51 protein-coding genes and 8 pseudogenes (1 of these 59 cut by a window edge) are annotated in these 54,961 nt (G+C 72.5%); 27 read left to right on the forward strand and 32 right to left on the reverse strand.

Features of this window, described 5'->3' with window-relative positions:
* Positions 1-208: 208 nt before the first annotated feature.
* Together ABZ624_RS33660 and ABZ624_RS33665 are read right to left on the reverse strand one after the other, a co-directional pair.
* Complete coding sequence (locus tag ABZ624_RS33660; protein ID WP_360097706.1) at positions 209-880, reverse strand: hypothetical protein; 672 nt, start codon at positions 878-880, stop codon at positions 209-211.
* A gap of 490 nt (positions 881-1,370) precedes the next feature.
* Positions 1,371-1,505, reverse strand: coding sequence for a hypothetical protein (locus ABZ624_RS33665; RefSeq protein ID WP_360097709.1), 135 nt, complete (start codon positions 1,503-1,505; stop codon positions 1,371-1,373).
* A 135-nt stretch (positions 1,506-1,640) separates the two neighbouring features.
* Here ABZ624_RS33665 and ABZ624_RS33670 point away from each other — a divergent pair, with 135 nt between their 5' ends.
* A complete protein-coding gene (locus ABZ624_RS33670) occupies positions 1,641-2,048 on the forward strand; it encodes a hypothetical protein (RefSeq protein WP_360097712.1) in 408 nt (135 codons plus the stop codon).
* Positions 2,049-2,132: 84 nt separating this feature from the next.
* On the opposite strand, the pseudogene ABZ624_RS33675 reads toward ABZ624_RS33670, so the two are convergent.
* From ABZ624_RS33675 to ABZ624_RS33690, 4 genes and pseudogenes are all read right to left on the reverse strand, one after another.
* Positions 2,133-2,682 (reverse strand): annotated as a pseudogene (locus tag ABZ624_RS33675) (IS5 family transposase); the annotation flags it as partial.
* A gap of 153 nt (positions 2,683-2,835) precedes the next feature.
* A pseudogene (locus ABZ624_RS33680) lies at positions 2,836-2,940 on the reverse strand (IS5/IS1182 family transposase); the annotation flags it as partial.
* 55 nt (positions 2,941-2,995) lie between these two features.
* Positions 2,996-4,024 (reverse strand): hypothetical protein, encoded by a 1,029-nt coding sequence (locus ABZ624_RS33685; protein WP_360097715.1) that lies wholly within the window; start codon positions 4,022-4,024, stop codon positions 2,996-2,998.
* A 1,028-nt stretch (positions 4,025-5,052) separates the two neighbouring features.
* Positions 5,053-5,487, reverse strand: coding sequence for a hypothetical protein (locus ABZ624_RS33690; RefSeq protein ID WP_360097718.1), 435 nt, complete (start codon positions 5,485-5,487; stop codon positions 5,053-5,055).
* A 387-nt stretch (positions 5,488-5,874) separates the two neighbouring features.
* On the opposite strand from ABZ624_RS33690, the gene ABZ624_RS33695 reads away from it, so the two are divergent.
* A complete protein-coding gene (locus ABZ624_RS33695; RefSeq protein ID WP_360097721.1) occupies positions 5,875-6,141 on the forward strand; it encodes a hypothetical protein in 267 nt (88 codons plus the stop codon).
* Between the two features lie 474 nt (positions 6,142-6,615).
* On the opposite strand, the gene ABZ624_RS33700 is transcribed toward ABZ624_RS33695, so the two are convergent.
* The 3 genes and pseudogenes from ABZ624_RS33700 to ABZ624_RS33710 all read right to left on the reverse strand — a co-directional run.
* Positions 6,616-7,581 carry a pirin family protein gene (locus ABZ624_RS33700; RefSeq protein WP_360097724.1) on the reverse strand — a complete coding sequence of 322 codons (966 nt, stop codon included), beginning with the start codon at positions 7,579-7,581 and terminating at the stop codon, positions 6,616-6,618.
* A gap of 91 nt (positions 7,582-7,672) precedes the next feature.
* Positions 7,673-8,035 carry a hypothetical protein gene (locus tag ABZ624_RS33705; protein WP_360097727.1) on the reverse strand — a complete coding sequence of 121 codons (363 nt, stop codon included), beginning with the start codon at positions 8,033-8,035 and terminating at the stop codon, positions 7,673-7,675.
* Positions 8,032-8,323 (reverse strand): annotated as a pseudogene (locus tag ABZ624_RS33710) (sigma-70 family RNA polymerase sigma factor); the annotation flags it as partial. The gene ABZ624_RS33705 and the pseudogene ABZ624_RS33710, both read right to left, overlap by 4 nt.
* 432 nt (positions 8,324-8,755) lie before the next feature.
* Between ABZ624_RS33710 and ABZ624_RS33715 the strand changes: the two are divergent.
* Positions 8,756-9,112 (forward strand): cupin domain-containing protein, encoded by a 357-nt coding sequence (locus ABZ624_RS33715; RefSeq protein ID WP_360097730.1) that lies wholly within the window; start codon positions 8,756-8,758, stop codon positions 9,110-9,112.
* 119 nt (positions 9,113-9,231) lie between these two features.
* On the opposite strand, the gene ABZ624_RS33720 is transcribed toward ABZ624_RS33715, so the two are convergent.
* The 3 genes and pseudogenes from ABZ624_RS33720 to ABZ624_RS33730 all read right to left on the reverse strand — a co-directional run.
* Positions 9,232-10,206: a pyridoxal-phosphate dependent enzyme gene (locus ABZ624_RS33720; RefSeq protein ID WP_360097733.1), complete on the reverse strand. Its 975-nt coding sequence runs from the start codon at positions 10,204-10,206 to the stop codon at positions 9,232-9,234.
* A 118-nt stretch (positions 10,207-10,324) separates the two neighbouring features.
* Positions 10,325-11,677: a VWA domain-containing protein gene (locus ABZ624_RS33725; protein WP_360097736.1), complete on the reverse strand. Its 1,353-nt coding sequence runs from the start codon at positions 11,675-11,677 to the stop codon at positions 10,325-10,327.
* Positions 11,674-12,345: pseudogene (locus ABZ624_RS33730) on the reverse strand (MoxR family ATPase); the annotation flags it as partial. The gene ABZ624_RS33725 and the pseudogene ABZ624_RS33730, both read right to left, overlap by 4 nt.
* 9 nt (positions 12,346-12,354) lie before the next feature.
* Here ABZ624_RS33730 and ABZ624_RS33735 point away from each other — a divergent pair.
* The 4 genes and pseudogenes from ABZ624_RS33735 to ABZ624_RS33750 form a co-directional block, all read left to right on the forward strand.
* Positions 12,355-12,711: pseudogene (locus ABZ624_RS33735) on the forward strand (TetR/AcrR family transcriptional regulator); the annotation flags it as partial.
* 179 nt (positions 12,712-12,890) lie between these two features.
* A complete protein-coding gene (locus ABZ624_RS33740) occupies positions 12,891-13,634 on the forward strand; it encodes an ABC transporter permease (RefSeq protein ID WP_360097739.1) in 744 nt (247 codons plus the stop codon).
* Between the two features lie 28 nt (positions 13,635-13,662).
* Positions 13,663-14,334, forward strand: coding sequence for an ABC transporter permease (locus tag ABZ624_RS33745; RefSeq protein WP_360097741.1), 672 nt, complete (start codon positions 13,663-13,665; stop codon positions 14,332-14,334).
* Positions 14,335-14,582: 248 nt separating this feature from the next.
* The gene (locus ABZ624_RS33750) at positions 14,583-15,668 is read left to right on the forward strand and encodes an ABC transporter substrate-binding protein (protein ID WP_360097744.1); all 1,086 of its coding nucleotides are present in this window, start codon (positions 14,583-14,585) and stop codon (positions 15,666-15,668) included.
* Positions 15,669-15,674: 6 nt separating this feature from the next.
* Here the strand turns inward: ABZ624_RS33750 and ABZ624_RS33755 are convergent, their stop codons facing one another.
* The 5 genes and pseudogenes from ABZ624_RS33755 to ABZ624_RS33775 form a co-directional block, all read right to left on the reverse strand.
* Positions 15,675-16,829, reverse strand: a complete 1,155-nt coding sequence (locus ABZ624_RS33755; protein WP_360097747.1) for a betaine/proline/choline family ABC transporter ATP-binding protein — start codon at positions 16,827-16,829, stop codon at positions 15,675-15,677.
* A gap of 238 nt (positions 16,830-17,067) precedes the next feature.
* Positions 17,068-17,709 carry a lactate utilization protein C gene (locus tag ABZ624_RS33760; protein ID WP_360097750.1) on the reverse strand — a complete coding sequence of 214 codons (642 nt, stop codon included), beginning with the start codon at positions 17,707-17,709 and terminating at the stop codon, positions 17,068-17,070.
* Positions 17,706-19,184 (reverse strand): LutB/LldF family L-lactate oxidation iron-sulfur protein, encoded by a 1,479-nt coding sequence (locus ABZ624_RS33765; RefSeq protein WP_360097753.1) that lies wholly within the window; start codon positions 19,182-19,184, stop codon positions 17,706-17,708. The genes ABZ624_RS33760 and ABZ624_RS33765 overlap by 4 nt, the downstream gene beginning before the upstream one ends.
* The gene (locus ABZ624_RS33770; protein WP_360097756.1) at positions 19,181-19,936 is read right to left on the reverse strand and encodes a (Fe-S)-binding protein; all 756 of its coding nucleotides are present in this window, start codon (positions 19,934-19,936) and stop codon (positions 19,181-19,183) included. Before ABZ624_RS33770 ends, ABZ624_RS33765 begins: the two co-directional genes overlap by 4 nt.
* A gap of 88 nt (positions 19,937-20,024) precedes the next feature.
* A pseudogene (locus ABZ624_RS33775) lies at positions 20,025-20,318 on the reverse strand (FGGY-family carbohydrate kinase); the annotation flags it as partial.
* Between the two features lie 2 nt (positions 20,319-20,320).
* Here ABZ624_RS33775 and ABZ624_RS33780 point away from each other — a divergent pair.
* The 5 genes and pseudogenes from ABZ624_RS33780 to ABZ624_RS33800 form a co-directional block, all read left to right on the forward strand.
* Positions 20,321-20,556: pseudogene (locus ABZ624_RS33780) on the forward strand (Tat pathway signal sequence domain protein); the annotation flags it as partial.
* Positions 20,557-20,637: 81 nt separating this feature from the next.
* Positions 20,638-21,663 carry a LacI family DNA-binding transcriptional regulator gene (locus tag ABZ624_RS33785; RefSeq protein ID WP_360097759.1) on the forward strand — a complete coding sequence of 342 codons (1,026 nt, stop codon included), beginning with the start codon at positions 20,638-20,640 and terminating at the stop codon, positions 21,661-21,663.
* Positions 21,664-21,794: 131 nt separating this feature from the next.
* The gene (locus ABZ624_RS33790) at positions 21,795-23,096 is read left to right on the forward strand and encodes an alpha/beta fold hydrolase (protein WP_360097762.1); all 1,302 of its coding nucleotides are present in this window, start codon (positions 21,795-21,797) and stop codon (positions 23,094-23,096) included.
* Positions 23,097-23,171: 75 nt separating this feature from the next.
* Positions 23,172-23,603: pseudogene (locus ABZ624_RS33795) on the forward strand (TipAS antibiotic-recognition domain-containing protein); the annotation flags it as partial.
* A gap of 254 nt (positions 23,604-23,857) precedes the next feature.
* On the forward strand, positions 23,858-24,730 hold the full coding sequence (locus tag ABZ624_RS33800) for a pentapeptide repeat-containing protein (RefSeq protein WP_360097765.1): 873 nt from the start codon (positions 23,858-23,860) through the stop codon (positions 24,728-24,730).
* Here ABZ624_RS33800 and ABZ624_RS33805 read toward each other — a convergent pair.
* Positions 24,695-26,311 carry a cytochrome P450 gene (locus tag ABZ624_RS33805; RefSeq protein ID WP_360097768.1) on the reverse strand — a complete coding sequence of 539 codons (1,617 nt, stop codon included), beginning with the start codon at positions 26,309-26,311 and terminating at the stop codon, positions 24,695-24,697. The two genes, ABZ624_RS33800 and ABZ624_RS33805, sit on opposite strands and share 36 nt — an antisense overlap.
* 146 nt (positions 26,312-26,457) lie before the next feature.
* On the opposite strand from ABZ624_RS33805, the gene ABZ624_RS33810 reads away from it, so the two are divergent.
* Both ABZ624_RS33810 and ABZ624_RS33815 read left to right on the forward strand, forming a co-directional pair.
* Positions 26,458-27,063, forward strand: a complete 606-nt coding sequence (locus tag ABZ624_RS33810; protein WP_360097771.1) for a TetR/AcrR family transcriptional regulator — start codon at positions 26,458-26,460, stop codon at positions 27,061-27,063.
* A 79-nt stretch (positions 27,064-27,142) separates the two neighbouring features.
* On the forward strand, positions 27,143-27,880 hold the full coding sequence (locus ABZ624_RS33815; protein WP_360097774.1) for a DUF2470 domain-containing protein: 738 nt from the start codon (positions 27,143-27,145) through the stop codon (positions 27,878-27,880).
* Between the two features lie 45 nt (positions 27,881-27,925).
* Here the strand turns inward: ABZ624_RS33815 and ABZ624_RS33820 are convergent, their stop codons facing one another.
* From ABZ624_RS33820 to ABZ624_RS33830, 3 genes are all read right to left on the reverse strand, one after another.
* On the reverse strand, positions 27,926-29,047 hold the full coding sequence (locus ABZ624_RS33820) for a lactonase family protein (RefSeq protein WP_360097913.1): 1,122 nt from the start codon (positions 29,045-29,047) through the stop codon (positions 27,926-27,928).
* A gap of 223 nt (positions 29,048-29,270) precedes the next feature.
* Complete coding sequence (locus tag ABZ624_RS33825) at positions 29,271-30,359, reverse strand: hypothetical protein (RefSeq protein WP_360097777.1); 1,089 nt, start codon at positions 30,357-30,359, stop codon at positions 29,271-29,273.
* Between the two features lie 104 nt (positions 30,360-30,463).
* Positions 30,464-31,717, reverse strand: coding sequence for an aromatic acid exporter family protein (locus ABZ624_RS33830; protein WP_360097780.1), 1,254 nt, complete (start codon positions 31,715-31,717; stop codon positions 30,464-30,466).
* A 154-nt stretch (positions 31,718-31,871) separates the two neighbouring features.
* Here ABZ624_RS33830 and ABZ624_RS33835 point away from each other — a divergent pair, with 154 nt between their 5' ends.
* The gene (locus tag ABZ624_RS33835; protein WP_360097783.1) at positions 31,872-32,480 is read left to right on the forward strand and encodes a TIGR03086 family metal-binding protein; all 609 of its coding nucleotides are present in this window, start codon (positions 31,872-31,874) and stop codon (positions 32,478-32,480) included.
* Between the two features lie 324 nt (positions 32,481-32,804).
* On the opposite strand, the gene ABZ624_RS33840 is transcribed toward ABZ624_RS33835, so the two are convergent.
* Positions 32,805-33,299 (reverse strand): FBP domain-containing protein, encoded by a 495-nt coding sequence (locus ABZ624_RS33840; RefSeq protein ID WP_360097786.1) that lies wholly within the window; start codon positions 33,297-33,299, stop codon positions 32,805-32,807.
* Positions 33,300-33,475: 176 nt separating this feature from the next.
* Positions 33,476-34,117: a PAS domain S-box protein gene (locus ABZ624_RS33845; RefSeq protein WP_360097789.1), complete on the reverse strand. Its 642-nt coding sequence runs from the start codon at positions 34,115-34,117 to the stop codon at positions 33,476-33,478.
* Between the two features lie 222 nt (positions 34,118-34,339).
* Between ABZ624_RS33845 and ABZ624_RS33850 the strand changes: the two genes are divergently transcribed.
* Positions 34,340-37,594 (forward strand): cytochrome P450, encoded by a 3,255-nt coding sequence (locus ABZ624_RS33850; RefSeq protein WP_360097792.1) that lies wholly within the window; start codon positions 34,340-34,342, stop codon positions 37,592-37,594.
* 133 nt (positions 37,595-37,727) lie between these two features.
* Positions 37,728-39,020, forward strand: a complete 1,293-nt coding sequence (locus ABZ624_RS33855; RefSeq protein WP_360097795.1) for an ROK family protein — start codon at positions 37,728-37,730, stop codon at positions 39,018-39,020.
* A gap of 248 nt (positions 39,021-39,268) precedes the next feature.
* Here the strand turns inward: ABZ624_RS33855 and ABZ624_RS33860 are convergent, their stop codons facing one another.
* Complete coding sequence (locus ABZ624_RS33860; protein ID WP_360097798.1) at positions 39,269-39,514, reverse strand: hypothetical protein; 246 nt, start codon at positions 39,512-39,514, stop codon at positions 39,269-39,271.
* A 34-nt stretch (positions 39,515-39,548) separates the two neighbouring features.
* Positions 39,549-40,580: an SDR family oxidoreductase gene (locus ABZ624_RS33865; RefSeq protein ID WP_360097801.1), complete on the reverse strand. Its 1,032-nt coding sequence runs from the start codon at positions 40,578-40,580 to the stop codon at positions 39,549-39,551.
* Between the two features lie 177 nt (positions 40,581-40,757).
* On the opposite strand from ABZ624_RS33865, the gene ABZ624_RS33870 reads away from it, so the two are divergent.
* Positions 40,758-41,636 (forward strand): alpha/beta hydrolase, encoded by an 879-nt coding sequence (locus tag ABZ624_RS33870; RefSeq protein WP_360097804.1) that lies wholly within the window; start codon positions 40,758-40,760, stop codon positions 41,634-41,636.
* Between the two features lie 226 nt (positions 41,637-41,862).
* Here ABZ624_RS33870 and ABZ624_RS33875 read toward each other — a convergent pair whose 3' ends face one another.
* Both ABZ624_RS33875 and ABZ624_RS33880 read right to left on the reverse strand, forming a co-directional pair.
* Entirely contained in the window at positions 41,863-42,528 is a 666-nt protein-coding gene (locus ABZ624_RS33875) for an HAD family hydrolase (protein WP_360097807.1), read from the reverse strand.
* 51 nt (positions 42,529-42,579) lie between these two features.
* Positions 42,580-43,620 (reverse strand): PHP domain-containing protein, encoded by a 1,041-nt coding sequence (locus tag ABZ624_RS33880; RefSeq protein WP_360097810.1) that lies wholly within the window; start codon positions 43,618-43,620, stop codon positions 42,580-42,582.
* A gap of 161 nt (positions 43,621-43,781) precedes the next feature.
* Here ABZ624_RS33880 and ABZ624_RS33885 point away from each other — a divergent pair, with 161 nt between their 5' ends.
* Together ABZ624_RS33885 and ABZ624_RS33890 are read left to right on the forward strand one after the other, a co-directional pair.
* Positions 43,782-44,570 carry an SDR family oxidoreductase gene (locus ABZ624_RS33885; protein ID WP_360097813.1) on the forward strand — a complete coding sequence of 263 codons (789 nt, stop codon included), beginning with the start codon at positions 43,782-43,784 and terminating at the stop codon, positions 44,568-44,570.
* A 267-nt stretch (positions 44,571-44,837) separates the two neighbouring features.
* Positions 44,838-45,083: a hypothetical protein gene (locus tag ABZ624_RS33890; protein WP_360097816.1), complete on the forward strand. Its 246-nt coding sequence runs from the start codon at positions 44,838-44,840 to the stop codon at positions 45,081-45,083.
* A gap of 9 nt (positions 45,084-45,092) precedes the next feature.
* Here the strand turns inward: ABZ624_RS33890 and ABZ624_RS33895 are convergent, their stop codons facing one another.
* Complete coding sequence (locus ABZ624_RS33895) at positions 45,093-46,328, reverse strand: lectin (RefSeq protein WP_360097818.1); 1,236 nt, start codon at positions 46,326-46,328, stop codon at positions 45,093-45,095.
* A gap of 112 nt (positions 46,329-46,440) precedes the next feature.
* The gene (locus ABZ624_RS33900) at positions 46,441-47,037 is read right to left on the reverse strand and encodes a VanZ family protein (protein WP_360097821.1); all 597 of its coding nucleotides are present in this window, start codon (positions 47,035-47,037) and stop codon (positions 46,441-46,443) included.
* Between the two features lie 240 nt (positions 47,038-47,277).
* Between ABZ624_RS33900 and ABZ624_RS33905 the strand changes: the two genes are divergently transcribed.
* From ABZ624_RS33905 to ABZ624_RS33930, 6 genes are all read left to right on the forward strand, one after another.
* A complete protein-coding gene (locus tag ABZ624_RS33905; RefSeq protein ID WP_360097824.1) occupies positions 47,278-47,472 on the forward strand; it encodes a hypothetical protein in 195 nt (64 codons plus the stop codon).
* The gene (locus ABZ624_RS33910; RefSeq protein WP_360097827.1) at positions 47,469-47,921 is read left to right on the forward strand and encodes an MrpF/PhaF family protein; all 453 of its coding nucleotides are present in this window, start codon (positions 47,469-47,471) and stop codon (positions 47,919-47,921) included. The genes ABZ624_RS33905 and ABZ624_RS33910 overlap by 4 nt, the downstream gene beginning before the upstream one ends.
* 642 nt (positions 47,922-48,563) lie before the next feature.
* Positions 48,564-48,824, forward strand: coding sequence for a hydrogenase subunit MbhD domain-containing protein (locus ABZ624_RS33915; protein WP_360097830.1), 261 nt, complete (start codon positions 48,564-48,566; stop codon positions 48,822-48,824).
* On the forward strand, positions 48,821-49,558 hold the full coding sequence (locus ABZ624_RS33920; protein ID WP_360097833.1) for an MnhB domain-containing protein: 738 nt from the start codon (positions 48,821-48,823) through the stop codon (positions 49,556-49,558). The genes ABZ624_RS33915 and ABZ624_RS33920 overlap by 4 nt, the downstream gene beginning before the upstream one ends.
* Positions 49,559-49,568: 10 nt before the next feature.
* Positions 49,569-49,916 (forward strand): sodium:proton antiporter, encoded by a 348-nt coding sequence (locus ABZ624_RS33925; RefSeq protein WP_360097916.1) that lies wholly within the window; start codon positions 49,569-49,571, stop codon positions 49,914-49,916.
* Complete coding sequence (locus ABZ624_RS33930; protein WP_360097836.1) at positions 49,916-51,688, forward strand: complex I subunit 5 family protein; 1,773 nt, start codon at positions 49,916-49,918, stop codon at positions 51,686-51,688. Before ABZ624_RS33925 ends, ABZ624_RS33930 begins: the two co-directional genes overlap by 1 nt.
* On the opposite strand, the gene ABZ624_RS33935 is transcribed toward ABZ624_RS33930, so the two are convergent.
* Positions 51,689-52,348 (reverse strand): DUF4230 domain-containing protein, encoded by a 660-nt coding sequence (locus ABZ624_RS33935; RefSeq protein ID WP_360097839.1) that lies wholly within the window; start codon positions 52,346-52,348, stop codon positions 51,689-51,691.
* A gap of 155 nt (positions 52,349-52,503) precedes the next feature.
* Between ABZ624_RS33935 and ABZ624_RS33940 the strand changes: the two genes are divergently transcribed.
* The gene (locus tag ABZ624_RS33940; RefSeq protein ID WP_360097842.1) at positions 52,504-53,451 is read left to right on the forward strand and encodes a ribose-phosphate diphosphokinase; all 948 of its coding nucleotides are present in this window, start codon (positions 52,504-52,506) and stop codon (positions 53,449-53,451) included.
* Positions 53,452-53,454: 3 nt separating this feature from the next.
* Here the strand turns inward: ABZ624_RS33940 and ABZ624_RS33945 are convergent, their stop codons facing one another.
* A complete protein-coding gene (locus ABZ624_RS33945) occupies positions 53,455-53,835 on the reverse strand; it encodes an anti-sigma factor antagonist (RefSeq protein WP_360097845.1) in 381 nt (126 codons plus the stop codon).
* Positions 53,836-54,013: 178 nt separating this feature from the next.
* A protein-coding gene (locus ABZ624_RS33950) for an NADP-dependent oxidoreductase (RefSeq protein ID WP_360097847.1) crosses the window boundary here: on the reverse strand, positions 54,014-54,961 show its 3' portion. It continues 3 nt past the right edge of the window; the window shows 948 of its 951 coding nt (coding positions 4-951); its start codon lies off the right edge, out of view; it ends in the stop codon at positions 54,014-54,016.

Genomic DNA, 54,961 nt, shown 5'->3' on the forward strand with positions numbered 1-54,961 from the left:
CGCAGCCCGATCGCCTACGAAACAGCGTCCCGACCAACATCAACTACGCTGACACCAGCCGCATAACCCGTGTCCAGGATTCGGGGTCAAGGCCCCATCCCGCCGTCCGCCGGCGGGCCGGTGATTGGCAAGAGCCGCCTCTGGCCCTCGAGAACAGGTCGGAGGCGGCGTTCTGTCGGCTGGCCGGCCGACGGGGGCTGTTCCCGGATTACTTCCAGGTGATGCCCTGGCCCAGTGTGAAGGGCTCGCCCCAGTACTCGGCCGACACGACCTTCGTCGAGGCCGACGGTGCGAGCGCCACCGCGCAGCCCTGGGCGACCTTGCCCTTGGTGAAGCCCTGGGGGAGTTCGTCACTCTTGCACTTGTCGAAGTCGCCGATGATCATGAGGTCCTGGGCCTCGGTGCCGTCCCCCAGGTGGCCCTTCATGTGGCCCACGCTGGCGTAGGCCAGGTCGGAGTCGCCCTCGTTGGTGACCGAGTAGCGGATGTAGTAGGGAACCTTGCCCTTCGCCTGGTCGCCGAGCTTCAGCGAGGCCAGGTCGGACGGATTGCCCTGCTCGATCGAGGTGACGGTCAGGGCGATCTTGCCCTTCGTCGACGTGCCGTACGAGAACGGGACGTGAGCCGCCTGCCCCATCTTGAGGGTCTGGCCCGCCTTAGTGCCCGCCCCGCCGGCGCCGCTCGCGCCGTCCGAGCCGGTGGCAGCGCTGCTCGGCACGCTCGGGGTGGCCGCGCCCTTGGGCGCGCTCGCGCTGGTGGCCGAGGAGGACGGGGCGGACTGGGCCGACGAGTCGTCGGGGCCGCAAGCGGTCGCGGTCAGGGCGAGCGCCCCGACGACCGCGAGCCCGCTCAGTCTCCGGACGGCCTTACCAGTGTTCATGGCGTTCACGGTGATTCCCCCGTTGTTGCGGTTCGTTGAATTGCCGGGCAACCGTACAGGGAGTTGACAGTGCGACGAACCGCGCCAAAAGTGGATCCTCGACACTCTACGCTTCTCTTTGTGGCGCAGGTCACCAGGCTGTAAGCCCGGGTGTGACCGGGGCGTGTGCCTTCAAGGACATGTTTGTGACACATCAACCTGGTGGCGCGCAGGGTGAGCCGCGGTCGGTCAGCTTCGTCAGCTTCCCACGCAGCAGTTCCAGTTGCCCCCCACTCCGGTGGCCAGGCCCAGCGCCTCGCCGATCTACCGGGTTGCCACCGGGCCCGCAGCCTGCCGCACGGCGGCGAGGATGCACTGTTACTTCGACGGCAACGCCGCCCCCTCCACACCCGGTGCGTGGCCTGGGACCAGCCACGCTGCCCGACCCGCCACTTGAACGACCGCCGACCCTGCCTCCGCCCGCTCGTCGGCAATCTGCTCGCTCATCCGCTCACACCCGCTCGGCCACGGCCAGCTCGTCCCGCTCGGCCCGCACCTCGGACAGCAAGTTGGCCAGCCGTTCCTCGAGTCCGTCCAGCTCCGCGCGTCGCGCGGCGATCCCCTCCAGCCCCTCGGGGTCCATCATGCGCCGGACCGTAGGCGCGGGATCAGCGACGGCAGGCGGGAATCCGCGCAGCTCGCCGCCGCCGGCGCGTTCACCGACGCCCGTCAGATCGCCGCCGGCCGTTACACCACGGGCAACCGCCGCGACGACCTGGTCGTGATCTGGCAGGACGGCGAGACCTCGCTCTACACCGACCTCGCCGCCAACGGCGTGAACAAGGAAACACGGCTGGCCAAGCCCAACAACAAGACCTGGATCTACGCCGACCAGATCACCGACGGCGAGTTCACCGGCAAGGCCACCGGCGACCTGCTGGTGCGCTGGAAGGACGGCGAGACCACCATCTACCCGGGTCTGAGCACCCGCGGCGTCCCCGGCGAGATCACGATCCAGAAGCCCAAGTCCGCATGGATCAACGCCACCGTGGTCACGGCTGGCGCGTTCACCGCCAACAAGGTCCCCAACGACGTCCTGGTCCGCTGGAACACCGGCCGCGTCGCCCTCTACCCGGGCGTCGACGCCTCCGGCGTCCACAAGGAGGTCGAACTCGTCCCGGCGCGCTGACCGACCCGGTACAGCCCATCCTGTCGTCCCTCCCCGTCTCACACCGCTCCGGGGAGGGCCGCCGCAGCGGGCCGCCAACAACGGCTAACACAGTGACCCGAGTTCTCGGTGGGTGATCAGGCAGCAGGCGAGTTCGAGGAAGGCTTCGTGGATGCCGGCCCGCCGTTCCCAGCGGATCCGCAGACGCCGGAGGCCATGCAGCCACGCAAAAGTCCGCTCGATCACCCACCGGTAGGCGCCCAGACCGGTGCCGTGCCAGGTACCTCGGCGGGCGATCGCCGGGATGAGGCCTCGCACGCGGACCTGATCGCGGTAGACATCGTGTCCTAGCCACGGTCGGCGAACAGCGAGTCCGCCTTGCGGCGGGGACCGCTGACGCGGCCACGGACTGGCGCGATCGCGTCGAGCAACGGCAGCAGTCGGGTGACGTCATTGCGGTTGCCGCCGGTCAGCAGGACCGTGAGCGGGGTGCCGTTCCCGTCAGTGATCAGGTGGTGCTTCCAGCCGGCCCGGCCCCGGTCGACCGGTGACGGGCCCGTGTGGCTCCCCCTTTCAACCCCCTGACGCGGGAGGAGCCGACCACGCAGTGCGACCAGTCCAGCTTCACCGCCGCGTTCAGCTCGGCGAGCAGCAGGGCTTCGCTCTCAGCGAGAGCAGTGCACGCCAATCACGCGGTCCCAGTATTGAACACTTCATGCCCACACTGCTGGGCGCGAGCCGGTCTCGTCTTGTCAACGGGGCTCTCACGCCCGGGCATACTCAAAGGCTCGGCGCGCGCCCCTGAAGGCTCCGCCGGGATGGGGATCACTGCCCGGATTCCGCGCTTGCGCAGGTGGTCGCGGATGGCGCGGGACGAGTATGCCTACGCAACCCCGGCCTCCGTGTGCCGTCGTTGCCCTCACCCTCGCGAGAGGTCACCTCGTACCCGCTGCACATTTCCGTTGGCGTTACGAGGCTGGGCAGGCGTCAGGTCCACTCTTGGCGAACTGGGCCTTGGTGCAGTAGGTGATGGTCGGGTAGTAGTCACCCATGACCGAGGCCGGGTCTTGACCGTGCTTGACGTTCTGGACGGCGTTGTGGAACTCGTCTGCCGGGAGCATGTTCCGCCAGAGCAGGATGCCGTTGACGTTGGTGGGGCCCCAGGAGATCCAGGTCACCTTGTTGCCCGTGGTCGCGTTGGCTGGACGGTCTTGCGGTGTGGAGACCACGTAGGTGTAGCGCCCGTTCTTCTCCAGGGTCGTCTGGTAGTCAGCGGCACAGGAACTTGACGGATAGGGCAGCTGCCACTGGTTCTCGCAGAGTGACCAGTACCTGAGCTGGGTTTTGGTGAGCACCGACTGACCTTCACGGGTGTTGGGGAACGTCGGTGCCTTGCCCCGGATGACGGCTATGCGACCGGACTTGTAGCTGATCGGAGTGCACAGGTACTTGTTGTATGGGTTGGGGAACAGCCCGCCGGCCTTGTTGGGCACTGCGAAGCCCGGGGCGCTCGGGGTGGACTTTCCGCATCCCTCGAATCCTCCGGGAGGCGCGTTGGTTTTCACCAGTTGCCGCACGAACGTGGCCAGCGGCCCGGAAGTACCATGTGGCGAACCGGCTTTGGGGCAGGTCGCATAGTTGCTGACCCTGCCGTTGTGGTGGTGGACGGACAGAGTGGGAAGGGGTGCTCCGCCCGTGGGGTCGGATGCCTTGGCCGGCACGTAGATCCTCAACGCCAGGAATCCGGCTGCGGACGTGGCACTGTTGGTGGCGGCGGCCAGGGTGTTGTTGCCGGACCCGGCTTTGACGCCCGTCTGCACGGTGACGCGGTACCGGTGCTGGGCGGGGTTTGTGCCGGCATGGGCTTCAGTGAACGGGTTTTTGCTGCCGGAAGTTGGGGTTATCCCCTTGTCAGGGAGTGAGTCGAGGGGTGATCCCTTGACGTCGTATGTCGTCAGCGACGTGAAGCGGGCCGATGGGTAGGTGCCCTCTGCCACCAATTGATCTCCCTGACCCAAGTGGTAGGGCATGATCCAGTACGTAGCATTTGTTTCGGGGAAGGCAAAGTTCAGTCTGCTGGGACTTACCACGGCCGGCCACCCGCAGGAGACGGTAGGTACTGCCGCTTGCCTGGTCTGGATCCCGGCGTCGGCCGACGGGGCTGTCAACGTCATCGAGACGGCCAGCATGGCTAGCGCAGACACTCGGGCTGTTCGCAACAAAGGCTGCATGACGGGGAACCCATCTACGGATTCTTGAAGTGGCGGCCCGACACTCATGGGGCGGTGATCTCCCGCCCAGGTCAGCTACAGGCTCCGGCGCGGCGACAGTCACGTCGGCCGTCTGCCCGTTGACCTCTCTGCCTGCCTATCCATGTCTCCGTGTCGGGACTCGCCCTTGACACGGCCCGGCCCACCGCATGTGCGCGGGAGCGACGCCTACACAAGTTTCGCCGTGTTCGCTGAGGCGCGCAAATGGAGAGCTGTGACTTGCGCCTCGCCGGACTCCACCTCCGTTCTCCGACTCATCGAGGCAGGATGCCGATTCGCTGATCTGTGAGGCTGTGTACGACAGCGAAGTCGTGCAGACTGCTGATCCCCGTGCTCGCCCTGCGGGCCTGACTCCTTCGGGTTGGGAGCGATGGAACAACGGGACGACTACGGCCACACAGTTGCTGTGACTCGCAGCGATAAGTTCTTGTATGTCCTCAGAGAGGACGACGAGATCCCGGATGGCCTCGAGTCGCTCCGCGTCGAGCTGAGCTGATCACCAGGTCCGGCGCCCCGGTTGGTCCCCGCTGAGGATCATGGCCTCGCGGGGACACGAACGTGCCACACCGGTGCTGCCGCATTGCGGTTCGCCCGCCGGCACCGCGGCCACAGTCGACCCGGGACAGCACGGCCAACTCGTTGAACGCCACAGTTGCGCGTGGGAAATGACATTGGCTCCAGGCATCACCGCATAGAGCAAGGCCAGCAGATGCGCGAAGCCGGTCTCTTCGGGGCGCAAGATGACATTTCTTGCTTCAGCGCTCTGCCGGACTCGGAGCGGTGCACAGTGCCCATATGACGAAGCCGTTGATCGCGATCAGGACGATCGCCCAGAACGGCGTGTACGGGATCCACAGGAAGTTCGCGAACATGGACAGGCCGGTCAGCACCACGCCGACGACCCTCGCCCAGGTGGCATCCCGGAACAGGGCGAAACCAGCGAGAGCGATGACTATGCCCATGATCAGGTGGACCCAGCCCCATCCGGTGAGACTGAACTGGAACACGTAGGTGCGGGTAGCGACGAACACAGCGCCTTTGGCGATGGCAGCGATACCTGCGCAGAGTGTCATCAGCCCGCCGAAGATCATCAAAACGGCGGCGAAAACCACCCAGCCGCTGCCAGGACCGGTTCTTGCGGAACTCCGCACTGCCGCGTCCGGGCGAGTTCCACTCACATGACTGGTCATCACAGCCTCCTGCACGTCGTACGGTCCCGCACAACCGCGCTTTCGCGTTCGGCCGATTGGGCTAGTTCCAATCTCGTCCTGTCGGGTGTGGTTCGCACCTCGGGTCGCGTGGACGGCAGAATCAGAGAATGGTTTGCAGGCAATCTGTGCAGGCCAGAGCCATGTCGATAGGTGTGTGGGTAACCAGCCCATTGTGTCGGGAGCCACCCGACAAAAGGGCCACGAGCCCCACCTTAGGCACAGGTCGTAGCGTGGTCGCCGTAGCCACCACCATCCCCTGTACGACGCCCGGACGAGTTGCCGCGGCAGAGCAGACCACTTCGGTGGCGCGCCACGCACTGAACGGGGACGCTGGATGCAGGGGCAACGTGATGGAGAGACAACCTCATGGCTCAGACCAGCACAGACCACAAGGCGCACACGCCGTTCTTTTCCCGCCCGGGCGTCCGCCGCGTCGCACCGTTCGCTCTGATCACTGTGATCGCGCTGGTCTTCATCTTCGAGAACCGCACGAGTATCAGGATCCGCCTGCTCATTCCGGTGGTGACCATGCCGCTGTGGGGTGCCCTTCTGATCGCCTGGGGGCTCGGCATGCTCGGCTGCGCCTTCACCCTGCGCCGACGATCGAACCGGCACTCACAACGGCCGGAGTAAGTTCGTGCCACACCAGTAAGGTCGTGCCGCACCCTCTGCGCCGAGCCGACCCCACTTCGGTGAACCGCGTCGGCGGACGCGCACCAGTAGCTGCGGGGCTGCCCAGGACCGGACCGATGCGGAGACACGAACGAGCATGGGCATGGCAGACAGCGGCAGCGCGGCCGGTGTGCGCGTCGAGATCGAGGACGTCCAGAGCGGGGCGCTGCGCCCGCGGCCCGTGCCCTACGAGGGAGAGTTCATCTTCCGGCGCGCCGACGACCGCCACGCCGGACATGCCCTGCTGAGGCGGCTGCTTCCGACCAGGTCGGTGATTGGGGTGGTGGCGGGCAGGTTGGTCATCCAGTATCCGGTTGGCTCGCCGGCTGATTCGGGCTGTTCGACCAGCAGGGCCCGAAGCGGCAGAGCTGTTGCCGCTGGCCATGCGGAGGTGCGGTCGGGGACCCGGACCACCAGTTCCGGCGTCTCCCCAGGTCAGCGCACTCTTCCGCGCGGCTTCAATGGCACGGGCGGCAGCTCGGGTGCTGGCAGCGGAGCGCCGTCGTAGCCTTTCACCTCGCCGAAACGAACGCCCTTCATCCAGTCCTCGCGAGCCTCTAGGATCTCTTCCTGGGAGCGGGCGACGAAGTTCCACCACATGATCAGCTCCTCCGCGAACGGCTCGCCGCCGAGCAGCATGATCGCGGCGTCCGACTCGGCGCGCAGCGGTAGTTCGGAGCGTCCGCAGCCGAGGTAGAGCAGCGAGCCGGGGAGCACGGGTACGCCGTCCGCATGGACCTCGCCGGACATGGCCAGGACGCCGTACTCGAAGTCGGGCTCCAGGGGCAGCCGTACGTCCGTGCCCCGGGCGAGGGCGAGGTCGGCGCCGACGATCGGGGTGTACGTCGTACCGGGCGAGGCGGAGCCGTCGAGGTCGCCGAGGATCACTGTGGCGGTCAGGCCGGGCGCGGTGACCGTGGGCAGGTCCGGGTGGTACTCGAACTTCGGGTCGGTGTGCCGGTGTTCGCCGGGCAGTGCCACCCACAGCTGGGCGCCGTGCAGGAAGCGGGCGTGCGGGCGCGGGCTCTCCTCGGAGTGGCTGATCGCGCGGCCCGAGGTCATCAGGCCCAGTTGCCGGGGCCCGATCGTCTGCAGGCTGCCCGTCGAGTCGCGGTGCAGTACCTCGCCCTCGTGCAGCCAGCTCACCGTCTGCAGCCCGATGTGCGGATGCGGCGGGACCTGCATGCCGGGCTCGTCGGCGATGTCGTCCGGGCCGTAGTGGTCGACGAACGCCCACGCGCCGATCATGCGACGCCCGAGGTTGGGCAGCAGCCGGCGCACCTCGGTCGACTCACCCAGCTTCACCTGGCGGGGGCTCAGCAGTTCGCGGACGGGCTCGGCGACGACGAATCCGCGGCCGCCGCAGACACTGGGCACGGGCGCGCGGTCAAGGTTGCTCATGGCGCCCAACTTAGCGGGGCGAGCGTCGTACCGGCGGGTGCGGAATCACGGATTTTCCTTGGTTAAGCCAATCAACTGACTTATGGCCTGGTCACGGGTGCGGCGCACTCGGCGACGGCTCGGCCGTGGACGGGGTGGCCGTGCTCGGCACCGGGGACGGCGTGCCGACCGTCGGACGTGGGACGCGGGACGTGGGACGCGGGACGTGGGCCGGCTCGGCCGGTCGGGAAGGACCGCCGTGCGCGGTGAAGAACATCAGCGCGGCCACGGCGGCCAGCGCCGGCGCGCCCGGCACGGCCCGGCACTGCAGCACGCGGCGGGGCCGGGACGCGGCCGTCGGCGGGCCCAGGGGGCGCAGGTCGGCGGAAGCGATGGAGTGGGCGCGTGCGGCCAGCGGGGCCCGCAGCCGCTCCTCGACCGGCGTCTGCGCGGTGCCGGTACCGGACTCGTTCATCGCAGCCCCTCCAGACGTAGGCCGAGGGCGTCCAGGGCCCGGCCGGCCGTGGACTTGACGGCACCCCGCGACAGACCGAGCGTCGCAGCGATCTCGGCCTCGCCCAGATGCGACCAGTAGCGCAGCACCAGGACCTCGCGCTGACGCCGGGTCAGGGTGCGCAGCGCCGGCCAGCACCTCCCGGTGGTCCTCGTGCAGCAGCACGTCCTCCTCCGGGGCGGGCGCGTGCTGTGCGGGGGCGGGGCTGTGCGCCCGTACGGTCCTGCGCCGGCGCAGCACCGAGCGGGCCCCGCCTCGGCGGTCATGGTGCCCGGTGACGGCCAGGGCCGCGCCCACGGCGGAGACCCCCAGGGCGGCACGCAGCCTGCGGGCAGGGGCGGGCCGGGACGCACGGTGTGCGGACATGGGTTCCTTCGGTCGTCCGGGTACGGACATGGGGCCGAAGTGGAGGCCTCCAGCCGGACAGACGCCCGACCCCGGCGGAGGTTGCAGGCGACGACCGGGAGATTTCCCGTGGGCGCCACTCCGCTCCGGTGCCTTCCACGGGCTCCAGCTGCCCGCTCGGCATCGTTGTCCGAGCCGAATGGCGCCGCACCGGCGCGGGGCCGACGATGGTGGGGTGGGGTACGGCCGCCGCCGCAGCGCCGGTGCCGTCCGAGGCCGCCGGGGGACGGTGGCCGGCCCCGGCCGCGCTCAGCGGCCGGAAGGGAGGACACCGTCATGCTGGAAGTGAAGACGGTCGAGAAGCCGGACGAACGGCGTGACTTCCCCCGCGGCCACCTCGAGGCGCTCCATCTGACCGGGCTCGACTTCGCGGTCGGCACGTTCGAACCGGGTTGGCGCTGGTCGGAGTCCGTGGCGCCGATCGCGGGCACCGAGAGCTGCATGGTCCACCACAACGGCTATGTGATGCAGGGGCGGATGCGCCTGCGCATGGACGACGGCGGCGAGGCCGAGATCGGCCCCGGCGACGTGTTCGTGTGCCCGCCCGGCCACGACGCCTGGGTGGTGGGTGACGAACAGGTCGTGGTCTTCGACTTCGCCGGGACCATGGCGAACGAGTACGCGAAGGACTGACCGAGCGGGCACGGCGCTCCACCCGCTCGCGGAACCGGGTCGCACACGGTGCGACCCGGTCGCCGTACCGGTGTCCGGTGCCGCCTTCCTCCGCCACCCAAGAAGCGTCACCCGCGCCCTCAGTCCTCCAAGGCTCCCGCCCCCTCCTCCGCGAAGGTGACGGTGTCCGGGTGGCCGAAGAGGCCGGGGAGGCCGCCGGTGTGGACGAATACCGTCTTCTCGCCCGGGCGGATGTCACCGTCGCGGACGGCCGCGTGCAGGCCGGCGAGGGCCCGGGCCGTGTAGACGGGGTCCAGGACCAGGCCCTCGGTGCGGGCGGCGAGCCGGAGCGCCTCGCTCGCCGGGCCGGTCAGCGTCGCGTACCCGGCGCCCACCTGGTCCCGGCGCACCCGCAGCGCCTCGGCCGTGACCTTCTCCGCGGTGAGCGGCGCCGCGAACTCCGCCACGGCCGCCGCCGGGTCGGCCAGCGCGCCCACGTCGACGCCGAGCACCGCACCGGTGCCCAGGGCCGCGACCAGCCCGGCCATGGTGCCGCCCGAGCCGAGCGCGACCACCACCGTCCGCAGCTCGGGCAGCTGCGCGTCCAGTTCCTCGCCGCAGCGCAGATAGCCACGGGCGCCCAGCACCCCCGACCCGCCGAACGGGATCAGCGCGGGCCGGGCACCGCCGGCCCGCAGCCGCGCGCACACCTCGGCCGCCGCCGCGTCCAGCCCCGCCCGGTCCACCTCGCCCGCCCAGACGAGCCGCGCCCCGAACAGCCCGTCCAGCGCGAGGTTCCCGGAGCGCGAGGCGCCCGGTGTGCCGCGCAGCACGAGGACGGCGGAAAGGCCCAGCCGGGCGGCCGCCGCGGCGGTCAGCCGGGCGTGGTTGCTCTGCGGGGCACCCGTGGTCACGAGCGTGTCCGCGCCCTCGGCGAGGGCCGCGCCCACCACCCACTCCAGCTTGCGGATCTTGTTGCCGCCGCCGCCCAGACCGGTCAGGTCGTCCCGCTTGATCCACAGGTCCCCGGGGCCCAGCCCGAGCGCGGCGGCCAGCCGGGGCGCCGGCTCGACGGGGGTGGGGAAGGTACCGAGCGATACGGGGGACTGGCTCATGGCGTACGCCCTTCGGTGCGGTTCAGGTGCGGTTCAAGTCGGTTCAGCTGCGGATCGAGAGTGCGGATCAAGAGTGCGGATCGCGGTGCCGATCGCGGTCGTTGCCCGGAGTAGTCGATCACACCGGCAGCAGCCGGGCGATCAGCGCGCTGAGCTGACGGGCCGTACGGCACTCGTGCATCTCGACCAGGTCGGCGTAGGCGGGCGCGGCCGAGTCGCCGGTGCCCCACTGGGCGCGCGGCTCCGGGTTGAGCCAGTACACGCGGCGGGCCCGTCGGCCGACCTCGCGTACGGCGGCCAGGTTCGGGTCGCTCATGTTCGTCCGGGCGTCCCCGAGGACGAACACGGTCGTACGCGGACCCACCGCGCCGCCGTACCGCTCGGCGAACTCGCCCAGCGCCATGCCGTAGTCGCTGCTGCCGTGCCAGCCGGTCAGCGTGGCCTCGGCGCGGATCCGGGCGCTCAAGCCGTCGGGGTCGGCGCGGCCGTGGCCGAGCAGGCCGGTCACCTCGTCCAGCCGGTTGACGAACGCGAACACGCGGACCTTGCTGAACTGGTCGTGCAGCGCCTGCACCAGCAGCATCGTGAAGTCCGAGAAGCCGGACACCGAGCCGGACACATCGCAGAGCAGCACCAGTTCGGGGCGGACCGGGCGGCGCCGGCGCAGCACCGGCCGCATCGGCACCCCGCCCGTCGACAGCGAGGAACGCAGGGTGCGGCGCAGGTCGACGGTGCCGCGTGCGGTCCTGCGGCGGCGTGCGGCCAGCCGGGTGGCGAGCTTGCGCGCCAGCGGGTGAACCGCCGTGCGCAGTTCGGCCAGTTGGTCCCGGTTCGCGAACAGGAAGTCCACCCGGTCGGCGGTCGGTACGACACCGCGCCGGGCGATCTCGTCCCGCCCGCGCCGCTCGGCGACCCGGCGCCGCGCCTCCGCCCCCACCATCCGGCGGAACTCCTCGATACGGTGCCGGATCTCGTCGTCCAGCAACCGGTCCGCGAAGCCGGCATCGCTGCCGTCCCGGCCCCGGGCATCGGCCCGCACCCGGGCCAACAGGGTCTGCGGGCGCAGCCGGTCCAGGGTCTGGTACGCCGACCAGCCGTCCGAGCCGGGCGAACTGCCGTATCCGCCGAAGCCGTCGACGGCCTCCGTCGCCAACCGGGCCATCAGGGCACGGTCGTCGGCCGCCAGCGCCTGCGCCAGGCGGTCGCGCAGCGCCTCCCGGTCCCCGGATGCCCCGTCCGGGCCGCCGACGCCGCGCGGGAAGTACAGGTCGAAGACCGGGTCGAACACCGCCCGCTGCCCCGGGCCGTGCAGCAGCGTCGCGGCCAGCCCCTCGCGCAGCCGCTCCCGGTCCGCCAGCCCCAGCGCCTCCACCGCGCGGGCCGCGTCCACCGTCTCGCCCGTGCCGATCCGCACCCCGTGTGCGCGCAGCGCGCCGACCAGGCCGGTGATCCGCTCGGCTACCGCGGTCACAGCGCGTCCAGGTCGAGCTTGGCCGCCGCCCTCTGGATGTCGTCCTGATGCTTGAGAATCAGCCCGAGACTGTCCCGTACGACCATCTCGTCCAGCGTGTCGGCGCCCAGGGCCAGCAGGGTGCGCGCCCAGTCGATGGTCTCGGCCACGGACGGCGCCTTGCGCAGGTCCATCGCGCGCAGCGCCCGGACCACCCGGACCACGGACTCGGCCAGCGCCGCGCCGAGGCCCGGCACCTTCAGCCGTACGATCCGCCGCTCCAGCTCCTCCTCGGGGAAGCCGATGTGCAGGAACAGGCAGCGGCGGCGCAGCGCCTCGGACAGCTCCCGTCCGGCGTTGGAGGTGAGGACGACGAACGGGCGCCGGGTCGCGGTGACCGTGCCCAGCTCCGGGACGGTGATCTGGAAGTCGCTGAGCACCTCCAGCAGCAGGCCCTCCATCTCGACGTCGGCCTTGTCGGTCTCGTCGATGAGCAGCACCGTCGGCTCGTCACCGCGGATGGCGGTGAGCAGCGGGCGGGGGAGCAGGAACTCCTCGCTGAAGATGTCGGTGCGGGTCTCGTCCCAGCTCTCGTCGCGACCGGCGCTGATCCGCAGCAGCTGCTTGGCGTGGTTCCACTCGTACAGCGCCCGGGACTCGTCCACGCCCTCGTAGCACTGCAGCCGCAGTTCGCCCACCCAGACCCGGAGGCCGCGACCCCGCGCGAGCGCATCCTGTACGTCTTCCAGCGCCTGGAACAGGTCTCCGTGGACGCCGGCTACCACGGCTGCCCCTACCTGGCCGTCCTGGTGGAGCTGAAGAAACCGGAGCACCCCGCCCGCGCGGTCGCCCGCGCGGTCAAGGAGCGGCTCGCCGCGGCTTTCCGCGCCGAGGCGGAGCGCGGCGGCGCCCGCGACCCCGGGCTGCTCGCCCGCCAGCTCCTGCTGGTCTTCGACGGCGCCAGCGCACGGGCGGGCGCGAAGGTGGAGCACCTGGACGACGGGCTGGCGACGACGACGGTGACGGCGCTGCTGGACGCGGCCGGGATGGACTAGCCAGGGCCCTGCTTCGGAATGGCCCGGCACCCCACATGCCCGTGTGGGACCGGCCTTGCCTCACGTGTGGGGACCGGCCTTGCCCCGCGTGGGCCGGCCTTGCCCCGCGTGGGCCGGCTTTGCCCCGTGTGGGCCAGCACAGCGCGCCGGTCCGCTCGGCCACCCGGTCCAATGAAACCGTGACCGCGCCCCCGAACGACTGCCTCGCGCGCAACGAGTGGCTCTGCGGCGCCTATCTGAGCACCCGCCGCCACATCCTCCTCGACGCGGTCGTGCAGCACCTTCGACTGACCGCCCTGTCGGTCCTGATCGGTCTGGTCATCGCCGTGCCGCTCGCCGTGCTGGCCCGCCGCTGGGCCTGGGCGGCGGGACCCGTCCTCGCGGTGACGACGGTCCTCTACACGATCCCCTCGCTGGCGATGTTCTCCCTGCTCCTGCCCCTGTACGGCCTCTCGGCCACGCTCGTCGTCGCCGGGCTCGTGCTGTACTCGCTCACCCTGCTCGTCCGGAACATCCTCGCGGGCCTGCGCGCGGTCCCGGAGGAGACCCGGCAGGCCGCGCGCGGCCTCGGCTACGGCCCGGTCCGCCTGCTGCTCACCGTGGAACTGCCCCTCGCCCTGCCCGCCGCGATGGCCGGCCTGCGCATCGCCACCGTCTCGGCGGTGTCCCTGGTCACGGTCGGCGCGATCGTCGGGTTCGGCGGCCTCGGCAACCTCATCTACGCCGGCATGAACACCTACTTCAAGGCCCAGGTCCTCACCGCGTCCGTGCTGTGCGTGCTGATCGCCGTCGCCGCCGACCTGCTCCTGCTGGGCCTGCAGTGGCTGATCACGCCCTGGACCAGGGCGGGCCGCGCACGCGTGCCCCCACGGCGCCGGCGGGCACGCGCGAGGGCCATCGGGGTGAAGGCGGGCCGGACATGAGTGCCGCTCGGACGAGGGCGAGGTGCGCATGAGCACCCTCACCGCGACCTGGGACTGGCTCGCCGACCCCGCGCACTGGTCGGGCGACGACGGGATCCGGCACCGGTTGCTCCAGCACCTGGCGCTCACCGTGGTCTGCCTGGTCCTCAGCTGCCTGGTCGCGCTGCCCGTCGCTCTGGTCCTCGGCCACCTCGGCAAGGGCGGCGCGCTCGCCGTCAACATCTCCAACGTCGGCCGGGCCGTGCCCACCTTCGCGGTCCTGGTCCTGCTGCTTCTGACGCCGGTCGGCAGGTGGGGCGAGGGGCCCACGGTGGTGGCTCTGGTGCTGTTCGCCGTTCCGCCGCTGCTCACCAATGCGTACGTCGGCATGCGCGAGGTCGACCGTGGTGTCGTGCGGGCGGCCCGGGGCATGGGGATGACCGGACGGCAGATGCTGCTGCGCGTGGAACTGCCCCTGGCGCTGCCGTTGATCCTGAACGGGGTGCGGATCGCCGCCGTCCAGCTCGTCGCCACCGCCACCATCGCCGCGCTGGCAGGGGGCGGCGGCCTCGGCCGGATCATCACCGCCGGCTTCAACCTCGCCAGCACGCCCCAGGTGGTCGCCGGCGCCCTGCTCGTCGCCGTCTTCGCACTGGTCGTCGAGGGCATCTTCGAGCTCGCGGAGCGGCTGACGCCGACGTGGGCACGGTCCGGCCGATGACCGGCCAGGGCCGGGGCGCGGGCCAGCCGACAGCCGGGACCGGCGTGGGGCAGTGGGCGATCGGCGCGGCCGAGGAGCGGCCGACCACCGGCGTTGGCCGCGGCCGGGGGCGGCCGCCGGGCGGTGCTCCTGCGGACTCGCAAGGGCCGATGGGCGGTGCCCCCGCAGGTCCGGGTCGGCTGACGAGAAGAGCGTGCGCAGGCCCGGAGCGGTCGATGGGTGGTGCTTCTGCGGTCCCGCGAGGGTCGATGGGTGGTGCTTCTGCGGTCCCGCAAGAGTCGACGGATGGCGCCCCCGCAGGCCCGCAACGGTCGGAGGGCGACGTCCCCGCAAGCCCCCAACGGCCGACGCGCGGAGCCCCCGCCCGCCTGGAACGGCCCACCAGAAGGGTCCTCGCTGCGGTCGCCCTTCTCGCCGTTCTCACCCTCCTCGCCCTCACCGCCTGTTCCACCGGCCCCTCCCTGGAGAACCGTGGTGAGGTCACCGCGCCGCCCGGTGACAGTCGCCATCTGACCATCGGCTCGGCCGGTTTCACCGAGAGCGACCTGCTCGCCCAGATGTATGCCCAGCTGCTGAACCAGGCGGGGTACAGGACCTCCATCCTCACGGTCGCCAACCGGGAGCTGTACGAACCGGCGCTGGAGTCCGGGCAGATCGACATCGTGCCCGAGTACGCGGCCACCTTCGCCGACTGGCTGAACGCCAGGACCCACGGCGCCGACGCGAAACCGGTCGGCTCACCCGACCTCGCCGCCACCATGAAGGCCCTGCGCACGCTCGCCACGCCCCGTGGGCTCACCGTCCTCCCGCCCGGCCGTGCCGTGGACCAGAACGCCTTCGCGGTCAGCGCCGCCTACGCCCGCGAGCACCACCTCAAGACCCTCGGCGACGTCGGCGCCGCGAAGCTGAAGGTGCGGCTCGCCGCCGGTGACGAGTGCGTGCAACGGCCGTACTGCAAGCCGGGGTTGAAGAAGGTGTACGGCATCGACATCACCGGTGTCGACCCCAAGGGCGTCGGCACCACACAGGCGAAGCGGGCCGTGCAGGAGGGCCGGGACCAGATGGTGCTGACCACCACCACGGACGCCACGCTGGACTCCTTCGGCCTGGTGCTGCTCGCCGACGACAGGCATCTGCAGAACGCCGACTACGTGGTCCCGGTCGTCAACCGCTCCCGCGCCGGCAGCGACCGCGTCGCCCAGGCGCTCGGCAAGCTCAACGACGTTCTCACGACGAAGGACCTGGCACAGCTGAACCAGCAGGTCGACAGCTGGCGCCGGCTGCCCGCCGACGTGGCCCGGATCTACCTCAAGGAAGAGGGCCTGCTGAAGTGAAAGGCCTCACGCGTCCGCCACCGAGTCGAACGGCACCTGCCCCCGCGTCACGCCCCGCGCATCCGCGTCCACCGAGCGGCGCAGCGCCTCGTGCAGCTTCGCCGGGGTGAGCACGCCGAGGAAGCGTGCGCCGTCCAGCACCGCGACCCACCCGGCGTCGTACTGGAGCATCACCCCGAACGCCTGCTTCAGCGGCGCGCCCACCGGCACCCATGCGGTCATCCGGTGGGCCAGGTCCCCGACCCGGCCGCCCGCCGCCAGTTCGTCGATCCCGGCCCAGCCGTGCAGATCGCCGTGCCCGTCGAGGACCACCGTCCACCGCGCGCCCTCGGCCCGCAGCCGCTCGACGGCGCGTTCGGCGGGCTCCTCCAGCCGGGCCACGGGCGGCTGTTCGAGGTCGTCCGGTTCGATCGTGGTGACCGACAGCCGCTTCAACCCCCGGTCCGAGCCCACGAAACCGGCGACGTACGGGGTCGCGGGCGCCCCGAGCACCGCGCCCGGCGTGTCGAACTGCTCGATCCGGCCCTGCCCGTAGACGGCGATGCGGTCCCCGAGCCGGACGGCCTCCTCGATGTCGTGCGTGACCAGCAGCACCGTCTTGCGCACGGCAGCCTGCATGCGCAGGAACTCGTCCTGCAACTGCTCCCGCACGACCGGGTCGACCGCCCCGAACGGCTCGTCCATCAGCAGCACAGGCGGATCCGCCGCGAGCGCCCGCGCCACGCCGACCCGCTGCCGCTGCCCGCCGGACAGCTGTTCCGGGTAGCGCGGCCCGTACGTCTTCGGGTCCAGCCCCACCAGGTCCAGCAGTTCGGCGGCCCGCGCCCGCGCCTTCACGCGCTTCCAGCCGAGCAGCGCGGGCACGGTCGCGGTGTTGTCCAGGACGGTGCGGTGCGGGAAGAGGCCCACCTGCTGGATGACGTACCCGATACGGCGGCGCAGCCGCACCGGGTCGACGCCGGCGATGTCCTCGCCGTCGACGAGGATCCGGCCGGAGGTCGGCTCGATGAGCCGGTTCACCATCATCATGGTCGTCGTCTTGCCGCAGCCCGACGGGCCGACGAGCGTGACCAGCTCCCCCTCCGCCACCTCGAAGGAGAGACCGTCCACAGCCGTCGTACCGTCCGGATACCGCTTGGTGACGTGCTCGAACCGGATCATTCCCTCACGCTAACGGCGCCGCCCGCCGCCTGCTCTCCCGCACACTGAAACGACTCAAGCAACCTGTGCCGGGTCTACGGGCGCATCCATCGTCACCCCCATAGTTTCACCCCTCGATTGCTCCCCGATCGCCCTAAATCGATACAACTGCGGAAGGTCGAAGGGGTGACGGCATGACTGACGGCGTGCGATGTAGGACGACGACAGACCGCTCTCCGTCGGCTTCCTCGGCGGCAGGTCAGCTCAGCAGGATCACTTCCAGCTTGCGCGGTCCGTGCACGCCCTCCACCCGGTCCAGTTCGATGTCACTGGTGGCGGACGGGCCGGAGATCCAGGTCAACGGGCGTGCCGGGTCCAGGCGTTCGAGGGCCTGCGGGACCGAGGAGACGACCTGATCGGGTACGCGCACGACACAGATGTGGTGGTCCGGGATGAGCGAGATACGGCGCCGGCCCTGGTCCGGAGAACCGTCCAGGACGATCGTGCCGGTCTCGGCGATCGCCACGGCGCACCCCGTCACCACGCTGTCCACCCGGTCCAGCCGCTGCGGGGTGCTCGCTGCCCGGTCGTGGATCCGCACCGGGTCCGCGGCGGCCATCCACTGCGGCGGCAGCCCGGGCGGCACCAGCACCTCCTGCGCGCCGTGCCCGGCCAGCAGCCGCATGACGAGCAGCGGCAGTTCCTCCGCGTCGGCGCGGTGCACGATCGCCCGGTAGTCCGCCAGGTTCCCGGCCAGCAGCTCCACCGTCTGCTCCGCCGTGCGCTCCCCGTGCTCGCGCAGATAGTCCCGGGGCACGGCCTCCTCGTACGGCCGGTCGTCGGGTGGCACGTCGGCGAGTGCCCGCCGCACCCGGCCCAGGATCCTGTCCCTGCTGCTCACTTGGCGCCGTCCTTTCCGCCGCGCGTGCGCTGCCACCAGTCCCGGAAGGGCTCCGCGGGCACCCGCGGCAGATCCCGGGTGGCGCTCCACGCCTTCCCCGGGCCCGGCAGGGTACGAGGGTGCAGCCGGCGGGTGCGGGAGGCGAGCCGCTGACCGGCACGCAGGGCGCCGGGGTGGGCGAACGCCCAGCGCGCCGCGCGCATCGCCGCCCGCTCGGCCGCGTGTCCCTTGGCCGGTTTCAGCACCACTTTGTTGCCCTGCCGCACCGCCGGGCCGCCTTCCACGACCCGCTCCCGCAGATGCACCAGCACCTCGGGGATGTCGATGGCCACCGGGCACACGTCGTAGCAGGCGCCGCACAGGCTCGACGCGTACGGCAGCGAGGCGTCGATCTCGCTTGCGGTGCCCCGGAGCTGGGGGCTGAGGATCGCGCCGATCGGACCCGGATAGACCGAGCCGTAGGCGTGGCCGCCCGCCCGCTCGTACACCGGGCACACGTTCAGACAGGCCGAGCAGCGGATGCAGCGCAGGGCCTGGCGGCCCACCTGGTCGGCGAGGGTGTCGGTGCGGCCGTTGTCGAGCAGCACCAGGTGGAAGCTCCGCGGCCCGTCCTCGTCCGCCGTGCCGGTCCACATGCTCGTGTACGGGTTCATGCGCTCGGCGGTGGAGGAGCGGGGGAGGGTCTGCAGGAAGACCTCCAGGTCCCGCCAGGTGGGCACGATCTTCTCGATGCCGACGACCGAGATCAGTGTCTCGGGGAGGGTCAGACACATCCGGCCGTTGCCCTCGGACTCGACGACCACCAGGGTGCCGGTCTCGGCGACCATGAAGTTGGCGCCCGAGACACCGACCCTGGCCCGCAGGAACTTCTCCCGCAGATGCAGCCGGGCCGCCTCGGCGAGTTCGGCGGGCGTGTCGGTCAGGTTCTCGGGAGCCGGCCGGCCCCACGCGCCCATCTCGGAGCGGAAGATGTCCCGGATCTCACCCCGGTTGCGGTGGATGGCCGGCACCAGGATGTGCGAGGGCCGGTCCTTGCCCAGCTGCACGATCAGTTCGGCGAGATCGGTCTCGTAGGCGCGGATGCCCTCTTCGAGAAGGGCTTCGTTGAGCCCGATCTCCTGTGTGGCCATCGACTTGACCTTGACGACCTCCGACTCACCGGTCGCCTTCACCAGGTCCGTGACGATCCGGTTGGCCTCGTCGGCGTCCGCCGCCCAGTGGACCGTACCGCCCGCCGCGGTGACCGACTCCTCCAACTGCTCCAGATACCGGTCGAGATGGCGCAGCGTGTGGTCCTTGATCCGGCGCCCCGCCTCGCGCAACGGCGCCCAGTCGTCCAGCTCGGCCACCGCGCGGGCCCGTTTGGCCCGGATGGTGTGCGTGGCATGGCGTAGGTTGTCCCGCAACGTGGGGTTGTGGACCGCAGCGCGCGCCGCTTCCGGAAAGGCCGGCATGCCGACGAACGTTCCGCTCATGCCGCCGGTTCCTCCTCCGTGCTCGCCAGGATCTCCGCGATGTGCACCGGCCGCATGTCCGTCCGCAGCCGGCTCATCGTGCCGCCGATGTGCATCAGACACGAGTTGTCGGCCGCGCACAGCACCTCCGCGCCGGTCGACTCGGCGTTGCGCACCTTGTCCGCGCCCATCGCCGCCGACACCTCGGCGTTCTTCAGCGCGAACGTGCCACCGAACCCGCAGCACTCCTCGGCACCCGGCAACTCGACCAGTTCCAGCCCCTTGACGGCCTGGAGGAGCCGGCGCGGCCGGTCGCCCAGCCCCAGGCCGCGCAGCCCGTGGCAGGTCGGGTGATAGGTGACCGTGTGCGGGTAGCAGGCGCCCACATCCGTCACCCCCAGCACATCCACCAGGAACTCCGTCAGCTCGTACGTCTTCGGCACCACCGGCGCCACGGTCCGCGCGAGCGAGTCCCCGCGCCCCTCGGCCCTGGCCCGCTCGCCCATCCGGGGATACAGCTCCCGCACCATCGCCCCGCAGGACCCGGACGGGGTCACGATCGCCTCGTACTGCCGGAAGACATCGGAGAAGTGCCGGGCCAGCGGCTCGGCCTCGTGCCGGTAGCCGGTGTTGTAGTGCGCCTGTCCGCAGCAGCTCTGGCCCATCGGGAAGTCCACGTCGACCCCCAGCCTGGTCAGCAGTTTCACCACGGCACGGCCGGTGTCCGGATAGAGCGTGTCGTTGACACAGGTCAGGAACAGAGCGACACGCATCGCGGCTCCTCGGGGTCGGTCATCGGACGAGTGCAGGGTAGTGGGCGGACACCGCCGAGGGGAGACGGCCTCGCCGGGGCCGACGCCCTCACCGCATGGCGAGCCGCGCCCCAGCCTCCCGCCGGCGGGTGCCGTCGCCCCGGGGCCCGTACCGGGCCAGCGGCTGGGTACGGGTGAGCAGCCGGCGCATCGCGGCCAGGTCCCCGACCAGCCCGTGGGCCCGGGCCTGGACGAGGACGTTGCCCAGGGCCGCCGCCTCCGTCGCGCCCGCCACCACGGGCAGCCCACAGGCGTCGGCCGTCAGCTGGCACAGCAGCGCGTTGCGGGTGCCGCCGCCGACGACGACGTACACCACGTCCACCGGATGGTCGGCCAGCCGCTGCGTACGACAACGCCTACGCGGTCCTCCCTCACGGCCGGATCGCCGGCGCGTCGAAGGCCTCCGGGTACACCGACTGGACGCTCCTGTACGACGGCGGCGACCTGAACGCCTTCGGTGAGGTCGTGATCGACGAGACACGGGTCCGGGCGGACAACGTCCTGTCGTTCCTGTACCGGAGAGGTCCAGCGGTACGACACCCTCGGCGCTGCACGTCGTCGACTTCGCGCTGCCCGCCTGACCCTGTCCGCAGCGGGGCGGCGTGCGGGTAATGTCAAGGGTCGCCCGCCGCCCCTCTTCGCCCCTTGGAGGTCTTCGCCCGATGGCCCAGTCGGTGGGTATCAAGGACGTCGCCCGCGCCGCCGGAGTGTCGGTGGGCACGGTGTCGAACGTCATCAACCGCCCGGACACCGTCGCCGGCGAGACCCGGGCGCGGGTGCTGTCCGCGATCGACCGGCTCGGGTACGTCCGCAGCGAGTCCGCGCGTCAGCTGCGCGCGGGCCGCAGCCGGATCATGGGCCTGCTCGTGCTCGACATGGGCGACCCGTTCTTCGTCGACGTGGCGCGGGGTGCCGAGCGGGCGGCCCGCGCGGCGGGGCTCGGCGTGATGGTGTGCAACAGCGCGCAGAACGCCGCCGAGGAGGCCGAGTACCTGGCCCTCTTCGCCGAGCAGCGAGTGCGGGGCGTGCTGCTCACCCCGGCCGACGCCACCGGCCGCAACATCGAGACCTTCCGCCGGCACAACATCCCGTTCGTGCTGGTCGACCGGGTCGCCGAGGGCACCACCGAGTGCTCGGTGTCCGTGGACGACGTGGCCGGCGGCGCGCTCGCGGTCCGGCACCTGGTGGACGCCGGACACCGCTCGATCGCCTATGTCAGCGGGCCGCCCGGGTTCCACCAGGTCCGGGACCGCCGTACCGGCGCCCTGAACGCGCTCGCTGAGGCCGGGCTCGGCCCCGACGCGCTGCGCGAGCTGCCCACCGAACGCCTCGACGTGGCCGCCGGCCGGGACGCGGGCGCCCGTCTGCTGGGCCTCGCCGACCGGCCCACCGCCGTGTTCTGCGCCAACGACCTGCTCGCCCTGGGCGTCCTGCAGGCCCTGTACGCGGCGGGCGTCACCGTCCCCGACGACCTCGCGATCGTCGGCTACGACGACATCGAGTTCGCGGCGGCGGCTGCCGTACCGCTGACCTCCGTACGGCAGCCCGCCGTCACTATGGGCGCCCTCGCCGCCGAACTGCTGCTGGAGGAGACCGGGCAGGGCGAGGACGAGCGGACGCACGAGCACCGCCGGGTGGTGCTCCAGCCGGAGCTGGTGGTACGCCGTTCCAGCCTCGCCGCACGCTGAGCCCTGCCCCGGCCGTAGCTGACCGGAAGTTCAGTAACAATCCATGATCCCGGGGCTCGGCGCGCGCCCGGGTCATGTGCTGCACTGGGACGCGTCCGTGGCATCCGTCCCATCCCGTCCCGGGAGACCCGTTGAGCCTCAGCTACCGCCAGCCCGGCGTCATCCTCACCGACCGCCGCTTCACCGTGCCCCTCGACCACGCCGACCCGTACGGGGAGACGATCGAGCTGTACGCCCGCGAGGTGGTCGCGAGCGACAAGGCCGGGCAGGAGCTGCCGTGGCTGCTGTATCTCCAGGGTGGTCCAGGCTTCGGAGCGAATCGTTTCGTCGGGCGTCAGGCCTGGCTCGACCGAGCCCTGAAGGACTATCGCGTCCTCCTCCTCGACCAGCGCGGCACCGGCAGCTCCACACCCGCCACCCGGCAGACGCTCCCGCTGCGCGGCGGCCCCGCCGAACAGGCCGACTACCTCACGCTCTTCCGCGCCGACTCCATCGTCCGGGACTGCGAGACCATCCGCCCCGAGGTCACCGGCGGCGCCCCGTGGACCGTGCTCGGCCAGAGCTTCGGCGGCTTCTGCACGGTGTCGTACCTCTCCCTCGCCCCCGAAGGCCTCGCCACCGCCGTCATCACCGGCGGCCTGCCCTCCCTGCACGCCCATGCCGACGACGTCTACCGGGCGGCCTACCCGCGCATCGAACGCAAGGTCACCGCGCACTACGCCCGCTACCCGCAGGACGTGGACCGGGTCCGCCACATCGCCGACCACCTCCTCACCCACAACGTGGTCCTCCCGAACGGCTACCGGTTCACCGTCGAGGCCTTCCAGTCCTTCGGCCTGATGCTCGGCACGAGCGACGGCAGCCATCGGCTGCACCACCTCCTGGAGGACGCCTTCGTGCGCACGCCCGGCGGCCCGGAGCTGTCGGACGCCTTCCAGGAGCAGGCCCAGTCCCTCCTGTCGTACGCCGCACATCCCCTCTACGCACTCGTCCACGAGTCGATCTACGGGCAGGACACCCGCCCCACCGCCTGGGCCGCCGAGCGGGTCCGCGGCGAGTTCCCGCAGTTCGACGCGGCGAAGGCCCTCACGGGCGACGGCCCCGTGCTCCTCACCGGCGAGACGATCCACCCCTGGATGTTCGAGACCGACCCGGCCCTGCGCCCGCTGCGCGAGACCGCCGACCTGCTCGCAGCCCGCACCGACTGGCAGCCCCTGTACGATCCCGCTCGCCTCGCCGCCAACGAGGTCCCGGTCGTGGCGGCCGTCTACCACGACGACATGTACGTCGACACGGCCCACTCCCTTCAGACCGCGCGCACGGTCCGTGGCCTGCGCACCTGGGTCACGGACGAGTTCGAACACGACGGCCTGCGCATGGGCGCCCCGAGGGTCCTGGACAGGTTGCTGGCGCTGGCGCGCGACGAGGTGTGAGGCGCCGCGCCGAGTTGACCCTCCCCAGGCACATGGGCTACTCGGTGGGGCAGGTGGCGGCGTTCGCCGCGCCGGCTACCGCTCACGCCCGAGGAACGCTTCGAGGTCTTCGGTGAGATCTCCTTCGACCTCAGCTACGCCACCGCGGCCCAGCTGAAATGGCGGTATTCGGCGGCGTACCGCGAGGCGATGGCGCGGGCCGGGGCGCACACCAAGGAGGACTGGCGGCAGCTCATGAGTGAGGCCGCCGCCTGGCGGGGCGAGCTGCTCGCCGCCCGACGCGGACGAACCCGCCGACGGCAGACGGGCGATGGACCTCCCCGAGCAGCACCGCCGCCATCTCACCCGCTGGTTCGCCCCGTGCCCGTCGCGGACATGCACCGGCGTCTCGCGGACGACCCTCGCCGCCGACCGCGCGCCTTCGCCCTCCTCGTCCCGCCGTCACACGGACGGCTCGGACTCGCCGCCTATGTCAGCAGGGCGATCCACGCCAACGCCTCGCGCCGTGACGGCGCGACTCGCCGCGATCGGCGCCGCCACGAGCCCCTTCCGTTCGCCGGCCTGAGCGCCGGCCGGCTCGCCGAGGCCCTCGATCGGGCGGTGCGGCAGCGGGCCTGCAGCAGGGCCGCCGAGACCGCCCCGGCGCACCTGGCCGGGGAGGACGGCGCGGGCCGGGTGCGGAAGGCCGTCGAACAGCTCGCACAGCGCTGACCTGCGCGATCCTGCAGGATCAGAGGGAGCCCCCCGGTAGGCTGTGCCTCATGCCAGACCAGATAGCGGGCCTGCCGGAGCTGCGCGGGGACTGCGCGCGCTGCTTCGGGCTGTGCTGCGTCGCCCTGCCCTTCGCCGCGTCCGCCGACTTCGCGCTGGACAAGCCCGCCGGGAAACCGTGCCCGAACCTCCAGGGTGACCACCGCTGCGGCATCCACACCGACCTGCGGAAGAAGGGATTCACCGGCTGCACGGTCTACGACTGCTTCGGCGCCGGACAGAAGGTCTCGCAGGTCACCTTCGGCGGCCGGGACTGGCGTACCGGCTCGAAGGAGCACGCCCGCCAGATGTTCGAGGTGTTCCCGGTCGTACGGCAGTTGCACGAGCTGCTGTGGTACCTGACCGAGGCGCTCGGCCTGGCCGCCGCCCGTCCGGTCCATCCCGAGCTGCGACGGGCGCTGGAGGAGACCGAGCGGCTGACCCGGCAGACCCCGGAGGAGCTGGCCGCGCTGGACGTGGCCGCGCACCGCCAGCAGGTGAACGTGCTGCTCCTGCGCACCAGCGAGCTGGCCCGGGCGGGAGTCGCCGACGCGAAGAGCGGCACGAAGGGCAACGGCAGGGGCAACAGCAAGGGCAGGGGGAAGGATCGCCGGGGCGCGGACCTCATCGGGGCGCGGCTGCGGGGCGCCGACCTGCGCGGGGCCAGCCTGCGCGGCGCCTACCTCATCGCCGCCGACCTCACCGGCGCGGATCTGCGCGACGCGGACATGATCGGCGCGGATCTGCGTGACGCCGACCTGACCGACGCGGATCTCACCGGCGCGTTCTTCCTGACCCAGCCGCAGATCAACGCGGCCCGGGGGAGCGCCGGCACGAAGGTGCCGGAGTCAGTCGGCCGGCCGGTGCACTGGACAGCCGGCTGAGGCAGGGCGCTCGTCCGGAAGTGCCGCGGTGCGACGTTCGTCCGCGGCGCCGTCGTGGCTTGTGGAGCCCCCGCGGTGGCAGCCGCATATGCGGCACTGCCCCGCGCCCCTTCGGTGTGCTTCACGCCGCCCCAGCTGCAGCCGCAGCCCCTCCGGCATCACCGTCAGCCGCTCGGTCACGGTGAGCCGGTAGGCCGGGTCGGCCGACAGGTCGTAGCGGCGGAGCAGCAGGCCGAGGACCAGGGTCGCCTCGTGCAGGGCGAACTGGCGGCCGATGCAGGCCCGCGCGCCGGTGCCGAAGGGCTTGAAGGTGTGCGGGGGACGGGCCCGTACGGCCGCCGCCTCGAAGCGGTCGGGGTCGAAGCGTTCGGCGTCCTCGCCCCACACGTCCGGGTCGCGGTGCAGCATCGGGGTGAGGACGAGTGCCCAGGCGCCCCGGAGCATCGGATGCTCGTCGGCGAGCACCGTGTCCTCGCGGGCTTCACGGGCGAAGGCCGGCGCGGTCGGCCACAGCCGCAGCGACTCGTCCAGCACCCGGCGGACGTAGCGCAGCTTGGCGATCTGGTCGTAGCCGGGCTGCTCGGTGTCGCCCCAGACGCGGTCCACCTCGGCGCGGGCCCGGGCGGCGATCTCGGGGTGCCGGGCGAGGTAGTACAGGGCGAAGGACAGCGCGCCCGAGGTGGTCTCGTGGCCCGCGACCAGGAACGTGATCACCTGCCTGCGGACGTTCTCCGCCGACAGCCTCTCGCCGGTCTGCGGATGCGCCGTCTCCAGCATCCGGTCCAGCAGGTCACCGGCTGCCCGGCCGGAGCGGCGGCGGGCCGCGACCAGGTCGTCGACCGTGCGGTTGAGGTGGGCCATGTCGGCGGCGTTGCGCCGGGCGGCGGCGCGCAGCAGCAGCGGGGCCAGCGGCCCGGGCACGCTGTTCAGACGCTGGGCGTAGGTGAGCGTGCCGACCATCGCGGTGACGAAGGGATGCGGCCGGTCCCGCTCGAAGGAGCCGAAGTCGTGCCCGAACCCGGTGCGTGCGATGGTCTCCAGGGTCAGTCTGGTCATGTCACCGGGCACGTCCACCGTACGGCCGGCCGCCGCCTCGCGGTCCCAGTGGTCGGTCAGGCGCTGTGCGACCGCCAGCATCATGCCGTGATACCCCTCCATGGCCTCCCGGCTGAACCCGGGCGCCAGGACGTCGTGCGCCAGCTGCCAGTTGGGCTCGTGGTCGTAGGCGGTGAACAGGCCGTCCCCGGCGAGGGGCCGGAGATTGGCCACCCCCAGCCCGACGTGCTTGCCGAACCGGGCCTCGTCGGCCAGGTCCGCGACCAGCTTCGCGCCCCACACGAACACGAACTCCTTGCCGAAGGCCCGCCGCCGGAAGACGGGCCCCAGCTCGCGCGCGAAGCGCATGGAATCCTGCAGCGGCCTGCGCCGGTCGGCGCCCAGCACATCGCCGAGCAGCGGCACCCGGTGCGGCGGATGCGGGATGCGGTGCAGCTCGGGCCAGCCCAGTTCGGCACTGCGGAAACCCTTCGGCAGTCCCGGCCCGGTACCCGTCGCCTGTGTCTTCTCCGCCGTCTCTGTCATGACGCCGATCTCCCTTGATCCAGCGGGCCGTTGACTTGTGACGTGTACCTGCCACATACATCCGTGGACACGCGTGTTGTACGTGGGTTCAATAACGTGTTTCAGTGTGGGCCGCTTGTTGAACCCGCGTCAAGTAAAGTGACGCCATGCCCGCGAACCAGGGGGAGCGCGCCCGGCGCCGACTCAGCACCGAGGAGCGTCGTGAGCAGCTGCTGTCGGTCGGCGCGAAACTGTTCTCGGAGAGTCCCTACGACGACGTGTGGATCGAGCAGGTCGCCGAGATCGCCGGGGTCTCCCGCGGGCTGCTGTACCACTACTTCCCGAACAAGCGGGACTTCTTCGCGGCGGTCGTGGAGCGCGAGAGCCGGCGGATGCTGCGCATGACGGCGGCCGTGCCCGGCGTGCCGGTGCGCGAGCAGCTTGCCGCAGGCCTCGACACCTACCTCGCCTATGTCCAGGCCCACGCGCACGGCTTCCGTGCCTTCCATCGCGCGGACGCGGCCGGCGACCAGGCCGTACGCCGGGTCTACCGGCGGGCTCTGGCAGCCCAGGAGCAGCAGATCCTCGCCGCGCTCGCCGCCGACCCCGAGTTCGGGCCCGTCTTCGGGGGTGCCCCACAGGTGCGCCTGGCCGTGCGCGGCTGGCTCGCCTTCACCACGGCCGTGTGCCTGGAGTGGCTGCGCGGCGGCGAGTTGACCCGTGAGCAGGTGCGTGACCTGTGTGCGCGGGCGCTGTTGGGTGTCATCGCCTGATCCTCTGCGGTCCAGGGAGTGGTTGGCGTGCGCCCTGATCTCCGATAGGTTAGGCAAGGCTTACCTAAGGAGGTCTCGGATGGGTGACACCCAGGACTGGACGGCCGCACCCGGCGCGGCGGAACGGGCACGGTCGGTGCTCGCCGCCGCCTGGTCGTGCGCGGTGACCGCGGACGGCGCCCGCGAGGAGTACGTCGGCGCGCACACCGTGACCGACGACGGCGCCGTGCGGCTGACGGTGCCCGACGACAGTGCCCTGCTGACCGCGGCCATCTGTGTCCCACGCCAGGAACCCTCCGCCGTCCTGGAGTTCGCCGACGTGGCGCCCGTACCGGTACGGGGCAGGATCCGGGCCCGGCTCCACCTCGCCGGCTGGTTCACCCCGGACCGCGGCACCCTGCTGTTCCGGCCCACCCGGGTGGTGCTGCGGCAGTCCTCCGGGGCCGTGGTCGTGGACCACGGCGAGTACGCCGCCGCCCGGCCCGACCCGCTCGCCGAGGCCGAGGCCCGGCTCCTCACCCACCTCGCCGACGCCCACCCGGACGTGGTGGAGCGGCTGACCCGCCTCGTACGGCCGGAGAGTCTGCACGCCGCGACCCGTGTGCTGCCCCTCGCCGTCGACCGGCACGGACTGACCCTGCGCATCGAGCGCACCGGTGCCCACGGCGACGTACGGCTGCCCTTCCACACGCCCGCCGACGACGTCACCCAGCTCACCGAGCGCATGCACGCCCTGCTGGCCCAGGCTGCCGCCGTCTGCCCCCGTGCGCGGGGGCCTGTCCGGCGGATCAAGGCGCAGGGAGGCAGCGGCGCCTGACGCGTGCCCCACCCCGCGGCTGCGGCATGATCCGCCGGACCGGCCCTACAGCGGCAGCGCGCAGACGGCGACGGGTGAGGCGAACGGTTCACCGGCCGGCCGGAGTCCGCCGGTCTCCCGGTCCACGTGGAAGACGGTGACCGTGCCCGAGCGCTGGTTCGCCGCGAACAGCAGGCCGCCGTCCGGCGAGAGGGCGATCTGCCGCGGGAAGTCCCCGCCCACCGGCACCGTGCCGAGCAGCCGCAGCCGGGCGCCGTCGGCCTCGACCGCGTACCGCGCCAGGCTGTTGTGGCCCCGGTTGGCCAGGAACGCGAATCCGCCGTCCGCCGTCACCACGAACTGCGCCGGATAGTTGGTGCCGCCGTCCGAGCCCGTCGGCTGCGGCTCGCCGATCGTCAGCCGGCCGGACGCGGGATCGTAGGCGCAGACGGCGGCCGTGTCGTCCACCTCGTTGGCCAGATAGGCGTACCGGCCGCCCGGATGGAAGGTCAGGTGGCGTGGCCCGGCGCCGGGCCGTGTGCGGGCCTGCGCCACCTCCGTCAGGGTGCCCTTCGCCTGGTCCAGGACGTAGCTGTAGACGGTGTCGGTGCCGAGGTCGACCGCGAGGACATGGCCGCCGTCCGGGCTGGTGAGGCACTGGTGCGCGTGCGGCCCCTGCTGCCCCGGACCCGGGGGCGGAGCGGAGTGCGTGACCAGGCCGGTGCGCTCGCCGAGGGCGCCCGAGGGGTCGACCGGATGCACGGCGACACTGCCCGAACCGTAGTTGGCGCTCAGCAGCCAGCGTCCCGAGGGGTGCACCGACAGATGGCAGGGACCCGCGCCGCCCGTACTCCGGGCGCCGAGGATCCGCCGGTCCGCGAGACGTACCGCCGTCACACCGCCGTCCTCCCGCTCGTCCACCGCGTACAGCGTGCGGCCGTCCGGGTGCACGGCGAGATACGAGGGGTCGGAGACGCCGGTCAGCGTGCCGGAACCGGTGATCAGGCCGGTCGACGGGTCGTAGGAGGCCAGCCCGATGCCGGTGCCGCCGCCGTCGACCGAGGTGTACGTGCCCACGTACAGCGGGCGCGGCCCGGACGCCTCACGGGAAGGAGGGGCGGCCCCGGGCTGGTACGCCGCGGCCGGAGGGCCGGCCGGCGGGGCCGCCGGTGACGGCACCGCGACCATCGCCGCCGCGCCCGCCGCGGCCCCGACGAACCGGCGCCGGCTCCAGCCGGCCCCGGACTCCCGCCCGCGCGGGGAAGAGCCCCGCCGCGCCGCCCGCGCCTCGCCGCCCATACCGCACCTCAGGTCGTCGGTTGCCCCGCTCGTGACAGCAACCTTGGCCTGACCCTGCCGCCAAGGGCAAGACGGGCAACGGGTGTTGCGGTGCGTGCAACGGGCGGCCGGATCACCACTCCCCGTCCTCGACCGGCTTGCCCGGCGCCCCCTTCAGCGGGGTCACCTGGCCCGCGGACGGCGGCTGCCAGGGGTCCAGGTCGTCCCCCAGCCAGTCGCCGACCGGCTTGACCGCCTCCAGGGTGCCGGTGGGGGCCAGATCCTCGGCATCGGCGTCGTAGTAGTCGTACCAGGGCAGTCCCGCGCGCGTGTACGCCGCCCGGTCCACCGGGGACGGCGGGGGTGCCTCGCCGGTGATGCGCCGCCACTCAGGCGGCGTGACCAGGTGCACGAACACCCGCCCGGCGGCCTCCTCGGACCAGTCCGTCAGCGGCCGCTCGTCCTGGTAGACCTCCTGCCGCATCGAGCCGCCGACGCCGAGGCCCATGGCCGCGGCGCGCCGGGGTGCCGCACCGGCGGCCGGCGGCGGGGCCGCGCCGGGAGCGGCCGGCATCGGCGGGGCGCCGCCCGGGGCGGACGCCATCATCGGCATCGCCGGGCCGCCGTACCCGCCCGCCGGCCCGGCCGACAGGGTCCTGCGGCGCGCCTCCTCCCGCTCCCGCTCGCGGCGCCGCCACTCGACGAGCACCGGCTCCTTCAGCGGGAACGACTGGAGCTGCACCCCACCCCACACCTCCTCGCCGGTGACCTGCCCCTCCACCGTCGCGCCGAGACCCAGCGGCACGGCGACGAACTGGCGGACGGTCCCCTTGCCGGAGTTGATGCCGTCCAGCCATGGCTGGCGGGGCAGCACCACGTAGTTCTGCGGATCCCGGGCGAGACGGTCGCTCCAGGGCCGGCCGGACACCGCGCACACCTTGCCGACCCCGACCTGGAGCGCCGCCGGCTCCCTCGTGCCGGAGAAGCTCAGCCACATCGCCTCACGCAGATACACCGGCAGCATCACTCCGCCGCGCGCCCGCCACTCGTCCGGGACGGTGTCGGCGTAGTCCGCGACCCGCCGGACCGGGAACTCGCCCAGCCCCGGCGGCAGCGGATGCGTGCCCGTCTCCGGCAGCCGCAGCGTGCGGACGAACCGCACCGCCACCCCGCCCGGCAGCCGCAGTGTGTTCCCGTCTATCCGCACCCCGGAACCGGTCATCGGTCGCCCCTCGCCTCACCCGCCGGCGCTGCCCGGCACGCCCCTTCGCCGGGCGCGCCGGCCTGCCCGGCACTCTCCCCGCCGGGCCCCGCCCGGCGGCTTCCTCACGGATAACGTTCGCCGAACCCCGTACGGTTCCGCCAGAGCTCCTCCTGCACGCCGAGCCGCTCGCGCAGCCGGGTCATCCGCGGCAGCTTGGCCCGCTGCCCCCGGGAGACCCGGTCCAGCTCCTCGAACAGGCGCCGGGTGCGGTGCTCGGTGTTCAGCTCGTCGATGATCCGGGTCGTCTCGGTCAGCACGGCCCCGAGCAGCTGCCAGTTCGTCCAGTCCTTGCCGACCTCCTCCCGCAGCAGTTCGGCGAGCCGGTCCCGGGTGCCGGCCGCCGTGTGCAGCTCGGCCGACAGGCGGGCCTCCGCCGACTCGGCGTCCTCGCTGAGATGGGTGGTGACCAGGACCCCGAAGCTCACCACCGCGTCCGCGATCTCCGACAGCAGTTGTTCCACGGTCTCCCCGACCCGGGGCGGGAAGAGGTCCTCGGCCCCGCGGGCCTTCGCCAGGTCGGTGAAGGACCGGGCCAGCACCCGCAGGACCACCGTGCAGATCTCCAGCGTGTCGAGGCCGGTGCGCAGCACCACCCGGTGCATCAGCCCCTCCTTGACGCGCGGATTGAGCCGCAGGCTGTCCTCGGCCTGCCGCAGCGAGGCGTCCACATGGGCGATGTGCTGGTCCAGCAGGCGTGCCTCGTGCAGCCGTTCGGCCGCCCGTTCCCAGGGGATCCGGCCGGCGGCCTCCTCACCCATCCGCAGCATCAACTGCCGCATCCGGCGCGCCAGGTCCTCCATCGAGCGGCCCGCCTCGTCCACCCACACCGGGGGTGGGAGCAGCAGGTTGCAGGCCGTCCCGACGACCGCGCCGATCAGCGTCTCCACGATGCGCGCCCACGCGGTGAACCCGACGGTGGTCACGCCGAGCACCAGCATGGCGCTGATCGCCACCTCGGCCACGTACTCGTCGACCCGCACCAGGTGCCCGACCGCGAGCGAGGCCACGATCAGCAGCGCCAGGCTCCACCAGGTGAGCCCCACCAGCACGCTGAAGGCGATCGCGACCAGCACCCCGGCCACCACCGAGTTCACCCGGCGGATGCCGTTGGTCAGGGTGGCGTAGAAGGTCACCTGGACGACCAGCAGCGCGGTCAGGGGAGCGGTCAGCGGGGCCGGCTCGGGGCTGAGGCGCAGCGCGATCACGTAGGCGATCGTGGCAGCCGTCGCCGACCGCAGCGTCTGGACGACCACCGGCTGCCGGCGGCGCTCCAGCAGGCGCAGGAGTCCCGTGGTCCACTTGCGTACGTCGTGCATCCCTTGGCCTGTTCCCCTTCCACGGGTGGGACGAACGTGCTTCCGACGCGGACCGTAGTTGTCCGCAAGGGTTCGTAGAGTGAGTTCGGCGGCTGAGAGAGCGCCGCACCCGGGACCCGTCGAGGGGCCGTCGAGAGTCACGGAAGGGGTCGGCATGGAGAAGAGCCAGGGCACTGGGCAGCCCGAGGGCGTCGAGCTGCTCCGGCAGGCGCACGCCTGTCTGCGCGAGGTGGTCGCCGCGGTGCCGGAGGAGGCCTGGGGCAGCCCTACGCCGTGCTCCGAGTGGACCGTACGGCAGGTGCTCAACCACGCGCGGATCGACCAGCACGCCTACGGTCTCGTCCTGGCCGCCGACCGGCCCGGCGAGGACCCGTTCCAGCCGGCCGACGCCCTCCACGGCGATCCGGTGGCCGAGCTGGAGAAGGTCCTGGACGCCGTGGCCGACGCCTATGCGCAGCTGCCCGCCGACGCCGGGTCCGTGCCGACACCGCTGGGCCCGCTGCCCCTGCCGCTGGCCGCCGGTGCCGGAGCGCTGGACGCCGCCGTGCACGCCTGGGACATCGCCGTCGCCACCGGTCAGAACCGGCCACTCGCACCGGCGCTGGCCGCGGGCCTGCGACCGGCCGCCGACCACCTGGTCCCGCAGCTGCGCGCGTACGGCGTCTTCGCACCGGCCCTCGCGTCCGACGGTTCCCGGGACGAGGCGGCGGCCCTGCTCGCCTTCCTCGGCCGGGATCCGGAGTGGACGCCTGAGGTCTTCTGACCCCGTGGGCCTCGGGCAGCGACTGGGCGTGGGCAGGGCTGCGGCTGGGCGACCTCTGTGCCGGTCTCGGAGCGGATGACTGAGGCTTGCCGATCGTGTGGGCTGCGGCCGGCCGTGGCCACGGGCCCCGCATCGAGCACTGCGTGCACACGCCGTACTCCGAACGCAAGGAGCGCGGCGCCACCGCGGTGGGGCAGGTGCCCTGCCTGCGCGCGCCGCCGACCGCCCCGGCGCCGCCGCACGGTACGCCTACGAATTCGACGACCCGGCCCAGCCGGCCCCCGGCATGCGCTGCCGCGACGATGCTGTCGGGTTGCCGGACTGTCAGGTGTACAGCTTGTCGATGAACGCGTACAGATTGCCCGTCATGCGGGCGATCTGCTCCTCCACCGTCAGGCTCTCCTCGAACCGGGCCCCGGAGTCCGGCACCTTCCTGCCCCGCACATACAGGGGACACGCGAGGTCGGTGCACATGTACAGGCCGACCGAGTTGCCCTCGCGGCCCGCCGCGCCGGCTTTGCGTGCCGCCATCAGTGAGACTCCGCCGCCGGGGTGCGTGGTGAGGCACACCGAGCACATGCTGCGGTGCAGGAACCCGCGTTGGGCCGCCTGGAAGCGGAAGGAGACGCCGACGAGCCGGTCCTCCCGTTCGGTGACCAGATAGCTGCGGTCGGGTGCGCCCGGATCCCGCCAGCCGAGGAAGTCCAGGTCGTGCCAAGGGCGTTCACCGAGGTCCCGGGGAACCGTCAGCCGCTTGGCCTCCCCCTTGGAGCAGTTGACAAAGGAGTTGCGGATGTCCTGCTCGGTGAGCGATCTCATGGGGGGCCTTTCGGACTCGTCGGCGTAACCTAGGGGGTCTAGGTGCGCGGCTAGCGTACGTAGCCAGGCGGTGGGTGAGCCAATGGATTTCGCGCCGGGACCGTCACCGTGCCTGCCGGGGTCGCACGAGGCGTGGTCTCTTCCGCCCGGACATCCGCCGAGACGGCCGGTACGGCTCACCCCGGGTCCGCTGTGCTCGCCTCCGGTGGCCACACCCCCGGTGTCAGCACCCCCAACGCGTAGGCACGGGCGACCAGTTCGGTGCGGTTGGCGGCGTTCCAGCGGGCCGACAGGCGGCGCAGGTGGTAAGTGACGCCGTCCTTGCTGAGACCCAGTTCGCGGGCGGCGCCGGCCGTGGTGGCGCCGCCCGCCAGCAGCGCCAGCACCCGGCCCTCCACCGGCGTGACCCGCGCCGGCTCCGGCTCGGGCGGTGCGCACTCGCCCCGCACCCCCAGCATCACCAGCAGGGCCGGTGTCTCCTCCACGCTGTCGCTGACCGGGTCCGCCGTCAGCTCCCCGAACCGCTCGGCCCCGCCGGGCGCCCGCCAGCGCACCGAAACCTGGTAGCGCGAGCGGTGCCGCAGCCGCAGCGCCTCCGCGATCCGCTCCACCTGCGTGGCCTCCTGCGGCCGGAACAGCTCCAGCACCTCCCGGCCCCGCAGCTGCCCCGGCGTCGTACCGCACTCCGCCGCCATCGCCGGGTTGGCCAGCACCACCCGGCCGTAGACATCGCACAGCGCGACCGGCACCGCCACCCGGTCGAAGAGCGTCAGGGCCCGGTTGCGCCACACGACCCCGTCGGCTCGTTCCGCGTCCACATCCACCTCCCGAAGTCGCCGAGCAAGCGCTCTCATCCAAGACGAAGATCCAGGTCAGCGGCAAACCGCGGGGACCGAGGGCCGCGCAAGGCCCGTAACCGAGTTTTGACTGCGCGATCGTGTAGTGCGGCGGCACGTACGAGCCGCGCGGGTGGATCACCCTGGAACGCAGTACTCCGTTACCGCGAGTACACCGTTACCGCGAAAGGCAGTTGTCGCGCCATGCCCCCCACCGCAGTGCACCCCGCCCCGGCCGGTACCCTGCCCGGCGTCCCCATCGCCGACATCACCGCCACCGGTCCCGGCCGCACCCCCCTGCAGCAGATCATGGGCCTGATGCGCGCCCACGGTCCGGTGCTGGTGCGCCGGCTGCACGGCCGGGACGTGCTGTTCGTCGCCGACGCCGACCTGGTCTCGGACCTCGCCGACGAGGAGCGGTTCGCCAAGCACATCGGTCCCGCGCTGGAGAACGTCCGCTCCTTCGCCGCCGACGGCCTGTTCACGGCGTACAACGACGAGCCCAACTGGGCCAAGGCGCACGACATCCTGATGCCCGCCTTCGCGCTCGGCTCGATGCGCACCTACCACCCGGTCATGCTCAAGGTGGCCCGCCGGCTCATCGACTCCTGGGACCGCGCGGCGCGCGACGGGCGGCCCGTGAACGTGCCCGACGACATGACCCGCATGACCCTCGACACCATCGGGCTGGCCGGGTTCGCCTACGACTTCGGCTCCTTCGAGCGCAGCGAGCCGCACCCCTTCGTGGAGTCGATGGTCCGCTGCCTGGAGTGGAGCATGAACCAGCTGGCCCGCACCCCGGGCCAGGACCACTCCGCGGCCGACGCGGCCTTCCGGGCGGACGCCGACCACCTCGCCCAGGTCGTGGACGACGTCATCGCCTCCCGTGCCGGCACCGACCAGAGCGGCGCCGAGGACCTGCTCGGGCTGATGCTCAGCGCCCCGCACCCCGCCGACGGCACCACCCTGGACGCCGCCAACATCCGCAACCAGGTCATCACCTTCCTGATCGCCGGCCACGAGACGACCTCCGGTGCGATGTCCTTCGCCCTGTACTACCTCGCCAAGCACCCCGCCGTACTCCGGCTGGTGCAGCGCGAGGCCGACGCACTGTGGGGTGACACCGCCGACCCGGAGCCGTCGTACGACGACATCGGCCGGCTCACCTACACCCGTCAGGTCCTCAACGAGGCGCTCCGGCTGTGGCCGACGGCCGCCGCGTTCAGCCGGCACGCCCGCGAGGACACCCTCCTCGGCGGCCGGCTCCCGCTCGCCGCCGGCCAGGCCGTCACCGTGCTCACCCCGATGCTGCACCGGCAGCCCGTGTGGGGCGACAACCCGGAGCTGTTCGACCCGGAGCGGTTCACCGCCGAGGCGGAGGCGGCCCGCCCGGTGCACGCCTTCAAGCCCTTCGGCACCGGTGAACGTGCCTGCATCGGCAGGCAGTTCGCGCTGCACGAGGCGACCATGCTGCTCGCCCTGCTGGTGCACCGCTACCGGCTGCACGACCACGCCGGCTACCGGCTCACCGTCAAGGAGACCCTCACCCTCAAGCCGGAGGGGTTCACCCTCACGCTCACCCCGCGCACCCCCGCCGACCGCGTCCACGCCCCGCTGCCCGGCACCGCCCCCGCGCAGACCGACCGGACGGCCGCCCCGGACACACTCCCGGCCCGGGTCCGCCCCGGCACCAGCGTCCTCTTCCTGCACGGCAGCAACTACGGCACCTGCCGCGCCTTCGCCGCCCAGCTCGCCGACGAGGCCGCCGCCGTGGGCTGTGCCACCGAGGTCGCCGCGCTCGACGCGTACGCGGACGGACTGCCCGCCGACCGGGCCGTCGTCATCACCGCCGCCTCCTACAACGGCCGCCCCACCGACGACGCCGGCGCCTTCACCGCATGGCTCGACGGCACCCCCGACCTGACCGGCGTCACCTATGCCGTCCTCGGCGTCGGCGACCGCAACTGGGCCGCCACCTACCAGCACGTCCCCACTCGCATCGACGCCCGCCTCGCCGAACTCGGCGCCAGCCGCCTGACCGACCGGGCCGCGGCCGACGCCTCCGGCGATCTCACGGGCGCCGTCCGGCAGTTCACGGCCCGGCTGCGCACCGCCCTCCTGACCGAGTACGGCGACCCGGACGCCGTGCGGGGCACCCCGGCCGAAGAGCCCGCCCACGCCTATGCGGTGCGCACGCTGAGCGGCGGCCTGCTGGACGCCCTCGCCGAGCGGCACGGACTGGTGCCGATGACCGTGACCGAGGCGTACGACCTGACCGCGCCGGGCCACCCGCGCACCAAGCGGTTCCTGCGCATCGCGCTGCCCGAGGGAGTCACCTACCGCACCGCCGACCACCTGACCGTCCTGCCGGCCAACGCCCCGGACCTGGTGGACCGCGCCGTTTCCGCCTTCGGCCTCGACCCCGACGCCGTCCTGGACATCCGCGCCACCCGTCCGCGCCGATGGGGGTCCCCCCGCGCGAGCGCAGCCGAGCGTGGGGGAGACCTGGCCGTGGACCGGCCGCTCACCGTACGGCAACTCCTCACCCATCACGTCGAGTTGCAGCAACGGCCGACCACCCGGCAGCTGGCCCTGCTCGCCGAGGCCAACCCCTGCCCGCCCGAGCGCGCCGCCCTCGCCGCTCTGACCGGCGACGATCCGCGCACCCTGGTGGAGCTGGCCGAGGACCACCCCGCCCTGCGCGGCGCGCTGGACTGGCCGCTCCTGCTCGACCTGCTGACCCCGCTGCGGCCCCGCCACTACTCGGTGTCCTCCTCGCCGGCCGTCGACGCCGGCCACGTGGACCTCATGGTCTCCGTGCTCGACGCCCCCGCCCTCCCCCACGCTCGGCTGCGCTCGCGCGGGGGGACCCCCATCGGCCGGGGCCGCTACCGGGGCGTCGGCTCCGGCCACCTCGCCTCCCTCCGGCCTGGCGACACCGTGTACGCCCGCGTGCAGCCGTGCCGAGAGGCCTTCCGGATCGATGACTCGGCACCCGTGGTGATGGTCGCGGCCGGCACCGGACTCGCCCCGTTCCGCGGCACCGTCGCCGACCGCGCCGCGGCCCGCGCCGCGGGCACCGAACTCCCGGCCGCCCTGCTGTACTTCGGCTGCGACGCACCCGACGCCGACTTCCTGCACGCCAGGGAACTGCGCGACGCGGAGGCGGTGGGCGCGGTCTCCCTGCGCCCGGCCTTCAGCGCCGCCCCCGAGAACGGCGCCGCCTTCGTGCAGCACCGCATCGCCGCGGAGGCCGACGAGATCTGGGAGCTGCTGAACGCCGGTGCCCGGGTGTACGTCTGCGGTGACGGCGCCCGGATGGCCCCGGGCGTGCGGGAGGCGTTCCGCACGCTGTACCGGGAACACGTTCCCGGTGCCGAGGCGGCTGACGCCGGGCAGTGGCTCGACTCGCTGATCGCGGAGGGGCGTTACGTGGAGGACGTCTACGCGGCGGGGTGAGCCGGGGGAGCCCCGGGCCCCTGCGGGGGCTTCCGCTTAGCTCAGATCATGAACTAAGGGTTGGGAGAATAACGCGTTCCGCCCGCCCGAAGGGGTATGTTGCAGGTCGGACAGGGTTCGTGAAGGGAGCCGCATGGCGGGGCGGAACGGGCGCACGGTACGCGACCTCAGACGGGGCAACCGTACGGCCGTGCTGCAGAAGCTGTACTTCGACGGCCCGCTCAGCCGGTTCGAGCTCGGCCCGGCCACCGGCCTGAGCAGCGGCTCGGTCAGCAACGTGGTCGCCGACCTGATCACGGACGGCCTGGTCGAGGAGGCCGGCAGCGTCGAATCCGACGGCGGCCGGCCCCGCACCCTGCTGCGCGTCGCCCCGGACAGCGGCCAGATGATCGGTGTCGACGTCGGCGAGACCCGGGTCCGCGTCGAGCTGTTCGACCTGGCCCTGACCGAACTCGCCCGCACCGAACGCAGGCTGAATCCGCAGGGGTGTCACGACGTCGAGGTGATCACCGGCCATATCCGCGACAGCGTCGCCGAGGTCCTCGGCGCCGAACAGGCCGCGCCCGAGCGGCTGCTCGGCGTCGGCGTCGGCGTGCCCGGCATCGTCGAGCACACCACGGACCGGGGCGCCGTCGTCCACGGCCAGACCATCGGCTGGGACGCGGTCCCGCTGGAGCGGCTGCTCCGCTCGACGTCACAACTCCCCGGGAAGACCCCGTACCTCATCGACAACGGCGCCAAGACCCTGGGCCAGGCCGAGATGTGGTTCGGCGCGGGACGCGGCGCCCGCACCGCCGTGGTCGTGCTCTTCGGCTCCGGCGTCGGAGCCTGCGTGGTCACCCCGGAGGTGGAGCACGGGCGGGCCGTCGAATGGGGCCATCTGACGGTACGGGTGCGCGGGCGCCGCTGCCGCTGCGGCGCGCCCGGCTGCCTGGAGGCCTACGCGGGCGCCGAGTCGCTGCTCGCCCGCTGGCGGGAAGAGGGCGGCCGGCCCCCCGAGGGCACCGACGAGGAGACCGCGCTCACCGCGATGCTCGCCGCCGCCTACCCGCCCGAGGGCGGCGAGCCCGATCCGGTGGCGCTGGCCGTCCTGGAGGAGACCGCCGAGTACCTCGGCGCCGGCCTGTCCGACCTGATCAACCTCTTCCAGCCCGAGCGGATCCTCATCGGCGGCTGGGCCGGGCTGCAGCTCGGCCCCCGCCTCCTGCCCGCCGTACGGCGCCACGCGATGACGTACGCGCTGCGCCACCCGGCCAACAGGGTGACCATCGACCTCGGGCGGCTCGGCTCGGACGCGGTCACCGTCGGCGCGGCGATCCTGCCGCTGGCCGAGTTCTTCGCGAGCGGCGGCAGACACCCGGAACCGGTCACCGAGGCCCGCCTGCCGGCGTGGCGCACGGCACTCCGGGAGCGGACGCCGCGCTGACGCTCCGCTGCGCAGACGGGAGTGGGAAACACCAGCTCACTAGGTGTTCGCGCCCCGTGCGGTCACCCGCCAGTGGCCGACGATCCCGCCGCGTCGGACGACCAGGAGGCATGACCCACGGGATGTCCGCCGACCGGGCACATCGCCCCCCGGCCGCGTCGGCCGGCCACGACCCCGGACGCACCGGCCGGCCACGACTCCGGACGCACCGGCCGGCCGCGCCGTCGTCAAGCACTGTGCCCCGCAGCTCAGGCCGACGGTTCGTCCGGTGACGGGTGTTCGGGGCGGGCTGTGCCCGGGTGTGGTGCGCCGCGGGGTCCCGAGCCTGCCTCGTCCGTGTCGGGAACGTCGTCGGCCGGAGTCGCGTCGTCCTCACCCGGCCGGCCCGGCGTGACCTCCCATGGGTCCTCGCCGGCGCCCGCCTGCTGGTCGGGCATGTCCCTCGGGACCGGGCCCCTGTCCTGGCCCGGCTCGGGCTCCCGTTGTGCGGCCATGGCGTTCTCCCCTCGGACGTGGGCGTACGGCGTGTCAGCCGACCTTCCGCCCGCGCATCGGCTCGGTCTCCATCCCCGCGCCCTTCTGCAGGCCGTCGAGGAACTCCTGCAGCACCTCCGTCGCCGTGTGCCGCGGCTGCCAGCCCAGCTCGGCGTGCGCCCGGCCGCAGTCCATCAGCGGCAGCCGGAGCACCGCGTCGAACAGGTGCGGCGAGGCCGGCAGCAGATGCAGCCCCCAGGCCGCGGCGATCGCCGACCGGGCCGCCGCGCGCGGCAGCCGTACCGGGCGGCTGCCCAGCAGTTCGCCGAGCACACCGGCGTCCAGCGGCGGATCCGCCGCGAGGTTGAAGGCACCACGAGCGCTGTCCGAGGTCAGCGCGAGCCGGTAGGCCTCCGCGGCGTCGTCCGTGTGCAGCGCCTGCACCCTGAGCCCCGGGATGTCCGGCAGGAACGGCAGAAGCTCCGGCCGGGCCAGCGGACCCGGCAGGAAACGCCCGCCGAAGATCCGGCGCTGCTCGCTGGCCGACTCCCACTTGAACAGGAACGCTGGGCGCATCCGCACCACCCGCACCTCGGGATGGTCCCGCTCGAACACGTCCAGCGTGCGCTCCAGATAGGCCTTCTCGCGGCAGTACGCGGCGTCGGGCCAGCCGTGCGTCGGCCAGGACTCGTCCACCGCGTGGTCCTTCGGACCCGGCGAGTACGCGCCCACGGAGGAGGCGTGCACCAGCACCGGCACCCGTGCCGCGGCGACCGCCTCGAACACCCGGATACCGCCGAGCACATTGGTCCGCCAGGTGGCCGCCGGATCGTGTGTCGGCTGGAACGCCCACGCCAGATGCACCACCGCGTCGGCGCCCTCGAACCTTTCCGCGAGGTTCGCCTGGTCGGAGGCGATGTCGACCGCGGACCACTCGGTCTTCGGCGGCGACCACTCGGGCGTACGCCGGGCCAGGCCGCGCACCGACCTGACCCCCGCGTCCGCCGAGAGCAGCCGCACGACACTCGTGCCGACATTGCCGGTGGCACCCGTCACGACCACCCTGCTGCCCGCTGAGCTGCTCACCTTCGGCTCCTCTCGGCCCACGCTTCGGCGGACGGCCGGGTACCCGGGCCCGGGCGCGCGCACACCCGGGCATGACCCGGCGGGTAATCGACCCGTGCGCGCACTCCGGGGAGCATCGAGGACGTCAGCGCGACCGAGTCGCGTCGCACCCGGTCCGTACCGCCCGAGGAGGCACCCTTGCCGTACTACGAGAGCCCCGTCGACGGCACCCGTCTGCACTACGTCGACCACGGCCCCGCCACCGGTCCCGTCGCCGTCTTCGTCTCCAGCGCGTACATGGGCCATGTGATGTGGGAGTACCAGATGCTGCCGCTCGCGGAGGCCGGCTTCCGCTGCGTGGCCCTGGACCGGCGCGGCCACGGACGGTCCGACGACGCCTGGAACGGCTACGACCTCGACACGCTCGCCGACGACGTGTACGGCCTGCTCGACCACCTCGACCTGCGCGAGGTCACTCTGATCAGCCACTCGGTCGGCAGCGGCGAGGTGATCCGCTGCCTGACCCGGCACGGCCGGGACCGGATGGCCCGGGTCGCCCTCGTCGCCGGGGTGAGTCCCGGGGTCGTCCGCTCGCCGGGCACCCCGGAGGGCGTGGACCCGGAGGCGGTGCGGGCCGACGACGAGGTGTTCCGGCGGGACCGGGCCGCGTACTTCACCGCTCTGGCCGACGACTTCTTCGCCGCCCACCTGCCCGGCAACCAGATGTCCCCGCCGTACGTCCGCCACCTGATCGACTGCTGTCTGAGCGCCACCCCGCGTGCCGCGAACGGCATGCGGGCCGTGGTGGCCGCGCTGGACATGGCCGACGAGCTGCCCGCGCTGGATCTGCCGGTGCTGGTGGTGCACGGCACCCACGACACCTCCGCGCCGCTCGCGCTCACCGGTGAGCGTGTGGCCCGGCTGGTGCCCGACGGCACGCTGAAGGTGTACGAGAACGGCGGGCACGGCCTGTTCGCCACGCACGCCGCCCGGCTCACGGCCGACCTGCGGGAGTTCATCGAGGCCGGGGCGGTACGGGCCGACGGCAGCGTCGGTGCCGCGGCGGCCGGCCGCTGACCACGAAAGGGCCCCGGCCGTGACGGGGGAATCACGACCGGGGCGTCAGGTGGTGGGCACGGATGGCGGTCGCCTCTCGGCGGAAGGCTCCACAGGGCTTCAGCCGAACGATCGTCCCTGTGGGCAGAAGGTGAGGCCCGGGGCCCTGTCCCATCCGTACCCACGGATAGTTCAACGGGCAATCACCCTGTGGTGTTCCGGCGCGCCATGTGACCGGCGCCACTCCCTATGATGCTCGGACCAGCGGACTCCCGTCGAGTCCTACGAGCAGATCCGCGGGGTCGGCATAGATCGCCTCCGCCCCGGCCTCCTCCAGGTCCGCCCGGGGAATCCCGCCGCACAGCACCCCCACACAGCGCACCCCGGCCTTGCTGCCCGCCCGCATGTCCCACACGGTGTCCCCGACGAACACCGCCCGCGAGGCCGGGACCCCGGCCAGCTCCAGGGCGTGTTCCACGGGCTCCGGGGCGGGTTTGCCCTCCCGTACGTCCTCCGAGCTCGCCGTGGCCGCGATCACCTCGTCGGCGTCGATGGCCCGGCGCAGGGCGCCCAGCTCGGCGCCGCTCGCCGAGGTGGCGAGGACCACCGCCCAGCCGTCCCGGTGCAGCCGGCGCAGCAGCTCCCCGGCCCGCGGCAGCGCGGGCAGCCGGTCGAAGTACTGGCCGTACAGGGCCTTGTGCGCGGCGCTCAGCTCGCCGTCCCGGTCCCTGTCGCGGCCGTCGCCGAGCAGGTGGGCGATCAGATCCGTGGAGCCCAGGCCGACGGCCCGGTGCACCGCGTGCATGGGCACGTCGTGCCCGGCCTGGCGGAAGGCCTCCCACCAGGTGACGACGTGCAGGTGGTTGGTGTCAACGAGGGTCCCGTCGACATCGAAGACGGCGGCTCGCTCCATCCCGGCTCCTTCCCTGGCTCCCGCTGGCGGCCGGGTACCACGCGGGCCGGGTCAGGAACCCGTCACCCGCGCCGGCACCCGCCCCTGCCGCGTCCAGGCCAGCAGCTCGTCGGCGGACCAGGTGGTCACCACCCGCTCGGCGGGCACCCCGCACTCCTCGGCCCGCGCACAGCCGAGGATCTGCCAGTCCAGCTGGCCGGGCGCGTGCGCGTCGGTGTCGACGGAGAACAGCACCCCCGCGGCCACGGCCCTGCGCAGCAGCCGGCGGGGCGGGTCCAGCCGCTCGGGACGGCTGTTGATCTCCACGGCCGTACCGGACTCGGCGCAGGCGGCGAACACCGCGTCCGCGTCGAACTCCGACTCGGGGCGCCCCCGGCCCGTCACCAGCCGCCCGGTGCAGTGCCCGAGCACATCGGCGTGCGGATCGCGCACGGCGGCCACCATCCGGCGGGTCATCGACCGGGCGTCCATCCGCAGCTTGGAGTGCACCGACACCACGACCACGTCCAGCCGCTCCAGCAGCTCCGGCTCCTGGTCCAGCGAGCCGTCCTCGAGGATGTCGCACTCGATGCCGGTCAGCAGCCGGAACGGCGCCCACCGCGCGTTCAGTTCCGCCACCACCTCCAGCTGCTCGCGCAACCGCTCCGGCGACAGGCCGCGGGCCACGGTCAGCCGGGGGGAGTGGTCGGTGAGGGCGGTCCACTCGTGCCCGAGCGCGGCAGCCGTCCGTCCCATCTCCTCGATCGGACTTCCCCCGTCGGACCAGTCCGAATGCGTGTGACAGTCCCCTCGGACCAGGGCCCGCAACTTCGCCCCCGCACCGGACCGGGACGCCGTACCGGCCTCCTCCTCCAGCTTCCGCAGATATCCGGGCACCTCCCCGGCCAACGCCTCCCGCACCACCTGCGCCGTCTTCGGCCCCACCCCCTTGAGCGCCTCCAACGTCCCGGCCGCCGCCCGGTCGGCCACGTCGTCGGCGGGCAGCTCGGCCAGCACCCGGGCAGCGGTACGAAAAGCCTTCACCCGGTACGTGGGGGCCAGCGCCCGCTCCAGAAGAAAGGCAATCCGGTCGAGAGCGGCGACGGGATCCATGCAACCCAGAGTGCCTGAGGCGCCCTGAAGGGGCGCGGGGAAACTGCGCGACCAGCCACAACGCACCCGCACCCGCGACGGCCACCCCCACGCAGCCGGACCCGTTTGCCCACCCCGCCCCCGGGTACTGCGATGCCCAACCGCAGCTGAGGAGGTCGGCCATGCCACGCGCAGCGATCGTCACCGGCGCAGACAGCGGAATCGGCCGAGCCACCGCCGTACGCCTCGCCGAAGCCGGCCTGGACATCGGCATCACCTGGCACACCGACGAGAAGGGCGCCGAAAGAACGGCGGAGGAAGTGCGCGGCACCGGCCGCCGCGCAGCCGTGGCCCAGCTGGACCTCACCCACCTGCCCGAGGCCGCCGACACGGTCGACGAGCTCTGCGGCGAGCTCGGCCGCATCGACGTCCTCGTCAACAACGCCGGTACGGGCACCATGACCCCCTACCTCGACCTGACCCTGGCGGACGTACGCCGCGTCCTGGACGTCGACCTCGTCGGCCCGTTCCTGTGCGGGCAGCGCGCTGCCCGGCGGATGATCCGGCAGGGCGACGGCGGCCGGATCGTCAACGTCACCTCCGTGCACGAGCACCAGCCCCGCGTCGGCGCGGCCCCGTACTGCGCGGCCAAGGGCGGACTCGGCCTGCTCACGCAGGTGATGGCGCTGGAACTCGCCGAATACGGCATCACCGTGAACGCGGTCGCGCCGGGCGAGATCGCCACGCCGATGACCGGCCAGGAGGACATCGACGTGCACACCGAGCGCCGGCCCGGCGTGCCGCTCGGGCGGCCCGGCGACGCCCGCGAGGTCGCCGCGGTGATCGCCTTCCTGGCGAGCCCGGACGCCTCATACGTCACCGGCGCCTCCTGGAGCGTCGACGGCGGCATGCTCCGCATGGGCCCGCAGGCCGGTTCACACCTGACCAGCGACGACTGGCGGCGTCCCTGAGCCGATGCGACCGCGGGACCGCGGACCAGTTCCTGCGCCGGCCCCGACTGCCAAGGCGTCCGCTGCGGCAGGGGCTTCCGCTACGTCGACACCGGCGGGGAGCCGCGAACAGGGCGTGACCGTCGCCCCCGTGCTCACCCGGCTGGGGGAACGCGGGGACTTCGGGCGCCCGGCCACCCGGGGTGCGGTCGAGGCGGCGGTGCCCGATCTTCCGGACGGCTCCGGTGGGTGACCCGTCGGCGCGGGTTGCGTTCTACCCTCGATGACATGACCGAACAAGCAGCTCCCCACATCTCCCATCCGCGGGTTCTGGTCCTCGGTGTGTGCCCGGGCAGGCCGGGCGAGCCGCCGTTCCGGATCATGGAGATCGACGGTCAGGTGGTCGGTGAGGCCAGGGCCGTCACCGACGTGCTGGAGGCGGCCGCGTCCTACGGCATCACCATCCACGACCTGGACGACCCGGACGTGGTCCGCTTCGTGGGCGGCGACAAGTACACCTGGACGCTGCACTGAGCCGACGGCTCAGCCGACCGACCACTTCTGGTTCGCGCCGCCCGTGCAGGTCCAGATCTGCAGGCGGGTCCCGTTGGCCGCGTTGGTCCCGGTGACGTCGAGGCACTTGTCCGCCTGCGGGTCGACGATGTCGTGTGCCCCGGTGACGGTCCACCTCTGGTTCGGGCCGCCGGTGCAGTCCCACAGCTGGACGGGCGTGCCGTCCGCGGTGCCGCCGCCGGTGGCGTCCAGGCACTTGCCGAGCGCCCGGATCGTGCCGTCGGAGCCGACCGTCCACTCCTGCGCGGCCGTGCCGTTGCAGTCGTAGAGCTGTACCGGGGTGCCGTTCGCGGGATTCGCGCCGGCCACGTCCACGCACTTGCCCGCCAGCCCGCGTATCGGCGCCCCGGCCGCGTTGTCGCTCGTCGTCACCGACACCGAGTCCACCACCAGCGCTTGCGGGAACTGGGTGCTGCCGTCGGGGTCGCCGGGCCAGTAGCCGCCGACGGCCAGGTTCAGGATCAGGAAGAACGGCCTGTTGTCGAACACCCATGTCTTCCCGCCGAGGTCGGCGGGCGTGCGCCGCTCGTAGACGTTCCCGTCCACGGACCAGGTGATCGAGCCGGGTGCCCAGTCCACGGCGAAGGTGTGGAAGGCGTCCGCGAAGGCCTGTCCGTTCGGCAGGCTGTAGGCCGCGCCGATGCCGCCGGATCCGGAGTAGCCGGGGCCGTGGATCGTGCCGTGCACGGTGGAGGGTTCGAATCCGACGTTCTCCATCACGTCGATCTCACCCGAGTCGGGCCAGTTCACGGGCGTGCCGAGCATCCAGAACGCCGGCCACATGCCCTGCCCGCGCGGGATCTTCATCCGCGCCTCGACGTGTCCGTAGCGGGCCTCGAACTTCCCGGCCGTGTTCAGCCGGGCGGAGGTGTACTGACAGCTGCCGTACCAGCACTGGTAGCCGGCCGGGTTCTCCTTGCGGGCCGTGATCACCAGGTGGCCCTGCCCGTCCAGGGCCGCGTTGCGCGTGCCCGAGGTGTAGTACTCACGCTCGTGGTTGTTGACGTTGTCGCCGGTCTCCAGCGTCCATTTCGAGGAGTCGACCGGGGAGCCCGCGGGTCCGTCGAAGGTGTCGGAGAAGGTGGTGACGGTCGCCGCCGCAGGCGCGGCGGCCGGGGCGGGCGCGGGGCCGACGGCCGCGGAACCGAGCAGCGCGGCGGACAGAGCGGCGAGGAGGCATCTGCGGAGCAGGCGTGGGGAGGCCATGACTCTCCGTTCGGCGTGGGGGGTTAAAGGGACCTACGAGGATGCCTCTTGATTTAAGGAGTGAGATAAGGGGGAGTCAATACTCTGGTACGGACCTGTCGGTGACGCTCGGTCAGTCTGCCGGTTGGCGCACACGCCGGTGCACCGCTCGCCCGAGCCGCCGCCCCAGCAGCAGCCAGCCGAGCAGCGCCCCGGTGGTGTTGAGCAGGACGTCGTCGATGTCGAAGGCCCGCCCGGTGACCAGCGCGCCCTGCGCCAGTTCCACCATCAGCATCACGAGGGCCGTGAGCGCCAGCACCCGAAGCACCCCTCGGGCCCGCGGCGCGAGGACCGGCACCAGCACCCCGAACGGGACGCCGAGGAGCACGTTTCCGCCGATCTGCCGCACCGCGTCCGCCGTCCGCGCCTGCTCCACGTACGCCCGCAGAGAGGCGCCGGGGTGCAGGTTGCTGTGCGTCAGATGCACCGAGGCGGGCGACGGCTCCAGGGTGATCCGGGCCAGGGCGGCGGCGAACGCCACCATGCACGCGAAGGCGACCAGCATCGCCAGCAGCCGCAGGGGCAGGGCAAGCGCATGCCGCTCGGCCGGCGGGCGGGAGGCGGCGCGGCCCGTACGGTCCTTCGGCCGCCGCGGGCGGGGCTGCTCGGCCCGCCGCCGCTTCCCCGGCAGGCGCAGTACGGCGGGCAGGTGCGGGAGGGTGCGGGCCATGAGGTCCTCCGGTCGCCAACTTCCCCGTTGCGTCATGCGGTTACCCGGCAACCGGCCCGGGATGCCACCGCCCGGACGGCTCCGGGTGCACGGTGGCGTTTCCGTTCACGCTCCCGGGGCACTCCGGCTGCGGACCCGCGTGCCGCCGCCCCGCCGCGGGCCCGGCGGTGCTTGGATGCCCGAGCGGCGACTCGGACACATCGCCGCCTACATGGACAGAGCGGACCGAGGAGGTGGTCGATGACCCGGCGTACGGCCCCGCGCACGGCACTCCTCGCCCTCGGGGAACTCCTGGCCTGGTGGGGGGCGCTGGCGCTGCTGTGGCTGATGTTCATCACGTCGGTCGACACCCTGGAACGGATCGTCGGAGGGAGCGCCGCGGCCGTCGGGGCGCTGCTGGCGCGGGCCGGCCGGCGGGCGGTGACCTGGCGGTGAACGGCTGGATCCTCGCGGCGACCGTCGAACTGGGCGGGGGAGGGGCGGCCGCCCTGTGGGGCGTCAGCACCGGCCCGCCGGCCCGCCGGGTCGTCGCCCAGAACATGACCACCTCGGCCCTGTGCCCGGCCCTGCTGCTGCTCTCCCAGGGCTACGGCCGCCCGTCCTACGTCGACCTCGCCCTGCTGCTGGCCCTGCTCGGCCCGGTCGGCACGCTCGTCTTCGCCCGGCTCCTCTCCGACGACCTGGAAGGCGGGCGGCCGAGCGCCTGGGGACTGACCTGGACCGCCGCCGGAGCGGGCGCGGCAGTCGTGATCGCCGTGTGCGTCGCCACCGGCCCGGGCCGGGCGATGGTGAAGCTCCTGATCATCGGCGCCCTGCTGATCTCCGGCAACGTGATCGCCTCCCGCGCGCTGTCGGGCGGTTTCCGGGGGGTGCGCGGTGGATGAGGCGCGCGGGGCCCCGACGCGGGCGGTCGGAGCGGGCGCGGGTGGGCTGCCGGGGTGTGCGGCGGCTGGAGCGCGTGCGGGTCTGCTGCCCAAATCCGCGGCGACCGAAGTGCGTACGGATCGGCTGCGCGAGAGCGCGGTGGCCGATGTGCCCCCGGGTCGTCCGGGGGATTGCGCGGTACCGAGCATGCGTGGGGGCAGGTCGCAGGGATGCCCGCCGGTCGTGGTGCCGGCGGGCTGGTTGAAGGGATGGGTGGTGGTTGGTGTGCCGGCGGTTCGGTTTGGGGCCGTGGCGGCTGCTGGGGGCGTGGGGTGGCTGTGGGGATGTGGTGCGTCCGGGGTGCGCGGGGGTGGGCTGCGGGGGTGTGCGGCGGTCGTGGTGCCGGCGGGCTGGTTGAAGGGGTGGCTGGTGGTTGGTGTGCCGGCGGTTCGGCTTGGGGCCGTGGCGGCTGCTGGGGGCGTCAGGGGGCTGCCGGGGCGTCGTGCGTCCGAGGTGGGCGTGGGCCGGCCGCGGGGGTGTGCGGCGGTCGAGCGGTATGTGAGCTGGTCGAACGGGTGTGCGGCTGTGGATGCGCGTGCGGGCCGGCCGCAGGAGTGTGCGGTGGCTGATGGACCGTCGGCGGGTTCGAGCGGAGGTGTCGTATGGACGATGCCGTGATCGTCGTCGCGCTGCTGCTGATGGCCGCGTCCGCCACCGCGGCCGTGGTCCAGCGCGACCCCGCCCGCCAGGCGCTGGTGCTGTCCGTGCTCGGGTCCGTGCTGGCCGTGCTGTTCACCGTGCTCCAGGCCCCGGACGTCGGCCTGTCCCAGCTGGCCGTCGGCTCCGCGCTCACCCCGCTGCTGATCATGCTGAGCGTGCGCAAGGTCAGACGGCGTGGCCGTGAGAAGGAGGGCGCCCAGTGAAGCGGCTGCGGCTCGCCCTGCTGGCCGTCGGCGGCGCCGGCCTCGCCGCGCTGCTCGTCGCCGCCTGCCTCGACCTGCCCGGCTTCGGCGGCCGCAGCCACCCCTACGGCACCCGCGCCGTACACGCCTCCCTCACCCGGCACACCGCCAACACCATCGCCTCCGTCAACTTCGACCAGCGCGCCTACGACACCCTCGGCGAGATGAGCATCCTGTTCGCCGCCGTCCTGGGCTGCGTGGTGCTGCTGCGCCAGGCCCGCGACGAGCACCGGGCACAGCCGCAACCCGCCGAGGTGGCCCGGCCGGTCCGCCGCTACGCCCTGCTCGTGCTGCCCGTCGCCCTGGTCACCGGCCTCTACGTCATCGCCCACGGCCAGCTCAGCCCCGGCGGTGGCTTCCAGGGCGGGGTCGTCGCCGCGACCGCCCTGCACCTGCTCTACCTCGGCGCCGACTACCGCGCACTGGAACGCGTCCGCCCGCTCGCCGTCTACGAGACCTCCGACGCCCTCGCCGTCTCCTCGTACCTCGTGCTGGGCGCCGCCGGAGTCCTGGCCGGCACCGCGTTCCTCGCCAACACCCTGCTGCCGTACGGCACCTTCAACACCCTGTCCTCCGGCGGCACCGTCCCCCTGCTGAACGCGGCCATCGGCATGGAGGTGGCGAGCGCGGTCGTCGTCCTGCTCGCGAACTTCCTGGACCAGGCCGTCGAGATCGAGGAGGAACACGGGAGTTGAGTACACCGTGATGCACGTCCTTCCCTACCTGGTCGCCGCCTACATCTTCCTGACCGGCTGCTACGGCCTCGCCACCAGCCGCAACCTCATCCACGCCGTGGGCTGTCTCGCGGTGTGCCAGTCCTCGACCTATGTGCTGCTGCTGGCGGTCGGCTACCGGGACGGCGCCACCGCACCCGTCTTCTCCGACATCCAGCCCGGCTCCCGGCCCGTGGTCGACCCGGTCGTACAGGCGCTCACCCTGACCGACATCGTCGTCGGCGCCACCGTCACCGCGCTGCTGCTCGCGCTCGTCCTGCAGATCGCCAAACGGCACGGCACGGTCGACCCCGACGAACTGCGGGAGTTGCGCGGCTGATGCACCATCTGCTCCCGCTGCTCGTCGCGGTCCCGCTGCTGGGCGCCGCCCTGCTGGTGGCCGTCGGACGCCGTCTGCCGAGGATCGCCGTCGAGATCACCGGCTTCGCGGTCTCCGGCGCCACGGCCGCCCTCGCGCTCGTCCTGCTGCTCGACTCCTCGCCGCCGATGGTCGAGTGGGTCGGCGGCTGGCTGCCCGTCGGCGGCGAGAGCGTCGGCATCGTCGTGGTCGGCGACGGCCCCGCGCTCGGCATGGCCACCCTCGTCTCCCTGCTGACGCTGGCGGCCCTGGCCTACTCCTGGCGCTACTTCGACGAGCCCCCGCGCGGCCACCGCGGCGCCTTCACCGCGCTGATGCTCGTCTTCCAGGGCGCCATGTGCGGGTTCGCCATCGCCGGCGACCTGTTCAACGCGTTCGTGTTCTTCGAGCTGATGAGCGTCACCGCGTACGCGCTCACCGGCTACCGCATCGACGACCCGAAGGCCGTACAGGGCGCGCTGACCTTCGGTGTCGTCAACTCCCTCGGCGCGTACACCATGCTCATGGGCATCGCGCTGCTGTACGCGCGCACCGGTGAGCTGGCCATGGCGAAGATCGGCCGAGGCCTCGACACGGCGGCCGGGCACGGCGGACCGGACGCGCTGGTCCTCGCCTCCTTCGTGCTGGTCCTGACCGGACTTCTGGTGAAGTCGGCCGCCGTACCCTTCCACTTCTGGCTCCCGGACGCGCACGCCGTCGCCCCCACCCCGGTCTGCATGCTGCTGTCCGGCGTGATGGTGGAACTCGGCGCCTACGGCGTCTGGCGCGTGTACGGCACCGTCTTCGCCGGGCCCGGCGGCATCCCCGCCGCCGACCTGACCCGGGCCCTGGTGACCCTGGGCACCCTCACGGCCGCGACCGGTGCCGTGATGTGCTGGTACCAGCGGCACATCAAACGGCTCCTGGCCTACTCCACCGTCGCCCACACCGGACTGTTCCTCGTCGGCCTCGGTCTCCTCACCCCCGAGGGCGACGACGGGGTCGCCCTGTACATGCTCGGGCACGCCGGGGTGAAGGCGGCGCTGTTCGCCTGTGCCGGAGTGCTGCTCGACCGGTACGGCAGCGTCGACGAGCACGCCCTGTACGGTCGGGCCCGCGAACTGCGCACGACCGCGGTGCTGTTCGCGGTGGGCGCCCTCGGCCTCGCCGGTCTGCCCCCGTTCGGTACGGCGCTCGGCAAGGCGGTGACCGAGGAGGCGGCCGGCGGCCCGCTCACCGTCGTGTACGTGGCCGCTTCCGCGATCACCGCCGGCGCCGTCCTGCGGGTCACCGCCCGCGTGTTCCTCGGCCTCGGGCCGCGCCCCGAGAACGCCGACTCCGACCTGGAGACCAGCGGATCCGGGGAGGAACCCGAGACCAGCGGCCTGCTCAGCCGGATCCCGGACACCATGACGACGGTGCCCGCCGTGCTGCTCGCCGCCGCCCTCGCCGTCGGCGTGGGCCCCGGCTTCGGCGACCTGGTCGCCCGCTCCGTCAACGAGGCCGGCTCGGGCGGCGCCCACGCCTCCGTCCACTGGACGCTCCCCGGCGTGCTGCTGGGCCTCGCCTCCACCGCGCTGGCCGTGGCCCTCGCCGGACTCGCCGTGACCCGCCCGCACTGGACCGCGGCCCCCGACTGGGCCCGGCCGCTGCGGCGCCTGCAGTCCGGCCACGTCGGCGACTACGTGGCCTGGCTGCTGGTGGGCGCCACGCTGCTGGGGGCGCTGGCCCTGCCGGGGGTGCTGGGCGGCTGATCAGCCTGCCGAGGTGCCGTAGGAGACGTGCACCTCCCTGAAGCCGAGGGAGCGCAGCAGCCCCTGGAGCATGCCGGTGGTGTTGGTCTCGGCGCGGGCGGTCAGCCCGCTGCTCCTGGCCGCGTCGCCGATGTGCCGGACGGCGAGTTTCTGCACGGCCTGCTCGCTGTCGGGATTGTCCGAGAACAGGTCGCCGAGCCGGTCCAGCAGCCCGCGCTGCTTGGACACGGCGTAGGAGCGGTCGGGGTCGAGGGCCGGCCTGCCGAGCCGCGCGTGCGGCAGCCGGAGCGTGGCAGACGTACGGTCGCCGTTGACCGACACGTCCTTCTCGCCGAGCCGGCCGAGGTCGACATACGCGTCCACGGTGCCCGCGCCGACGTACAGGGTGCGGGTGCCGCGGATCGCGTCGGGCAGGAACCTCGCGTCCTTCTCCAGGTCGACCACCACCTGGAAGTTGCCCGAGGCGGCGTCGTAACGGCTCATGTCCTGGATCGATGTGAGCAGCGCGGGTCCGGAACGGTCGTGCGTCTCGGTGCCGAACAGGTCCTTGATGCCGGGCAGTACGGCCAGCCGGATCCCGGCGAACAGCACGGCGAGCACCAGGACGAGCGCGGCGACGGCCTTGGCCCAGCCGGGCAGGTGTCTCACGGAAGTCGTCATCGCGACGGTCCTCCTTCCTGCTCTCCGCATGCCCGCCAACCGCCCTGCCAGACCGGTACGTCGACGCAACCGCACCCCTGACCTGCGCGCCGGGTGAGCGGGGCGCGCCAGTAGCATGACGGCCCAGCCCGTGACGATTCTGCGAGGAGCGGATCGTGCGAGACATCGCTGTCTTCAGCGGCAGTGCCCACCCCGGCCTGGCGCGCGAGGTCTGCGCCCACCTCGGGGTGCCGCTCAGCCCCACCCTGGTCAGCCGGTTCGCCAACGACTGCCTGGGAGTGCAGCTTCAGGCCAACTGCCGGGAGCGGGACGTGTTCCTGATCCAGCCGCTGGTCCGCCCCGTGCAGGAACACCTGGTGGAACTGCTGCTGATGTGCGACGCCGCCCGCGGCGCCTCCGCGGCCCGGATCACCGTCGTCATGCCGCACTACTCCTACGCCCGCTCCGACAAGAAGGACGCACCGCGCATCTCCATCGGCGGCCGGCTGGTCGCCGATCTGCTCGTGGCGGCGGGTGCGACCCGGGTGCTCGCGATGACCCTGCACTCCCCCCAGGTGCACGGCTTCTTCTCGGTGCCGGTCGACCACCTGAACGCGCTGCGCGAACTCGCCGCGCATTTCCGGCAGTACGACCTCACGCACACCACGGTGGTCTCGCCGGACCTCGGCAATGCCAAGGAGGCCGCCGCCTTCGCCCGGCTCATCGGGGCGCAGGTGGCGGCCGGCGCCAAACAGCGGTTCGCGGACGACCGGGTGAGCATCAGCTCCGTCATCGGCGATGTCGCCGGGCGGGACGTCATCGTGCTGGACGACGAGATCGCCAAGGGCAGCACCGTGCTGGAACTCCTCGGTCTCCTGCGCGCGTCGGGCGTGAGGTCGGTCCGGGTGGCCTGCACGCACGGGCTGTTCGCGGCAGGGGCGCTGAAGCGGCTGAGCGGGCAGCCGGACGTGCTGGAGATCGTCTGCACCAACACCGTGCCGGTCCCCGCGGACGGGCAGCCCACGGACAAGCTGCGCGTGCTCTCCATCGCCCCGGCCCTCGCCGAGGCGGTACGGCGCATTCACAACGGTGAATCCGTCAGCGCCCTGTTCGAGCCGTCGTAGAGCTCACAGTGAGCCGGACGCGGCCCCGGACCGGGCCAGCGCCGCGTCCAGCGTGGGGTGCGGGGGCAGCAGCCGGGACAGCCCGGTGACCCGGAAGACGCGCAGGGTCAGCGGGTGCGCACACACCAGGTGCAACTGCCCGCCGCCGCCCAGGACCCGGGCGCGGGCCCGGTACAGCAGCCGCAGCCCCGAGCAGTCGAAGAACTCCACCGGCCGCAGGTCGATGACGACCCTGGCACCGGGCCGGGCGGTGACCCGGTCCAGGAGCGGGCCGATCTCCGTGGCCGAGACCAGATCGATCTCGCCCCGCAGCTCCAGGACCGTGTGCGCCCGGTGCTCGTACACGCGGAGGTGACGGGTGAACGGTGCAGGCTCGTCTCGCACGCCGGCATCACCTCCCACCCGTGCCCGGACGTCGGTCTCCCGATCGTCAAGTTACCCTTGATGGAAGGAATTTGAGCATGTTCGATTGACATATGTCTTCGAGTTTGGCGCTTGTCACCCGGTAACTGCCGTAAGACGACCAACAGTCGACCCGTCAGCCGGCCCGTCAGCCGGCCCGTCAGTCGACCAGAAGGACCAGCTTCCCCGTGGTCCGTCCGGTGTCGCCCACTTCGTGTGCCTTCGCCGCGTCGGAGAGCGGGAACGTCCCGGCGATCGTCGCCTTCAGCTTCCCCGACTCCGCCAGCTCCGCGATCTTCTCCATCCCGGCCCGGTCGGCGTCCACCAGCATGCGCACGGCCCGTACCCCGAGCCGCTCGGCCTCGTCGTAGAAGTCCTGGGAGCCCACCGGGAGGATCGACACCACGACACCGCCCGGCCGCAGCACCTTCAGCGAGTCGACGGAGGTGTCCCCACCGAGCGTGTCCAGGACCACGTCGACGTCCCGCACCGTCTCCGTGACGTCGGTGGACCGGTAGTCGACCGGCTCGTCCACCCCGATCTCCCGCAGGAAGTCGTGCTTGCCCGCGCTGGCCGTGCCGATCACATACGCGCCCCGCGCCTTGGCGATCTGCACGGCCACGTGCCCGACGCCGCCCGCCGCCGCGTGGATCAGCACCCGCTGCCCGGCCCGCAGGTCCGCGTGCTCGGTCAGCGCCTGCCAGGCGGTCAGGGACACCAGCGGCAGCGCGCTCGCCTGGGTGTGGTCGATCGCGGCCGGCTTGTGCGTCAGGGCGCGGACCGGGGCGATCACGTACTCGGCGTGCGAGCCGTGGCCGTAGGGGTAGGGCAGCATGCCGAAGACCTCGTCGCCGGGCTGGAAGGCGGCCACGCCGATCCCGGTCTCGACGACCTCGCCGGAGACGTCCCAGCCGAGGACGAACGGCGGCTCGCCCAGGAACCCGCCGGTGGCCCGGTGCTTCCAGTCGGTGGGATTGACCCCGGCGGCCCGCACCCGGACCAGCACCTGGTTCGGGCCCGGCTGCGGCCGCTCCACTCGTACTTCCTTCAGGACCTCGGGACCGCCGAGGACGTCCTGGCTGATGGCTCGCATCGTGTTCACATCGCT

Source organism: Streptomyces sp. NPDC007205, assembly GCF_040634095.1.
Classification (GTDB): domain Bacteria; phylum Actinomycetota; class Actinomycetes; order Streptomycetales; family Streptomycetaceae; genus Streptomyces.

Excerpts from the sequence above, each read along its gene's own strand:
- ABZ624_RS33885 (WP_360097813.1), top strand. The coding sequence starts at position 43,782 with ATGCCACGCGCAGCGATCGTCACCGGCGCAGACAGCGGAATCGGCCGA.
- ABZ624_RS33815 (WP_360097774.1), top strand. The coding sequence starts at position 27,143 with ATGGGTGACACCCAGGACTGGACGGCCGCACCCGGCGCGGCGGAACGG.
- ABZ624_RS33690 (WP_360097718.1), bottom strand. The coding sequence starts at position 5,487 with ATGACCAGTCATGTGAGTGGAACTCGCCCGGACGCGGCAGTGCGGAGT.
- ABZ624_RS33820 (WP_360097913.1), bottom strand. The coding sequence starts at position 29,047 with ATGGTCGCGGTGCCGTCACCGGCGGCCCCGCCGGCCGGCCCTCCGGCC.
- ABZ624_RS33860 (WP_360097798.1), bottom strand. The coding sequence starts at position 39,514 with ATGGCCGCACAACGGGAGCCCGAGCCGGGCCAGGACAGGGGCCCGGTC.
- ABZ624_RS33855 (WP_360097795.1), top strand. The coding sequence starts at position 37,728 with ATGGCGGGGCGGAACGGGCGCACGGTACGCGACCTCAGACGGGGCAAC.
- ABZ624_RS33825 (WP_360097777.1), bottom strand. The coding sequence starts at position 30,359 with ATGACCGGTTCCGGGGTGCGGATAGACGGGAACACACTGCGGCTGCCG.
- ABZ624_RS33850 (WP_360097792.1), top strand. The coding sequence starts at position 34,340 with ATGCCCCCCACCGCAGTGCACCCCGCCCCGGCCGGTACCCTGCCCGGC.
- ABZ624_RS33875 (WP_360097807.1), bottom strand. The coding sequence starts at position 42,528 with ATGGAGCGAGCCGCCGTCTTCGATGTCGACGGGACCCTCGTTGACACC.
- ABZ624_RS33915 (WP_360097830.1), top strand. The coding sequence starts at position 48,564 with ATGGACGATGCCGTGATCGTCGTCGCGCTGCTGCTGATGGCCGCGTCC.
- ABZ624_RS33835 (WP_360097783.1), top strand. The coding sequence starts at position 31,872 with ATGGAGAAGAGCCAGGGCACTGGGCAGCCCGAGGGCGTCGAGCTGCTC.
- ABZ624_RS33905 (WP_360097824.1), top strand. The coding sequence starts at position 47,278 with ATGACCCGGCGTACGGCCCCGCGCACGGCACTCCTCGCCCTCGGGGAA.
- ABZ624_RS33880 (WP_360097810.1), bottom strand. The coding sequence starts at position 43,620 with ATGGATCCCGTCGCCGCTCTCGACCGGATTGCCTTTCTTCTGGAGCGG.
- ABZ624_RS33695 (WP_360097721.1), top strand. The coding sequence starts at position 5,875 with ATGGCTCAGACCAGCACAGACCACAAGGCGCACACGCCGTTCTTTTCC.
- ABZ624_RS33665 (WP_360097709.1), bottom strand. The coding sequence starts at position 1,505 with ATGATGGACCCCGAGGGGCTGGAGGGGATCGCCGCGCGACGCGCGGAG.
- ABZ624_RS33705 (WP_360097727.1), bottom strand. The coding sequence starts at position 8,035 with ATGAACGAGTCCGGTACCGGCACCGCGCAGACGCCGGTCGAGGAGCGG.
- ABZ624_RS33900 (WP_360097821.1), bottom strand. The coding sequence starts at position 47,037 with ATGGCCCGCACCCTCCCGCACCTGCCCGCCGTACTGCGCCTGCCGGGG.
- ABZ624_RS33745 (WP_360097741.1), top strand. The coding sequence starts at position 13,663 with ATGAGCACCCTCACCGCGACCTGGGACTGGCTCGCCGACCCCGCGCAC.
- ABZ624_RS33800 (WP_360097765.1), top strand. The coding sequence starts at position 23,858 with ATGCCAGACCAGATAGCGGGCCTGCCGGAGCTGCGCGGGGACTGCGCG.
- ABZ624_RS33805 (WP_360097768.1), bottom strand. The coding sequence starts at position 26,311 with ATGACAGAGACGGCGGAGAAGACACAGGCGACGGGTACCGGGCCGGGA.
- ABZ624_RS33715 (WP_360097730.1), top strand. The coding sequence starts at position 8,756 with ATGCTGGAAGTGAAGACGGTCGAGAAGCCGGACGAACGGCGTGACTTC.
- ABZ624_RS33925 (WP_360097916.1), top strand. The coding sequence starts at position 49,569 with ATGCACGTCCTTCCCTACCTGGTCGCCGCCTACATCTTCCTGACCGGC.
- ABZ624_RS33890 (WP_360097816.1), top strand. The coding sequence starts at position 44,838 with ATGACCGAACAAGCAGCTCCCCACATCTCCCATCCGCGGGTTCTGGTC.
- ABZ624_RS33700 (WP_360097724.1), bottom strand. The coding sequence starts at position 7,581 with ATGAGCAACCTTGACCGCGCGCCCGTGCCCAGTGTCTGCGGCGGCCGC.
- ABZ624_RS33930 (WP_360097836.1), top strand. The coding sequence starts at position 49,916 with ATGCACCATCTGCTCCCGCTGCTCGTCGCGGTCCCGCTGCTGGGCGCC.
- ABZ624_RS33840 (WP_360097786.1), bottom strand. The coding sequence starts at position 33,299 with ATGAGATCGCTCACCGAGCAGGACATCCGCAACTCCTTTGTCAACTGC.
- ABZ624_RS33755 (WP_360097747.1), bottom strand. The coding sequence starts at position 16,829 with ATGATCCGGTTCGAGCACGTCACCAAGCGGTATCCGGACGGTACGACG.
- ABZ624_RS33765 (WP_360097753.1), bottom strand. The coding sequence starts at position 19,184 with ATGAGCGGAACGTTCGTCGGCATGCCGGCCTTTCCGGAAGCGGCGCGC.
- ABZ624_RS33935 (WP_360097839.1), bottom strand. The coding sequence starts at position 52,348 with ATGACGACTTCCGTGAGACACCTGCCCGGCTGGGCCAAGGCCGTCGCC.
- ABZ624_RS33660 (WP_360097706.1), bottom strand. The coding sequence starts at position 880 with ATGAACACTGGTAAGGCCGTCCGGAGACTGAGCGGGCTCGCGGTCGTC.
- ABZ624_RS33810 (WP_360097771.1), top strand. The coding sequence starts at position 26,458 with ATGCCCGCGAACCAGGGGGAGCGCGCCCGGCGCCGACTCAGCACCGAG.
- ABZ624_RS33770 (WP_360097756.1), bottom strand. The coding sequence starts at position 19,936 with ATGCGTGTCGCTCTGTTCCTGACCTGTGTCAACGACACGCTCTATCCG.
- ABZ624_RS33895 (WP_360097818.1), bottom strand. The coding sequence starts at position 46,328 with ATGGCCTCCCCACGCCTGCTCCGCAGATGCCTCCTCGCCGCTCTGTCC.
- ABZ624_RS33720 (WP_360097733.1), bottom strand. The coding sequence starts at position 10,206 with ATGAGCCAGTCCCCCGTATCGCTCGGTACCTTCCCCACCCCCGTCGAG.
- ABZ624_RS33750 (WP_360097744.1), top strand. The coding sequence starts at position 14,583 with ATGGGTGGTGCTTCTGCGGTCCCGCAAGAGTCGACGGATGGCGCCCCC.
- ABZ624_RS33830 (WP_360097780.1), bottom strand. The coding sequence starts at position 31,717 with ATGCACGACGTACGCAAGTGGACCACGGGACTCCTGCGCCTGCTGGAG.
- ABZ624_RS33785 (WP_360097759.1), top strand. The coding sequence starts at position 20,638 with ATGGCCCAGTCGGTGGGTATCAAGGACGTCGCCCGCGCCGCCGGAGTG.